The sequence below is a fragment of the Acinetobacter sp. LT1 genome, assembly GCF_059800965.1.
This window is the reverse complement of sequence record NZ_JBBAXE010000013.1, coordinates 1-57,671: the sequence shown is the minus strand read 5'-3', so window position 1 is coordinate 57,671 and position 57,671 is coordinate 1. Positions and strand designations below refer to the sequence as shown.

Here is a 57,671-nt window from a genome sequence, read left to right as displayed (position 1 = left end):
TGGACATTGGTGCATTAGTTGCTGGAACTAAATATCGTGGTGACTTTGAAAAACGTTTAAAACAACTGCTTAATGCATTGAAGAAAAATCCAAATGCGATTTTATTCATTGATGAGATTCATATGATCATTGGTGCAGGCTCAAGTATGGGTAGCACAATGGATGCGTCAAATCTTATTAAGCCAGCTTTAGCTAATGGTACTTTACGTTGTATTGGTTCAACGACTTTCCAAGAATATCGTCAGGTTTTTGAAAAAGACCATGCGTTATCTCGTCGTTTCCAAAAAATTGATGTCAATGAGCCAAGTATTTCGGAAACGATTGATATTTTACGTGGATTGAAAACTAAGTTTGAAGATTTCCACCACGTACAATATGACGATAAGGCTTTGGTATCAGCTGTAGAGCTTTCTGCTAAGTTCATTAATGATCGTTTCTTGCCAGATAAGGCAATTGATGTCATCGATGAAGCAGGTGCTCAACGCCGTTTGAAAGCTGAAACTGATGATAGCTTGATTACCGTAGAGAATATCGAAGATATCGTTTCTAAGATTGCTCGTATTCCACCAAAAACTGTGTCTAAAGATGATAAGTCAGTGCTTGAAAATCTTGAGCGTGATTTAAAACGTGTGGTGTTTGGTCAAGACGAAGCAATTACTGCATTAGGTTCAGCGATCAAGTTATCTCGTGCTGGTTTAAAATCACCAGATAAACCAGTGGGTAGTTTTGTTTTTGCTGGTCCAACTGGGGTAGGTAAAACTGAGGTTACTAAGCAGCTCGCTAAATTATTAGGTGTAGAGCTTGTACGTTTCGATATGTCTGAATATATGGAACGTCATGCAGTTTCACGCTTAATTGGTGCACCTCCAGGGTATGTGGGTTATGACCAAGGTGGTTTGCTTACAGATGCGATTCATAAAAATCCGCATTGTGTCTTGTTGCTTGATGAAATTGAGAAAGCACATCCAGATGTGTTTAATCTATTGCTACAAATCATGGATCATGGCGCTTTAACGGATAACAATGGACGTAAGTCAGACTTTAGAAATGTGATTATTGTTCTGACTACGAATATTGGAGCCGAAAGTATTTCTCGTGCGAGCATTGGTTTCACGGAACAAGATCATAGTTCTGACAACCAAGAAGCGATGAAACGTGCTTTCTCACCAGAGTTCCGTAACCGTCTAGATGGTGTTATTCAATTCAAAGCATTGCCAACAACTGTGATTGAGTCTGTAGTCGACAAATTCTTGACAGAATTACAAGCGCAATTGGATGAAAAACAAGTTGTGCTTGATGTTGATCAAAGTGCACGAGATTGGTTAGCTACAAATGGTTATGATCGTTTGATGGGTGCTCGTCCAATGCAACGTCTCATTCAAGAGCACTTGAAGAAACCACTCGCCGAAATGATTCTGTTTGGTGAACTTGCAGATCATGGTGGTAACGTGGCTGTATCGGTGAAAAAAGAAGATGGCAAAGCTGTCGGCTTAAAACTTGAAGTGTTTGAAGATCATCATACGGCAGAACCAGCATAACTTATGTTAATTGATAGTCTTGCTATAACCCGAATACTCAGTGTATTCGGGTTATTTATTATCACGGCAATTGCTGAAATTCTTGGTTGTTATTTTCCTTATCTGATTTTAAAAGAGGGTAAGTCGGCTTGGCTGTGGCTACCTACGGTCTTAAGTCTGGCTATCTTTGTATGGTTGTTGACTTTACATCCGGCAGCTTCTGGGCGCATTTATGCGGCCTATGGCGGTATCTATATTTTTACTGCGCTTATGTGGCTACGCTTTGTTGATCAGGTGGGATTAACAAGATGGGATATATTAGGTGGTCTAATTGTGCTTTGTGGAGCTGGTTTAATTATTTTGCAACCTCAAGGGTTGATTCGTTAATGCATCATTGAATCAAATCTTAAGCGAGAAAATAAGAAGTTTTTTTCAAAAAAAAGACTTGTCAAACTCATCAACAATGCGTATTTTAGATTTAAGGAACATTTTTTAATATTTGAGATAAAGATGTTAAATCAATCTGTGAACACTAACGCTTATTATTACTTTTGGCAATTTAGATAGTTGCCTGAGCGTATTCGGGCATGAGAAAGTTGCCCATCACAGTTAATACCTGATCGGCAACCCCGATCAGGTTTTTTTATGCTTTATCTTTTTAGAATCGAGGAACTTAAAATGAACAACATGACTTATTCGTACTTTAGCAACTTTTATTGGTTTTACTTTTGCTTACCTTTACCAACGAATAGATCCAAAACGCTCAAATAAATGATCGGACTGAGTAGATTGCAGTCCCAAGGAAAAAACCAATGAATGCCCTAAATACTTTACTGACTCAAACCAATACAAAAGAAACACCAGTTAGTTTACCTATCCAGTTAAAAGCGAAATACCCGCTTGCACACTCTTTCGCACGTCAAATTGCCGAACACCGCCAAATTATTCAAAATATTCTTAACGGCAAAGATCATCGTCTAATGGTAATTACAGGGCCTTGTTCAATTCATGATCCAGTTGCAGTACTTGAATACGCTGAAAAACTACAAAAATTACAAGAAAAAGTTAAAGATCAGATTTTTATCGTGATGCGTACATACATTGAAAAACCACGTACCACAGTTGGTTGGAAGGGGTTCATGTATGATCCGAATTTAGATGGCTCATCAAATTTACAACTTGGTTTAGAAAAATCTCGTGAACTGTACCTACAAATTATTGAAAAGGGCTTGCCAATTGCGAGTGAAATTTTAAGCCCAATGGCAACTGGCTATTTTGATGATTTATTGGCTTGGGGTGCAATTGGAGCTCGCACAAGCGAATCTCAGATTCACCGTGAAATCTCTAGTCATATGCCATACAGTATTGGTTTCAAGAATGGTACTGATGGTTCTATTCAGATTGCACTAGATGCGATTCAATCCGCGCAAAATGAACATCAATTTTTAGGAATGAATCAACAAGGCTTGCCTTCAGTGATTCAGAGTGCTGGAAATCCATTACCTCACTTGATCTTGCGTGGTGCGAATCATGGGCCAAATTACGATTTGGCTTCAATTCAGGCTATACGCGAAAAGTACAAACAGAATTTACCTGCACTGGTGATTGATTGTAGTCATGGTAATAGTGGGAAAGATCCGTTGCGTCAGCCAGAAGTTTTACAGCAAATCGTTGCTGAACGTTTAAAAACACAAGTTCGAGGTGTCATGATTGAAAGTCATTTGGTTGATGGTAACCAAAAGATTTCTTGTGATATGACCTATGGCCAGTCAGTAACTGATGGTTGTTTAGGGTGGGAAAAAACAGAGCAGCTTTTATTAAATGTCTCGAAGCAATTAAAGACAAAAGAATTAGCTCATTCCGCTTAATTATTTATGGGCTTTAAAAAGGGATCTGTAAATAGATCCCTTTGTTTTTTAAGAAGCATGCTTGAGTTCGGATAAGAATGTAGTGATTTCATGCCCAAACTTTTTAGGCTCGGTTAATAAAGGTGTATGGCCTGAACGTTCAAAATATATTGCTTTTGCATGCTCAACGCTATGTGCAATTAGTGTCTGACCAGTTTCTGGATAAAGTGTCGAATTACGACCAATAAAGAAAGTGGTAGGACATGCTAACTGCTGAATTGCTTCTCGATAATCTTCATTATGATAAAGATAGTTTTCAACATACCAAAACAAGTAATCCAAACGTTGAATAGGTAATAAGTATTTTTGTAGAAAAGGCTGTTTTAAAGCTGTTTTAAAAACTAGTGGACTAAATGGATTGCTACTTTGTAACTCAATAAAATCTACCCATAGACGGACTAGTTCTTGTCGATCTGGAAGAGATAGTTCATAAAGATATTTGGCGTTTTTATGCTTTAGCAATAATTGATAAATATCATTTAATAGTTGTTTGAACTGAGTGTGAAGAGGGCCGAATAAACCATATTCCCAAGTTGAATCTACTGATATTTTGGGTGTCTGATCAATATGTAAATAGGCTTTTAACTGCTGTGCAAGTTGAGCGTGTTTCATGCCATGCATGGCAGTTGTCGCGCCCATTGAATAACCCATCAAAATAAAGTTATCGAGTTTTAATTGATCTATCAAATGAGCAACATCTTGCCAATGACTAGAAATGGCATCTTGCTCGGGAATTGCACAATTCTTTGACCCACCGAAACCACGCCAGTCTGGAATAATAAACTCATATTCTTTACGGTTTGCATAAATAAACGGTAGCCACTGCCAACTTTGCATGCCAAGGCCAGATAAAACCAAAACAGGCTCACCACGACCAACACGGCGTACAAATAAATTTTCCCGATCGGGCATGGTGTAATACGGCATGGCTATTCTCCAGATGGGTTATCTTGGGCAAAGAGTTTTAATTGAGGGATGACTTGTTCCAACCATTTGATCCATTCACTTTCCATCGTAATTCCAAGTTCTAAGATCATTTTGTGGATGTATAACACACGGTCATTTAGATCATCGCTGTCTTTAAAATCTTTATCATAAATACTTTGATAAAGTTTGAGCTTCTCTTGATGTAAACCAAGATGCCTTAACAATTCAGGTAATATCTGATTATTGCTCAATTGTGCTTCTGCACGCAATCTAACCATTAAATCATCACGAAGCTGCGCAGGTTCACTTTGTTGCGTCATCCATGAAGCCAGTTCTATACGACCCAGTTGTTCGACCTGATAGGTTTTTTTTCGGCCATTATCCATTTCATTTTCTAAAGTGGAAACCCAGCCTTTTTTAAGCATGTTATTGAGTTCACGATAAATTTGCTGGTGAGTGGCATTCCAGAAAAAGCCCATTGAGCGGTCAAAGCGACGGGCAAGTTCAAACCCTGTACTTGGACGTTCAAGCAAGCTGGTCAATAAAACATGAGGAAGTGACATGGCAATCCAGTTTGTAAGCAAAAGTAAAGTGTGACTCATGAGATTATGCAACATGTTGCATAAAAGTCAAAATTTGATTATAAATTTATGCAACAAGTTGCATTAGCAAGCTTGTTGCTAGCCATAGGAGAAAATATGTCGGCTTATCCACATTTATTAAAGCCACTTGATTTAGGCTTTACTAATTTAAAAAACCGTGTGCTTATGGGGTCGATGCACATTGGATTAGAAGAAGCACCGCAAGGATATGAGCGCATGGCTGCATTTTATGCTGAGCGTGCGAAAGGTGATGTGGGGTTAATTGTAACTGGCGGTGTTTCTCCAAATGATGATGGTGTTGTCTTTAGCCACGGAACCAAACTAGATACAATTGAAGAAGCTGAAAAACATAAAGTAATTACCCAAGCTGTTCATGAAGCTGGGGGTAAAATTGCTATGCAGATTTTACATACGGGTCGTTATTCTTATCAGGCAAATAACGTTGCACCTTCAGCAATTCAAGCACCGATTAACCCGATTAAGCCTAAAGCTTTAAGCTCTGCGGAAGTACAACAAACCATTGATGACTTTGCCAACTGTGCCAAACTTGCTCAATATGCGGGCTATGATGGTGTAGAAATCATGGGCTCCGAAGGTTATTTAATTAATGAGTTTATTGCAGCTCGTACGAATCATCGTGATGATGAATGGGGCGGTAGTTACGAAAATCGTATCCGCTTCCCAATTGAAATTGTAAAGCGTACGCGTGAATTAGTCGGTGAAAACTTTATCATTATTTATCGTCTATCCATGCTTGATTTAGTTGAAGGCGGTTCAAGTTTTGATGAGGTGATTCAGCTTGCAAAAGAAATTGAAAAAGCTGGTGCAACCATAATCAATACTGGTATTGGTTGGCATGAGGCGCGTATTCCAACAATTGCAACCAAAGTTCCGCGTGCTGCATTTACTTGGGTGACTGAAAAACTCAAAGGTGAAGTCTCTATACCTTTAATTACTTCTAACCGAATCAATACGCCTGAAATGGCTGAACATGTATTAGCATCTGGTCATGCTGATATGGTGTCTATGGCACGACCAATGTTAGCTGATGCTGAGTTTGTCTTGAAGGCAAGTCAAGGCCGTAGTGATGAAATTAATACGTGTATTGGGTGCAACCAAGCTTGTTTAGATCATATTTTCTCAATGAAAATTGCAACTTGTTTAGTAAACCCGCGTGCATGTTATGAAACTGAGCTGATCTTTAAAGAAGCTCAGGTTAAAAAGAATATTGCTGTTATTGGTGCGGGTCCGGCAGGTTTAAGTTTTGCGGTATATGCAGCTGATCGCGGGCATCAAGTTAAAGTTTTTGAAGCAAGTCATCAAATTGGTGGTCAGTTTAATATTGCAAAAACAGTTCCTGGAAAAGAAGAGTTCTACGAAACTTTACGCTACTTTAGTCGTCAAATTGAATTGCGACCAAATATTGAACTTGTATTAAACCATCAAGCAACTTACGAAGAATTAAGCCAAGCAAATTTTGATGAAATTGTGGTTGCAACAGGTGTAACGCCTCGTCAATTACAGTTTGAGGGAATTGATCATCCTAAAGTACTGAGCTATTTACAGGTTTTAAAAGAGCGTGTGCCAGTAGGACAACGTGTTGCCATTATTGGAGCGGGTGGTATTGGTTTCGACACAGCTGAATATCTTACTCATGAAGGTGAAAGTGGCAGCTTAAATCCAGAAAAGTTTTATGAAGAATGGGGAATCGATACTCAATATGAACATGTAGGCGGTTTAAAACAGCCAAAAGTTGAGGCCTCTGAACGAGAAATCTATTTACTACAACGTAAAACTGCTGCTGTAGGTGCTGGTTTAGGTAAAACAACAGGCTGGATTCATCGCACAGGACTAAAAAATCGTCAGGTCAAAATGTTTGCAGGTGTGCAATACGACAAGGTAGACGATCAAGGTTTACATATAATTATGGATGGGAAACCAAGTGTACTTGAGGTTGACCATGTGGTGATTTGCGCAGGCCAAGAGTCATTTACTGCAATGTATGATCAGTTAAAAACAGATGGAAAAAAAGTTCATTTAATTGGTGGCGCTAAAGAGGCAGGTGAACTAGATGCAAAACGTGCAATACGCCAAGGCGCTGAATTAGCAGCAACACTATAAATTTTTATGGGCATTTTTTTAAAGAGAAATGCCCATTACTTCTTTGGTTAAATTATAGGATATAAAAAACAATGACACTCGAAACAACAAAACAGTCTTTAGAAAAATGGCATGAAATGGTTCAGGCTGGTAACTTATCCGATCTAAATGACTTGCTGGCGGATGAAGTGGTTTTTCGCTCACCAGTTGCTTACAAACCTTATGAAGGAAAGCAGGTCGTTTTCTTCATTCTTACCAATGTGATTCAGGTGTTCGAAGACTTTACCTATCATCGTGAGTTTTATACAGAAGACGGTGAAAATGTAGTGTTTGAGTTCAGTGCCAATGTTAGTGGTAAATCATTAAAAGGTATTGATATGATTCGTTTTAATGAACAAGGCAAAATTATTGATTTTGAAGTAATGATACGTCCAATGAGTGGCTTAGCTGCATTGGCTGAACAAATGGGTATAAGAATTGCTAAGTTTCAACCTCAATAATTTTAGTAAATAGCTTAGTAAGATAGAGATCAATAAAATGTGGTTAAAGCTTTCAACTCTAGTATTGCTTCCTGTACTGTTTGTACAAGGAACAAAGGTTCGTAAGAATACACCACGATTGCTAGAAGCAAGCGGTGATAGAGAAGGCACCGTTGGCAAGGGAAGACCTCTATCATTACTTATTTTAGGAGACTCTGCCGCAGCAGGTGTTGGGGTAGAAAACCAAAAAGATGCTTTATCTGGTGCAATTATTTCTGAGTTGCAAGATCAATATTCGATACGCTGGAAACTGCATGCAAAAACAGGTGATACAACTAAGCAGGTTTTTCAAGCAGTACAGCATTTAGAGCAACAAAATTACGATGTGGTGGTTACGTCGATTGGTGTTAATGATGTCACGAAACTAACCTCAGCAAGTTCATGGATAAAACAACAAAAACAATTATTTCAATATATACAGGCACGTTTTCAGCCTAAGCTCATTATTGTTTCTGGTGTTCCGCCAATGCAGCATTTCCCAGCGTTACCAAATCCATTGGCTTGGTTGTTTGGAAAATATGCGGAACAAATGAATCAGGTACTAGATAAATGGTTAGAATCACAAAACCAATTTAAGTTCATTCAATATGATATTGAGCATTTTCAAGCGATGAATCTGCCTATGGCAAGTGATGGTTTTCATCCGAGTAAGGAAATTTATGCAATTTGGGGACAACAGGTTGCAGCCTTAGTGCGGCAATCATTTAACTCATAATCAGAGGTAGTGATTGAAAATGGGCATATCTACTTTAAATAAAATTAAAGCTTTCGGTTCAGAATTGTTCGATTCGGTATTAGGTGCTGAACAGCCAAAAATCTATTATGATCCAAATGGGAAAATAAAAGATATTCTGGAGAAATTGCCCCAGCTCAAGCAAAAATATCGGCCCACACCGTGGTTAAGCAACAATCATGTTCATCTTTTATATTTTGATATTATTAGAAAAAAAACCATTAAGCTTGAATATGATCGTATTGATCAGCTCACCATGAAAGATGGTGGCGTAACTGCAATCGCGTGGTATGGCTATGATCTTCCTTCAGATACTCCAACAGTTGTCATTATGCATACCATTACAGGGACCCCTGAAAGTATGCGTGAACTTGTGAAAGATATACATCACTATACAGGATGGAGAATAGCGCTATGCTTACGCCGTGGGCATGCTGGCTTACCTATGCCTGTACCACAGATTTCTCTTTTTGGATCAACAAGCGATCTTAAAGAGCAACTTGAACATATTCAAAATTTGTTTCCTAAATCGGATTTATACGCTGTAGGTTCCTCTGCTGGAACAGGACTACTGGTTCGCTACTTAGGAGAGCAAGGTACTGACACGCCATTTAAAGCTGCCTTTGCAATGTGTCCAGGCTACAATACAGAGATAGGCTTTAAAAATGTTCATCCGTTTTATAGCAAAATGATGACCAAAAAGTTATTCAAGTATTTTATTCATCCTTATCAAAATACATGGAACCAACTTTCTTCTATTGAAAAAGTTCTGGCGACCACAAGTCTGGAAGAGTTTGAGAAAGAATATTTTGAAATGGCTGGCTTTGAAGATTATCAAAGCTATTGCCAAGCCATTAATCCAATTTATGTATTTGAGAATGTCAAAATACCATTAATGATTCTTAACGCTGAGGATGATCCTGTCTGTTCTATTAAAAATTTGGAACCTTACAAAGAAACGATTCAGCAAATGAGTAATATTGCGGTAATCACCACAAAAAAAGGAAGTCATTGTGGCTTCTATGAAGGTTGGAAAAGTACATCATGGGCTGCCAAATTAATATCAAATTATTTTTTGGTCGAACATAAACAATAACGGTAATTTGCAATAAGTTAAATAAAGCCCATTCAATAGATGGGCTTTATAATTTTATTAGATCAAGATAAAAGCAATTTGGGATCTTTTAGTCCAATTTTGATTTTTGTGCTAGCCACGAGGTCTTTTTCATCTGTTTGGTTGGGATGAAAATCAAAGCGATAATAATCAAAAAATTGGGGGATCAATGTTCTATATTGTTTATTCGCAAAACTAAAGAACTTACGCCAAGATTTGAAATTTAAAAGTTGATGATCCCGTTTCATAAGAACAAATTGATAAATTGTTGAAAAACCGGTAATCAAAAATAGACTTAAAGTAAAGACTGTAATGCGAGGAAGGTATGCACTTAAGCCGCTTCCATATAAATGTTGATAGAGATCAAAGGCCACAGCTTTATGTTCAGTTTCTTCAATACTATGCCATAGCCATAAATTGCGAATAGTTGAGTCCGTCATCAATTCATTAACGGATTGCATCATACTAACCACAAGTACTGCTGTGTAATGTTCTAGACCTACTGTTACAAGCAAATTCCATTTTTTACTAAAAACTTTTTCAATAGTTTTTAAAACGATGCCAGTTACTTTTTCTAAAGATTGAGGATCTAAACCATATTGCTGTGCACTTACATGAAAAGCATGATGTTCTTTTGAGTGCATTGCTTCTTGGCCAATAAACGCACTGATTTCCCGATCTAAAATTTCATTCGACTTTGCTTTGGCGCGTAAAGCTCGAACAGAGCGAACGAAATATGATTCACCTTCAGGGAATAATGTAGATAAACCCGTAAAATAATGGGTAAAAGTGGGTTCATTATTACACCAGTAGCGAGGTACATTTTCAAAATTATAGTCCATACGACGGACTGGAAATGAGGCGGGGACACGATTTGATACTGTATTCATTCTAGGCTCCAATCTTCTTTTAATTAAAGTTCCAAAAAGGAACTTGTTGAAAAACTACATCGCCATATATCTATCGTCAATGTTTTTTGAAGTGAAAAAAGTAGATTGTCCCTAATTGATAACTAAGAAAACTTTAAAGATAAATAGAAAGAAAAGTAAAACTTATTATTGTGTTGATAACTTAAATAATATTTAAAAAGCCCAAACTGATGGTTCAATTTGGGCATATCGCATACGAACTTAGTTCTTAAGCGCTGGAGTAGCAGCCGCAATTGCAGCAGCAACAGCATCATCTTCACTTTGAGCTGGTTCAGCTGGTTTAGATGGTTTTGGCTCTGCTTTTGCTTCAGGCTTAGGTTCAGGTTTTGGCTTTGGTTCTGCTTTAGGTTGCTCAGAAACATTTGTTTGTGAATTTTGCTCAGCTTGTGCAGGGCGAGTTTCACGGCGAATTTCAGTTGTCGTATTTGCTGTTTCTTCGTGATGCACCTCAACTTGCGTTGGTTCCTGAGTTTGAGCTTCTTCAGTTTGAACACTTTCTAGAGACTCAAATTTTGCAGGTTCAGCAGGTGTAGGTTCTGAAACAGCAGTTTCAACCTTTTCTTGCTCTTCTTCTTTAGGTGTTTCTTTTTTGACACATGCGGTTAACAATAGTCCAGCAGCAATTGCAGCACAGATTAAAAGTTTTTTATTTGCCATTGTCCTAAACAACATTTAATTGAGGAGCTGGCATTATAACAGCAAAAGAGAATGAAAAAATCATGTGAGATTGACCTAAATTTTTATTAAAAATGCTGATAGAATAGCCAGTTGTTTAATGATCTTTGAATTGATGCGGTTTGACTTTGCTTTATAGGGGCAGAGTACAGTAAAATTGCCAAACATTGTAGGCCGATTTCGGCTTGATTGTACGAGAAACTTAATGACCCATTTTATTTTTGTCACTGGTGGTGTAGTTTCATCGCTAGGTAAAGGTATTTCTGCTGCTTCAGTTGCTGCACTTTTGGAAGCCCGTGGCTTAAAAGTCACAATGGTTAAAATGGATCCCTACATTAATGTCGATCCAGGGACAATGAGCCCTTTCCAACATGGTGAAGTTTTTGTCACAGAGGATGGTGCCGAAACTGATCTAGACTTGGGTTATTACGAACGTTTCTTACGTCGTGCGAAAATGACCAAACTTAATAACTTTACCAGTGGTCGTGTATATCAGGACGTTTTAAATAAAGAACGTCGTGGTGACTACCTTGGTGGTACAGTTCAAGTTATTCCTCATATTACTGACAACATTAAAGAACGTGTACTTCGCGCAGGTGAAGGCTACGATGTTGCTATCGTAGAAATTGGCGGCACAGTAGGTGATATCGAATCACTTCCATTTATGGAGTCAGTTCGTCAATTAATGGTTGAGCTTGGTCATAAAAGAACCATGCTTATGCATTTAACTTTGTTGCCATATATCAAATCTGCAGCAGAGCTTAAGACAAAACCAACTCAACACTCTGTAAAAGAGTTGCTTTCGATTGGTATTCAACCAGATATTCTTATCTGTCGTACTGAATATGATGTGGATGTTGATACTAAACGCAAAATTGCATTGTTCACTAACGTAGAAGCACGTGCTGTAGTGGTATGTAAAGATGCGAAAACGATTTATCAAATCCCACGTACATTCTATGAACAAAACGTTGATGACTTGATCTGTGAGCGTTTTGGATTTAATGATCTTCCAGAAGCAAACCTAGAAGATTGGGACAATGTAGTCGAAGCATTACTAAATCCTGAATACACTTTACGTGTAGCTATGGTTGGTAAATATGTTGAATTACCAGATGCTTATAAGTCTGTGAATGAAGCGTTATTACACGCAGGTATTAAAAATCGCGTAAAAGTACAAATTGATTATGTCAACGCTGAAGAACTTGAAAGCCAAGACGTATCTATTTTAAGTACAGCTGACGCAATTTTAGTTCCAGGCGGTTTTGGTGAGCGTGGTACTGAAGGCAAAATGAAAGCTATTCAATACGCACGTGAAAACAAAATCCCATTCTTGGGTATTTGTTTAGGCATGCAATTGGCTGTTATTGAATACGCTCGCCATGTTGCAGGTATGCCAGAAGCTTCTTCTACAGAATTTAATCGTTCTACAAAATATCCACTCATTGGTTTAATTACTGAATGGTTAGATGAGCGCGGTGAATTACAACAACGCAGCCTTGAGTCTGACCTAGGTGGAACTATGCGTTTAGGTGCTCAAAAATCTGAATTGGTTGAAGGCACAAAAACACGTGAAGTCTACGGTAAAGCTGAAATCACTGAGCGTCATCGTCACCGTTATGAAATGAATAACCGTTTCATCGAGTCGATTGAACAAGCTGGTATGAAGATTTCAGGTTACTCTTCAGCACAACATTTAGTTGAAACTGTAGAAATTCCTGAACATCCTTGGTTTATTGCTGTACAATTCCACCCGGAATTTACAAGTTCACCACGTGATGGACATCCATTATTTGCTAGTTTTATTGACGCTGCAAAAACACAGCATCAAAAAAGTAAATAATGCGATTTTAAATAAACTGGGAAAGTTTAAATGTCACAATTAAAACCACAAGAAGTTGTACGTTTAGGCGATATACAAATGGCAAATCATTTGCCATTTGTATTATTTGGCGGAATGAACGTACTTGAATCAAAAGATTTAGCTTTTGAAATTGCAGAAACATATGTTGATATTTGCAAACGCTTAGATATTCCTTATGTATTTAAAGCGAGTTTCGATAAAGCAAATCGTTCTAGTCTACATTCATTCCGTGGTCCTGGACTTGAAAAAGGTATCGAATGGTTAGGTGATATTAAAAAACATTTTAATGTTCCTATCATTACTGATGTGCACGAGCCATATCAGGCTGCACCAGTTGCAGAAGTAGCCGATATTATTCAATTACCCGCTTTCTTAAGTCGTCAGACTGATCTTGTCGAGGCGATGGCGAAAACACAGGCTATTATTAATATTAAGAAAGCCCAGTTTTTAGCACCTCATGAAATGCGCCATATCCTGCACAAATGTTTAGAAGCAGGAAACGACAAACTTATTCTTTGTGAACGTGGTTCAGCATTTGGTTATAACAATCTTGTTGTAGATATGCTTGGCTTTGACACAATGAAAGAAATGAATGTGCCAGTTTTCTTTGACGTGACACATGCGTTACAAACCCCTGGTGGTCGTTCTGACTCAGCAGGTGGTCGTCGTGCTCAAATTACAACTTTAGCACGCGCTGGAATGGCAACTGGTTTGGCTGGATTGTTCTTGGAAGGACACCCAGATCCAGAACATGCAAAATGCGATGGACCTTGTGCATTACGTATGTCGCAACTTGAACCGTTCTTGGCACAAATAAAAGAATTGGATACTTTAGTTAAAGGATTCAAAAAGTTAGACACCCATTGAGTTGTTTTATAACCCTTACGCTGCTTTAACCGCAGCTCATATTCATTCAAAGAGGAATTGTTCATGAGCCAAATCGTTGACATTCGTGCACGTGAAATTTTGGACTCTCGTGGTAACCCAACCATCGAAGCAGACGTAATTTTAGAATCTGGGGTTGTTGGTCGTGCATGTGCACCATCTGGTGCTTCAACTGGTTCTCGTGAAGCTTTAGAACTACGTGACGGTGATAAATCGCGTTACTTAGGTAAAGGCGTTCGTACAGCAGTTAATAACGTTAATACGTTGATTCGTGATGCTTTGTTGGGTAAATCAGTTTTTGAGCAAAAAGACATTGATAATACAATGATCGCGCTTGACGGTACTGAAAACAAAGAGAAATTAGGTGCTAACGCAACTTTAGCTGTGTCATTGGCTGCTGCGCGCGCTGCTGCTGAAGAAAAGAAACTTCCTCTTTTCCAATACATCGCAGATCTTCGTGGTCAAACAATTTTGACAATGCCTGTACCGATGATGAACATCTTAAATGGTGGTGAGCATGCGGACAACACTGTTGATATTCAAGAGTTCATGATTGAGCCTGTAGGTTTCACTTCATTTGCTGAAGCTTTACGTGCTGGTGCTGAAGTATTCCATTCTTTAAAATCAGTTTTAAAGAAACAAGGTTTGAATACTGCTGTAGGTGATGAAGGTGGTTTTGCTCCTAACTTACGTTCTAACGAAGAAGCAATTCAAATCATTTTACAAGCAATTGAATTGACTGGTTACAAAGCTGGTTCAGACATGATGCTTGCACTTGACTGCGCATCTTCAGAATTCTACAAAAATGGTCAATACGTTTTAGAAGGTGAAGGTAACCGTGCATTTACAAGCCATCAGTTTGCAGATTATTTAGCTGGCCTTGTAAATCAATATCCAATTATCTCAATCGAAGATGGTCTTGATGAGTCTGATTGGGAAGGCTGGAGCTACTTGACTTCAATCCTTGGTGATAAAATCCAATTGGTTGGTGATGACTTGTTCGTAACTAATCCTAAGATTTTACAACGTGGTATTGATGAAAAAGTTGGTAACTCAATCTTAATCAAATACAACCAGATCGGTACTTTGACTGAAACTTTAGATGCAATCTATCTTGCTAAAGCAAATGGTTATTCGACTGTTATTTCTCACCGTTCTGGTGAAACAGAAGATTCTACTATTGCTGACTTAGCAGTAGGTACAGCTGCTGGTCAAATCAAGACTGGTTCACTTTGCCGTTCTGACCGTGTGTCTAAGTACAACCAATTACTTCGTATTGAAGAATTGACTAAAGCTGCTTACCGCGGTAAAGCTGAATTTAAAGGTTTAAACTAATCTTTAAATAAAAAGTTAAAATTAATTTTTTAACATTTGAAGGTGCTATTTTCTGTTTTTAATAGGAAATAGCACCTTTTTTATTATCCTAATCGGCGTGTTTTTAAAGACTTAGCCCAACTGTGATGTTTGCAGCGGGTACATTCTTGATCGATTTTATTTAAAATTTTAGTTTCACCACACTTCATACAGGAATAAAAAGTATTAATTTTCAGTACATCGGCTTTACGGTAGGCATCAGGGAATAGTGGCAAGCCCCATTTTACATCTTCATCTTCAAAATAAAGCAGACTGAGAATACCGTCCGACTCCAACAAAGCTGTTCTTACTTGTCCAAGGTGCTCAACATTTTGTTGACGCATTTCTGAGAAAAACTCATCATGAGAATATGATTGTTTTTGGAAATCTTTGTAGACTACAAGGCCATCCTTAACAATACAAAGCGCTTTTCCTTCTAGTAAATCTTCAATTTTTTTATGCTTTACCATACTCCATGTAGCAAAGCGATAAAGAAAAAGAATAACAACAAACGCGACGAAGGCATGGGCAATAGGTAAGTCTTCGGTAAACATCGGGTCACCGGCGGCTGAACCTAAACATAAAATAATTGCGAGTTCAAAAAGGGAGAGCTGACGTATACCTCGTTTACCGGATAATCTTAAAAAACTAATAATGATGATGAACATTACGGTACATCGAACCAAAATTTCTAAAACAAATTTCCAAGTCGTGTCACCAATGAAAATATTAAAAAAATCCATTTTTTTCTCCTTATTAAAATAGTTAGAAGAGATCCTTATAAATTCTTAACAAAGTAAAAAATAAAAAAATATACTTTTTAGGTAGTTATTAGTTAAAAGCTCGAAATATATGTGACTTTTTATAAATTTATTTCAACTAATTCTCTACGAAGAAGTTTACTGTTGATAGCGTGACCAAGCTGATTTATTGCAAAGTAGATCTATTAAAAAGGTACTTTTACTTTATATGAGCTTGTATTTAAATGGGAGATAAAAGATATACTTTGTGGGTGGTTTCTTATTATTAAATAAATTCTCCTTAAGAAAGATATGACTGTGAATATAATTAATAATCAAAAATTTATTATATTTAATAAGATAGTTTAACGACAATTAGAGGTATAGGGGATGGCATCTAAACGTTTTTGAAAAGCATGAGGATCCATAATATTTTTATACATTTGTTGATAAGTTTTTTTGTGATCTTCAATATTATGATAGTCGATAATTTCTTGGAGTTTGTCTTTGTATTCTATATGACCAGCATTGAACATCGCTGCATAGTGTCCCCATAAAGCATATTGATATCTTAAAGCAGCTTTTGGGATCAAATTTATCTCGGTTAAATAACTATTAGCAGTTTCTTCATAGCATTCTTTTATTTGATAAGGGTCTCTTTTCATTTTGCTTAAAAAAATACATTGCATCTCTTGTAGCTTTGAACTATCTGTTTTAGCTAGTATTTTTTCGGTAACACTATATGCTTCATTAAGACAACCTAAATGTACAAGTATTTTGCGTTTAGTTTTTAAAATATTTAGATTGTTCTCGTTAGAAGGTATCTTTTTCAATAAGTTTTTAAATCTTAAGTGAGCAGTTGTTTGGTCTTGTTCCGTGTTTAATTTATAAATAATTTCATTATATTCATATATATAAGTATTATTTGGTTTGTGCTGCTTCTGATAGTCCTTCGTATTAATTATTTTAGAAGGACTATCATCAGTATGGTTATTACAAGCGCTCAAACCTAAGCTTACTAAAGAAAATGCTAAAACTTTATGCACTACAACTTGTACCTTTTATTCTCTCTTAAGAGGTTTGAGAAGAATAATAAAATATAAAAGAAAATACTGTTTAGTTTATTATTTTTTGAGTTAATCATAAAACTATTGCATAACATTTTATTGGCTAATTGAAAAGAGCAATAAATTTAAAAGATGTGATGACCAAAACAAGGTTTGAAGAGAGTGAAAATATATAAGTGATTAGAACCATTGATAATTTAATTTAAACAAATAGGAATAATTATTAATATATTGTTGATAACAATTATCATTCATGTTAATTTTTGTGCCGACTTTTGCTGCTGTGTAACAAGAACCAAAGTAGCAAAAGGCTAAGGAATCTCGCACAGCACATTGGTTATTATGGAATTTTCTTATGTACACTCCGCCCTTTAGAAAAGCGTTTACATCTCATCCCTTAGCACTTGCTATGGCTTTAATTGCTCCTTCAATTGTTTATGCAGATGAGACAAATGGAACAGCCACTTTAGAAACGATAAAAGTGCAAGCAGAAGAAGATTCCGCTGTTACCGAAGGTTCGGGCAGCTATACAGCAAAAAGCACAAATACTTCTACAAAATTAAATTTATCTCTTCGTGAAACACCACAGTCGGTGAAGGTTTTAACCCGTGAATATTTAGATGATCGGAAAATCGATTCTTTTCAAGATTTAATGAACAATATTACGGGTGTTTCGACCTCACGTACTGATGAGCGTCAGAAAGTTTATGCACGTGGTTTTGAGGTAGATTATTACTTAATAGATGGAATACCGAGCACGATTAATTTAGGTACAGGGGACCTTGATTTAGATATTTATGATCGCGTCGAGGTGGTGAAAGGTGCTAATGGCTTAACCACAGGTGCGGGCAATCCAGCGATGGCGCTGAACATGATTCGTAAACATGCAAACTCAAAAGAACTTAGTGGTAATGTCAGCACATCATTAGGCTCATGGAACTCTTGGAGTAGTTCAGCAGATATTTCTACATCGCTTAACGCTGATGGTTCATTGCGTGGACGTATGTTTGTGAAGCATTCTGATGAAAATTCATTTATGGATTTTTATGAGAAAGAACGGAATGTATTTTATGGTGCCCTTGATTATGATCTGAGCGATAAAACAAGTATGTCACTTGGAGCTACTTATCAAGAATTGCATCGTGATGGTATCCGCTGGGGCGGTACACCTGCGTTTTATACTGATGGGACTCGTACCAATTTTTCTAGAAGCTTAACAGTAAGCGCACCTTGGACATATTGGGATGTGAATACAACGGCAGTGTTTGCGAACTTAAAACAAAATTTATTTAGTGATGTTAATTTAAATGTTGCTTATACCTTCCGCAAAGAAGATACGGACTCCATGTTGTTATATACAGCTGGAAGAGTAGATAAGGCAACCAACACCAGTCCACTAAAAAATATAGATGATAATAAAAAGGATAATGTTTCTGTATATGGTGCAAAAGCTGCCAGTGAAGAAAACAATATTGATGTTTTTATCAATGCGCCATTTATGCTTTTTAATCGCCCACAAGAAATCATCATTGGTGGATCTTGGAATAAGAATGAAAAGACCAAAGATCTTTCTGGTGGTTCTAATGCAAACAAAGAGATTGAAAAATATTTAGGTGGCCCGCTTAACTATAATGATATAGCGCAAGAATTACTTCAGCCACTGGTACTAAATACTAGAGGTGCACTCAATGAAACCACACAAACTGCTGCATATGTTGCGGGTAAATTTCAAATTCTCGATCCTTTAAAAATTATTGCTGGTGCACGTTTATCTAACTGGAAATATAAATCTGAAAATGATAAAGGTAACCGTGAATTTAACAATGAATTAGCACCATATATTGGCGCTATTTATGATTTTGCCCAAGATCATTCTGTGTATGCGAGTTATACAGAAATTTTCAAACCTCAAGATCGTAAAGATGTAAATGATCAATATATTGACCCCATTACAGGTAAGAGTTATGAAGCTGGCTTAAAAAGTGAGTGGTTTGGGGGGCGTTTAAATACAGCGTTGTCAGTATTTCGAATAGAACAATCTAATTTTGCTGAATCGATACCTGACACGTTCATTATTCGCAATGGTACACAAACTACCGAGCAGGCCTATCGCGCTGTAGATGGGGTTGAAAGTAAAGGTTTTGAGTTTGAAGCTGATGGCGAGATTAATGACAATTGGGGTATTAATTTCGGTATTGCTAATTTTGAAGCAAAAGATGCAAAGGGTACGAAGGTTAATACGACAAACTCTCGAACAACTTCAAATTTATTTGTTAAGTACAAAGTTAATCAGTGGAGTGCAGGACTTGGCTTAAATTATAAGAGTAAATACTATACGGGTAGTGGAAGCTCTCGTATTGAGCAAGATGCTTATGTTTTAGCAAGTGCGATGCTTGGCTATCAAGTAGATAAAAATATTAAACTTCAATTTAATATCGATAATATTTTTGATGAGAAATATTATGAAGGTATTGGTGAAAACTCAATGAATTGGGGAACACCACGAAATGCAACGCTGAGTGTTCGTTATAATTTTTGATATAGACATACTCACATAATTAACCGATTTATAAAAGCCCTCAAAAGAGGGCTTTTTTGTGCGTAGATTGATTTATAAGCAGTTGTACTTATAAATATTATTTCCCTTTCAAATTCCATTCATTTTTGACAAAATGAAACATGTCACAATGGTCAATTAAAGTAATATGCCCATTAATAATTTTGCTTAAATTTTTGCAGGAATTTCGCATGCTACTTCTTAATTACTATACAATACAATCTCTTAACGAAAGTTTTTAATTAAAAATCTTAATGATATGTTAGAAGTATTTCGATCCACTTCAAGCAAACTGATATTGCTACTGGTTATTGTTTTAGTAGCCATACTGCAATATCAATTTTGGTTAGGTGAGGGCGGTTATCTCCCTCATCAAGCTCTCATGCAACAAATTCAGCAACAAGCTGAAGTAAATGAAGAGCTTAAAGAACGAAACCGTATTTTGGCAGCAGAGGTTTTTGACCTGAAAAATGGTACAGAAGCAATTGAAGAACATGCTCGCCTTGATCTTGGTTTGGTTAAACCACATGAGACATTTGTTCAAATGAGTACCATCAGTACCCATTACAAGCCTATTTATATTGACCCGAACGCTAAAGTTGATTTGGAAACGAATGAGACACCTGCATCCCCAGATATCCCAGACTAAATTATGGGCAGTTATTCCAGCTGCAGGGTCAGGAAGCCGATTTTCTAAAACTGAATTGAAACAGTATCAATATATTCAGAATACGACTGTTTTAGAACATACTGTTCGGCGTATAAGTCAACTTCCATTAAATGGTTATGTTCTGGCAATTGGTACCCAAGATACTTTTGCTCAGACTCTCGCATTTCAAAATATAGATAAGGCTCATTTTTGTATGGGTGGGGCAGAACGAGTCCATTCAGTATTAAACGCATTAAATCATCTTTTAACTTTTGCTGACGAAAATGATTGGGTGCTTGTGCATGATGCAGCTCGGCCTTGTGTAACAATTGATTGTTTAAATGCGCTTGTGGCAAATGCAATTGAATCAAATGAGAGTGCTATTTTAGCGATTCCTGTTCGTGACACGTTAAAGCAGGTTGAAGTAAATAATCATATTAATAAAACGGTAAGCCGTGATTTCTTATGGCAAGCGCAAACCCCTCAAATTACGAAAATCGGTAAACTCAAAAAAGCAATTGAATACGCTTTAGAAAATAATATTGCTATTACCGATGAGGCAAGTGCACTTGAATATATGGGTGAAACTGTACAGGTTGTGATGGGGCGTTCTGATAATATCAAAATTACTTATCCCGATGATTTAGAACTTGCACGTTTAATTTTACAATCACAGTCTTAAGATAAAAATCGAATAATAAATTGTAGTTTTAATTGTAAAATAGCCTAAGTAAATATTTCATTTCTACATATCTATTTATAAGAATTAATGTTTTTTACACCTCAAATCGATAAGATTAGTTGAGTAATTTACTTAGATAATGTTCGATAATCGAACAAAATATATTTATAGCGAACAAAACTGTATCTAGCTTACTAGATCAAAATACGAAAATTATCAAAAATGTTTAAAAGGGAAATCTAAGGGAAACACTCGGGATTGAGTGAAATATTTATCTATTCTTCTCGCCTCAGTGTGCCTAACTCTCTTATCTCTCTTCTTCAATGAGCACAATGGAGTTGTCTAATGATTGACAAAAGTAAGTCCTCACTAAGCGAGGTTCTATCGCAGATTAAAGATGGTGCAACCATTCTGATTGGTGGTTTCGGTACCGCAGGACAACCCGCTGAACTCATTGATGGTCTTATTGAACTCGGTGTTAAAGGCTTAACCATTGTCAGCAACAATGCCGGTAATGGTGACTATGGTCTGGCGAAACTGCTTAAAGCAGGTTCAGTTAAAAAAGTCATCTGTTCTTTCCCACGTCAGTCAGATTCTTATGTATTTGATGAACTTTATCGTGCTGGAAAGGTCGAGCTTGAAGTGGTACCACAAGGTAATCTGGCTTGCCGTATTCAGGCTGCGGGTATGGGCCTAGGTGCGGTATTTACCCCAACTGGCTTTGGAACACTTTTAGCTGAAGGTAAAGAAACCCGTGAGATTGATGGGAAAGATTATGTGCTTGAGTATCCGATCAAGGCTGACTTTGCCTTGATTAAAGCCTACAAAGGCGATCGCTGGGGCAATCTGGTTTACCGTAAATCTGCACGTAACTTTGGCCCGATTATGGCGATGGCTGCGGATGTCACTATTGCTCAGGTTTCTGAAGTGGTTGAACTCGGTGGATTAGACCCTGAGCACATCATCACCCCAGGTATCTTTGTACAGCACGTTGTACAAGTAGCGCCAGCACAGTAAGCAATAAGGAGAAATAACATGAGCTACCAGAAACTCAGCCGTGACCAGATTGCACAACGTGTGGCACAAGATATTCCCGATGGTGCCTATGTGAACCTAGGTATTGGCTTACCGACCAAGATTGCCAGCTACTTACCTAACGACAAAGATATTTTTCTTCATTCTGAAAATGGCCTATTGGCTTTTGGCCCACCGCCAGCTGCAGGTGAAGAAGACCCTGAACTGATTAATGCGGGTAAAGAGTTTGTGACCATGCTTGAAGGTGGCAGCTTTTTCCATCATGGCGACTCATTTGCGATGATGCGTGGTGGTCACCTTGATATTGCAGTACTCGGTGCATTTCAGGTTGCTGCGAATGGTGACTTGGCCAACTGGCATACAGGTGCACCCGATGCGATTCCTGCTGTGGGTGGTGCGATGGATTTAGCTGTAGGTGCCAAGAAAGTATTTATCACCACAGATCATGTGACCAAACAAGGTGAGCCGAAGATTGTGGCTGAGCTAACTTATCCAGTAACAGGTAAAAAATGTGTTGACCGTATTTACACGGACCTGTGTGTGATTGACGTGACCGAAGATGGTTTAAAGGTGATTGAGAAAGTGGAAGGTCTTAGCTTTGATGAGTTACAGGCTTTAACGGGTGCAACTTTGATTGATGCAACTCAAGGGTAAGGAAATAGGGAAATGACATTAAAAAACGCTTATATCATCGATGCCATCCGTACCCCATTTGGCCGTTATGCCGGTGGCCTTGCACCTGTCCGTGCCGATGACCTTGGTGCTGTGCCGATCAAAGCCTTAATTCAGCGTAACCCAAATGTAGATTGGGAACAGGTCGATGATGTGATCTATGGCTGTGCCAACCAAGCCGGTGAAGATAACCGTAATGTCGGTCGTATGTCAGCACTACTTGCAGGTTTACCGTATCAGGTGCCCGCAACCACCATTAATCGTCTATGTGGTTCTTCACTCGATGCGATTGCCATTGCTGCTCGTGCCATTAAGGCTGGTGAAGCGAATTTGGTGATTGCTGGTGGTGTGGAAAGCATGAGCCGTGCACCCTATGTGATGGGTAAGTCTGACAGTGCCTTTGGCCGTAGCCAGAAGATTGAAGACACCACCATGGGATGGCGTTTCATTAACCCTAAACTTAAAGAATTGTATGGTGTAGATACCATGCCCCAGACTGCCGAAAACGTCGCTGAACAGTTTAACGTGAATCGTGCAGATCAGGACCAGTTTGCCTTGGTGAGCCAACAACGCACCGCAAGCGCGCAAGCCAAAGGCTTTTTTTCTAAAGAAATCGTGCCAGTTGAAATCCCTCAGCGTAAGGGTGATGCTGTTGTGATTGATACCGATGAGCATCCTCGTGCATCAACCACACTTGAAGGCTTAAGCAAACTTAAACCTGTTGTCAAAGCAGATGGTTCAGTGACTGCAGGTAATGCTTCAGGCATTAATGATGGTGCAGCCGCATTACTTATTGCTTCTGATGAGGCAGTTCAAGCTTACAACCTCAAACCACGTGCCAAGATCATTGCTTCAACAGCGGTCGGTGTAGAACCACGTATTATGGGTTTTGCTCCGGCACCAGCCATTAAAAAATTACTTAAACAAGCCAACCTGACTTTAGAGCAAATGGATGTAATTGAGCTAAATGAAGCTTTTGCTGCTCAGGCTTTGGCCGTGACCCGTGATTTAGGCTTGCCAGATGATAGCAACAAGGTAAATCCAAACGGTGGTGCAATTGCATTGGGTCATCCACTTGGTGCTTCAGGTGCACGCCTCGTAACTACAGCCTTAAACCAGCTTGAACAAACGGATGGTCGTTATGCCTTGTGTTCAATGTGTATTGGTGTGGGGCAAGGCATCGCATTGATTATTGAGAGAGTCTAATCATGAGCCAGTTATATGCCAGCTTGTTTTACCAAAAAGACGTCACTGACATCTTTAGTGACTCATCTTTAATCAAATACATGATTGAGGTTGAAGTTGCGTTAGCGCAAGCACAGGCACAAGTTGGTGTGATTCCTCAAAATGCGGCTAATACCATTGCACAAGTAGCTGAGCAGGCATTAGACAAGTTTGATTTTTCCGCTTTGGCTGTAGCAACAGGCTTAGCTGGAAATATCGCAATTCCATTTGTAAAACAGCTTACGGCAATCGTTAAAGATGTTGATGAAGATGCTTCACGTTATGTGCATTGGGGTGCAACAAGTCAGGATATTTTAGACACAGCTTGTATTTTGCAATGCCGTGATGCGTTGAACCTTGTGGAAGATCAACTTCAACAATGCTATGCGACTGCATTACAGCAAGCTAAGCAATATCGCCATCAAGTCATGATTGGACGTACATGGTTACAGCAAGCTTTGCCCATTACTTTGGGACACAAGCTTGCTCGTTGGGCTTCTACATTTAAACGTGATTTAGATCGTATTCAAGCCATGAAGTCACGTGTACTCACTGCTCAGTTAGGTGGGGCTGTAGGTTCTTTAGCTTCTTTGCAAGATCAAGGTTCACTTGTGGTAAATGCATTTGCCCAAAAACTGAATCTGACTGTACCGACAAGTACATGGCATGGTGAGCGTGACCGTATTGTAGAAATTGCAAGTGTACTTGGCATGATTGTCGGGAATACGGGCAAGATGGCACGTGATTGGTCGCTCATGATGCAAACTGAAATTGCAGAGTTGTTTGAACCAACTGCGAAAGGTCGTGGTGGTTCATCAACCATGCCGCATAAGCGTAATCCAGTTGCGGCAGCATCCGTATTAGCCGCGGCGAATCGTGTACCAGCACTTATGTCTAGCATTTATCAAAGCATGGTACAGGAACATGAGCGTAGCTTAGGCGCGTGGCATGCAGAATGGTTAGCAGTTCCAGAAATCTTTCAGCTTTGTGCTGGAGCATTAACTCGTACTGGTGAAGTTTTACAAGGTTTTGAAGTGAATGCTGAACATATGCAACAGAACCTTGAGTGTACCAACGGGTTAATTATGGCAGAAGCTGTGATGATGGCACTTGCTCCAAAAATTGGACGTTTAAATGCTCATCATGTTGTTGAAGCAGCTTGTAAAACAGCCGTGGCTCAAAAGCAGCATTTATCTGAGGTTGTTAGTCAGTTAGATGAAGTAAAAGAACATTTTAGTCAAACAGAAATTTTGGAAATATTTAAAGCAGAAAACTATTTAGGCAATATTCAGCAACAGATTGATGCTGTTCTGCAAGAAGCACAAGGAGGAGACATAAAGTGAAACAGTTTATAACCAATCGACAAGGTAAACAGCTCGCTATATATACCGACGGCTTAAAAGATGCTCCAGCACTTGTGTTATCTAACTCCTTAGGAACAGATCATGGAATGTGGCAGCCACAAGTAGATGAACTTAAAAGTCATTTTAATGTCATTACATACGATACACGTGGTCATGGCGAAAGTGATGTGGTCGCTGAAACATCTTTACAAAATTTAGGTGAAGATGTTGCTGATATTTTAAATGCCTTAGATATTGAAAAAGCTCATTTTTGTGGCATTTCAATGGGCGGAATTACAGGGCTTTGGTTAGCTATCCATTACCCAGAGCGCTTTTTAAGTATTACGGTTGCGAACTCGGCAGCCAAAATTGGTCAGGCGGAGGCTTGGTTGAGTCGTGCTGAGTCTGTGGAACAGAATGGTTTAGCTGAGTTGGTTAAAACCACGCACACACGTTGGTTTAGCGAAAAATTCGACTATCAACATAATGTGGTTGCACAAACGACGATTCAAAGTCTGGCAAACACACCAGCACAAGGTTATGCCAATGCTTGTCGTACTTTAGCAGATGCTGATTTAAGAGATGAAATTACACAAATCCAAGTTCCAGTATTGCTCATTGCAGGAACGGCAGATCCAGTGACCACAGTAGCAGATGCTGAGTTTATGCAGAATGCTATTAAGAACAGTCAAATTGCTAAATTAGAAGCATCTCATCTTTCTAATATTGAGCAACCGCAAAGATTTACTCAGGAATTGACTAGGTTTATTCAGCAAATCTAATAGCTTAGTAGTTTAAAAGGAATTGGCCTTAAGGAGGCAAATATGGCGTCTCAGGATTACGCTGCACCAAATAAAAGTATCGATGCTCAAGCATTAATTAATGATGCTCCACTCAGTAAGTATCAATGGATGATCGCAATCATCTGTTTCTTAATTATTTTTACTGATGGTATCGATACTGCTGCAATGGGTTTTATCGCTCCAGCTTTGGCTCAAGACTGGGGTGTTGATCGCTCTCAGTTAGGCCCAGTGATGAGTGCTGCACTTGGTGGAATGATTATTGGAGCTTTGGTTTCTGGCCCAACAGCTGACCGTTTTGGTCGCAAAATCGTACTGGCTTTTTCGATGCTTGTGTTCGGTGGTTTTACTTTTGCATCTGCGTATGCAACCAACTTAGATAGTCTTGTCGTTTTACGCTTTTTGACAGGTATTGGTTTGGGTGCAGCTATGCCAAATGCCACTACATTATTTTCTGAATACTGCCCAACACGCATTCGCTCATTACTCGTGACCTGTATGTTCTGTGGTTATAACTTAGGTATGGCAACAGGTGGTTTTATCAGTAGTTGGCTGATCCCGACTTATGGTTGGCACAGTCTGTTTTTACTTGGCGGCTGGTCACCTTTGATCTTAATGATTTTGGTGATTTTAGTTTTACCTGAGTCTTACCGCTTTTTAATTGTGAAAGGTAAGAATCCTGAAAAAGTACGCAAAATCTTAAATCATATTGCACCAGCTCAGATCCAAAATGCGACTGCATTTCACGTACCTGAAGAGAAAACCGAGACAGCTCAAAAGAAAAATGTCTTTGGAATTATGTTTTCTAAACCATATGCAAAAGGAACACTTTTGCTTTGGTTGACCTATTTCATGGGGCTCGTGGTTGTTTACTTGCTTACAAGCTGGTTACCAACGCTTATGCGTGAAACAGGTGCCTCAATGGAGCGTGCTGCATTTATCGGTGGATTGTTCCAGTTTGGTGGTGTGGTAAGTGCCTTGTTTATTGGTTGGGCGATGGACAAATTCAACCCGAACCGAGTGATTGCTATTTTCTACTTTGCTGCAGGTCTATTTGCGATTGCTGTTGGTCAAAGCTTAGGAAATTCAACATTACTTGCAGTATTGGTGCTTTGTGCGGGTATCGCAATTAACGGTGCGCAATCTTCAATGCCAGCGTTAAGCGCTCGTTTCTATCCAACGCAGTGCCGTGCAACTGGCGTGTCTTGGATGACTGGTATTGGACGCTTCGGTGCGGTATTTGGTGCTTGGATTGGTGCTGTACTACTCGGCAATGATTGGTCGTTTACCGCCATTCTTAGTTTATTACTAATTCCAGCGACTGCTGCGGCTGTTGCTGTATTTGTTAAATCAATTGTTGCGCATACCGATGCAACTTAATAGAGGTCTATCACAATGAATGATGAACAACGCTATAAACAAGGCATTGAGGTGCGGACTGAAGTTTTGGGTGAAAAGCATGTTGGTCGGTCTTTGCAAAATCTGAATGACTTTAACCAAGATTTTCAAAATTTTATTAGCCGTTATGCATGGGGTGAGGTGTGGTCTCGTCCAGGCTTACCGCGTCATACACGTAGTTTAGTCACTATCGCAATTTTATTGGCGCTTGGTCGTGAAGACGAACTACGCATGCATTTACGTGCTTGCTTTAACAATGGTGTAACTAAAGAAGATTTAAAAGAGTTGATCTTACATAGCTCACTCTATGCAGGTTTACCTGCTGCAAACGCTGCAATGCATATGGCTGAAGAAGTCTTTAAAGAGTTGGGGATAGAAGTAAACCCAATTGCAGCGAAAGAACAGGATTAAGGAGATAAAGATGTCACAACATAGCTGGGGTGCTTACGCCCAACGTAATACAGATGATCATCCACCAGCATATACGCCAGGTTATAAAACAAGTGTATTACGTTCGCCAAAAAATGCATTGATCTCTATTAATGAGACTTTAACTGAAGTTACTGCACCGCATTTTTCTTCAAGTTTGTTTGGCCCAAAAGATAACGATTTAATTTTGAACTATGCCAAAGATGGTTTGCCAATTGGTGAGCGTGTCATTGTTCATGGCTATGTTCGTGATCAATTTGGTCGTCCTGTAAAAAATGCACTTCTAGAAGTATGGCAGGCCAACGCTTCTGGTCGTTACCGTCATCCAAACGACAAGTTTATTGGTGCAATGGATCCTAACTTTGGTGGTTGTGGTCGTACCTTAACTGATGAAAACGGTTTTTATATTTTCCGTACCATTAAACCGGGTCCGTACCCATGGCGTAACCGTATTAATGAATGGCGTCCTGCACATATTCATTTCTCTTTAATTGCTGATGGTTGGGCTCAGCGTCTGATTTCGCAGTTTTATTTTGAAGGCGATACGCTCATTGACACTTGCCCGATCTTAAAAACGATTCCTTCTGAAGATCAACGTCGTGCATTGATTGCACTAGAAGATAAAAACAACTTTATCGAAGCAGATAGCCGTTGTTACCGTTTTGACATCACTTTACGTGGACGTCGAGCGACTTACTTCGAAAACGAATTGACTTAATCGGGAGCACGAGCATGAATAACTGGAATTTTCAGGAACTAAAAGAAACTCCGTCTCAAACAGGTGGACCTTACGTTCACATTGGGCTATTGCCACAACAAGCAAATATTGAAGTGTTTGAAAACAACTTTAATAACCAGTTAGTACAAGATCAGACCAAAGGTGAGCGTATTCGTCTTGAAGGCCAAGTGTTTGACGGATTAGGTTTACCGCTACGCGATGTGCTGATTGAGATTTGGCAAGCTGATGCGAACGGTATTTATCCAAGTCAGGCAGATACGCGTGAGCAAAAAGCTGATCCTGCATTTCAAGGTTGGGGCCGTACAGGTGCAGACTTTGAAACGGGTGTTTGGAGCTTTAATACAATTAAGCCGGGCGCGACAGCAGGCCGTAAAGGTTCAACTCAAGCACCTCATATTGCATTAGTCATTTTTGCTCGCGGTATTAACTTGGGTCTTCATACACGAGTTTATTTTGACGATGAAGCAGAGGCAAATGCCAACGACCCGATTCTAAATAGCATTGAATGGGCACCACGTCGTCAAACACTTATTGCAAAACGTTTTGAAGAAAATGGTGAAGTTGTTTACCGCTTTGATATTCGTATTCAAGGCGATAACGAAACAGTATTTTTTGATATTTAAGAAACACCTAAGGCTACACATGATTGTCCATGGATGCGTGTAGCCTTTCTAAAGGATGGTATGACAGAGATGAAAATGAAAACATTATTAAGCTTAAGTTTGCTTGCACTCCCATTTTTCACAGCACAGGTAAATGCTGAACCTGTTGCTTTAGCTACTCAAACACAATCTGCGACTACAGCAGTTAAAACAATTGTTCCAATTACAGCAAAAACCAAAGAACAAGCTTTAGCGCAAGCTCAAGTGATTGCGAATACAGCAGATGCTGATTTGGCAGAGTTCCGTATCGACTTACTCAGTTTTGCGAGTGATACGAAACAAGTGATTGCATTGGGGCATGAATTAAAAAAGATTTTAGGCAATAAACCAATGATTGCCACAATTCGTACCAAAAACGAAGGTGGTCAGCTTGAAATTAGCGATGCTGATTATGGAAAGACTTATCAGGCTTATTTAAAAAATCCGTTCATGGACTGGTTAGATGTTGAAATGTTCCGTGATCAAAAAGTAGTTTCAGAAATTGTTCAAAAAGCACATCAAAAGAAAGTGCTGATTGTCATGTCTAATCATGACTTCCAAAAAACGCCTAGCCAAGATGAAATTGAAAAACGCCTGTTAAAACAAGATCAAATGGGGGCAGATATTCTAAAAATTGCCGTAATGCCAAAATCCAAACAAGACGTTTTCACTTTAATGAACGCAACTTTAAAAGTAAGTCAGCAAACCACTAAACCATTGTTAACGATGTCGATGGGGCAACTTGGTACGATTTCGCGTGTTGCGACTGCCAACATGGGCGGAAGTTATAGCTTTGGCATGATTGGTGAGGCTTCTGCACCGGGTCAAATTGATGTGACCAAGCTCAAACAGATTTTACAAACAGTTCAACCAACAAACCCATAAATCATAAGGATATGATGAAATGAATACATTACGTTTAACTACTCTTGCATTAGGTTTGATGGTTTCAGGCATAGCTGCGGCTCAAACTTATGTGGTTGACCGTTATCAAGACGATAGCAATAAAGGCTCTTTACGTTGGGCAATTGAACAAGCCAATGCAAACCCAAGCGAAGCTAGCGACATTTTGATTCAAGCAGTAGGTAAAGCGCCTTATGCGATTAAATTAAATAGTGCACTTCCTGAAATTAAAGCACCTGTCAAAATCATTGGTACACAGTGGGATAAAACTGGCGAATACATCGCAATTGATGGTTCAAATTATATTAAAGGCGAAGGTGCAAAAGCTTGTCCTGGGGCAAACCCTGAGCAGTACGGCACTAATGTACGTACGATGACTTTACCGGGGTTGGTATTGCGTGACGTCAACAATGTCACTTTAAAAGGTTTAGACATCCATCGCTTCTGTATTGGGGTATTGATTAACCGTTCAAGCAATAACCTCATCCAACACAACCGTATTAGTAATAACTACGGCGGTGCTGGTGTCATGCTCACTGGTGATGATGGTCAAGGTAACCCAACCGCAACCACCACCAATAACAACAAAGTTTTAGACAATATTTTCCAAGACAATGGTGATGGTCTAGAGCTGACACGTGGTGCTGCGTTTAACTTAATTGCGAATAATCATTTTGTTTCAACCAAAGCAAATCCTGAACCATCACAAGGTATTGAAATCTTGTGGGGTAATGATAATGCCGTAGTTGGTAATAAATTCGAAAACTACTCCGATGGCTTACAGATTAACTGGGGTAAGCGTAACTATATCGCTTACAACGAAATGACCAATAACTCGATTGGTTTCAACATGACAGGCGATGGCAACATTCTTGATAGCAATAAAGTACATGGTAACCGTATTGGTGTAGCCATCCGTTCTGAAAAAGATGCAAATGCAAGAATTACATTGACTAAAAACCTGATTTGGGACAATGGTAAAGATATTAAACGCTGTGAAGCGGGTGGTTCATGTGTACCAGATCAGCGTTTGGGTGCAATTGTATTTGCTGTGCCTGCACTTGAGCATGCAGGATTTGTAGGTTCTCGTGGTGGTGGTGTGGTTGTTGACCCATCTAAACAACAAAAAACATGTACTCAGCCAAATGAACAAGGCTGTAATGCTCAACCTAATCAGGGTATTAAAGCTCCTAAATTAACTGCAAATAAAGGTTCAGTTGCTGTAGAAGTCAATGGCTTGCCAAATCAACGCTATCAAGTTGAATTTTTTGGTAATCAAAATGCATCATCAAAAGAAGCTGAGCAATATTTAGGAGCAATAACTGTTGCGACAGATGCACAAGGGATCGCAAAAGCGAATTGGAAGCCGTCTGTAAAAGTTGCCTCAATTACAGCGAATATTACTGATCGTTTTGGCGCAACATCTGAGCTTGGTTTTACAAGTGTTAAATAACAATAAGGAAAGCGCCTCATATGAGGCGCAGCATAGAAATATAGAAATGATAAAAGGGACTTGAAATGTCAAATTTAATGAAACTGAGTGTTTTAACGCTCGCTGTATTAGGTAGCCAATTTGCGCTCGCGAATGAGCCTTGGTCACAAGACCGTCAATGGTTGCTAGGTGACTGGAATGGAAAACGCCAGCAATTAGAGCAGCAGGGCTATAAATTTACAGCTTCTATTATGAGCCAAAGTGCCACAAATTTAGATGGTGGTTACAACGACAGCAATACTTTTGAAAATGCTGCACAACTTTCTTTAGGTGCAAACCTCGATTTAGAAAAAATTGCTGGGTGGAAAGATACAACAGTCAATTTAGTTGTGACCAAACGTGATGGTAATGCATTAACTCTCGAGCGTATTAAAGACCCACGTTCTAGCCAATTGGGCAATGCTCAAGAAATTTATGGTCGCGGTAAAATCTGGCGTTTATCCCAAGCATGGGTGAAGAAGGGCTTTGTTGATAATACTGTACAGGTCAAATTTGGCCGTATGGGAATGTCAGAGGACTTTAACAGTTCTCAATGTGAATTTCAGAACTTATTGCTCTGCGGTGGGCAGTTAGGAAAATCAATCGGTTCAATTTGGTATAACTCACCAGTAGGTGTTTGGGCGACAAACGTTAAATATCAGTTTGCACCTGAATGGACTTTGGGATTAGGTGTGTATGAAGTAAATCCAGACAACATTAAAACCGAATCAAACAGTGATGGTTTTAATCTGGATATGAACAATGTGAAGGGCGCCACCATACCTGTTGAGCTGGCGTGGAAACCAAAACTTGCTGCTTTTAATGGTTTACCGGGTGAATATAAAGTAGGTGCGTTGTACTCAACCGCAGAAGCAAATGATATTAAAACTGCGGGTAAAGTGCATGACGGAAAACAAAGCTTCTGGCTTAATGCACAACAACAACTGACGAATAATGGCCAAGATCCGAAACGCGGTTTATATGTAAGTTTTAATGGCGTTGTAAATGATAAGGCAACAACTTTTGTTCAAAGTACTCAACAACTTGCTCTTTGGTATAAGGGGCCATTTAATAGCCGTCCAAATGATTCGATTGGTTTTGGTATAGCCAATTATGTAGTTAATGACCGTGCTAAAGATAAACAGATCGCAACAAATGAAAGTCGTGGATATTACAGCTATGATCCGATTGCATCTGACTATATTCCAATACAAGACGACGAGCTAAATGTCGAGTTGAACTATACCTATCAATGGTCTCCGGCCGTCATGTTACGTCCAAACATTCAATATATTCATCAACCTGCTGGTGTAAAAGAGGTTGATGATGCTTGGGTGGCTGGTCTTAGTGTGAAAGTCAATTTTTAACAATATTGATGGCTGGTTAGACATAGTTTAACTGGCCCAAATGCTTGAACTATTCGGGTTCAGTATATGTGGAGTAGGATCTATGTCTGAGTCAGATTCTAAGTTTCATATCTTATTCAAAATATGGTGTTTTATATTAGGTCTAGTTTTATTGGCTACTGGTGTTTTTTACATCGTAGGTGGTGGAAAGCTAGTATCTCTTGGTGGTTCTTGGTATTTCCTTATAACGGGATTATTTATCACCATTTCTGCAATTAGTATTTTCCGAAAAAAAGCGCTGGGTGTCTGGATTTTTGCGGCTGTTTTTGTTGGTACCGTAATTTGGTCATTTATTGATGCTGGATGGGAATTTTGGCCGTTATTTTCGCGCTTAATGTTTCCTGCTGGTCTTTTTGCTGCCTTGCTATTTACTTTGCCTTCAATCCGACGTTACCAATTTCAAACGAGTTTGGCATCTTCATCCTATGCGGTAGGTGGATTAGTTGTTGTGGGAATGTTGATTGCGCTCTATCAAATGTTCCAACCACATCCAACAGTAGCAAGTTCAGGTGAAAAACTACCTCTAGTACCAGTTGATCCTGCAAAAAAACAGGTAAATTGGGAAAATTATGGTAATGATGCAGGTGGTAGCCGCTTTGTTGCTCTCGATCAAATTAACCGAGATAACGTTCATAAATTAAAAGAAGCTTGGCGCTTTAGAACGGGCGACTTTACAACGGGTAGCGGTAATGGTGCCGAAGACCAAATGACTCCGCTACAAGTTGGAAATAAAGTGTTTTTATGTACACCACATAACAACATTTTTGCGATAGATGCTGATTCGGGCAAACAACTCTGGAAAGCTGAGGTGAACTCTACAGCCGATGCTTGGGAACGTTGCCGCGGTGTTGCATACTTTGATTCAACAAAACCGCTTGTACAACCAACTTTAGCTGGTGCAAATGCAGTAACTGCGGTTGCAACCAATACACAATGTCCACGCCGTGTATATACCAATACACCTGATGGTCGTTTAATTGCAGTGAATGCAGATAACGGTCAGCGCTGTGCTGATTTTGGTGTAAATGGAACGGTTGATTTGCTAGAAGGTCTTGGCGCGGGAACAAAAGCTCCACGTTTTGAAGTGACTTCTGCACCGACTATTGCTGGAACAACTATTGTGGTGGGTAGCCGTATTGCCGACAACGTAGCCGCAGATATGCCAGGTGGTGTTATTCGTGGTTATGACGTGATTACGGGTAAACTTCGCTGGGCATTTGACCCGCGCAATCCAAACCCGAATTATGTTCTTAAACCGGGTGAAACCTATAAACGTAGTTCAGCAAACTCATGGGCTGCAATGTCATATGATCCGCAAATGAATACGGTGTTCTTACCTATGGGTAGTTCATCTGTCGATATTTGGGGTGGTAACCGTAATCCATTGGATCATAAATACAATACTTCTGTGTTAGCACTTGATGCGACAACAGGTAAAGAGAAGTGGGTCTATCAAACTGTTCATAACGATTTATGGGACTTTGACTTACCAATGCAACCGAGTTTGGTTGACTTCCCATTAAAAGATGGTACGACTAAACCAGCTGTTGTCATTGGAACCAAATCAGGCCAATTCTTTGTTCTTGACCGAGTAACGGGTAAACCGTTGACTAAAGTAATTGAACAGCCAGTTAAACCTGCCAATATTCCGGGTGAACAATACAGCTTAACTCAACCTCGTTCAGTTGAAATGCCTCAAATTGGTAATCAGACTTTAACTGAGTCAGATATGTGGGGCGCAACGCCGTTCGATCAACTGATGTGTCGTATTAACTTCAAGTCAATGCGTTACGAAGGCCTATTTACTGCACCGGGCACTGATGTTTCTTTAAGCTTCCCGGGTTCTTTAGGTGGTATGAACTGGGGTAGCATCGCTTTTGACCCGACTCATCGTTATATGTTCGTGAACGATATGCGCCTTGGTTTGTGGATTCAATTGATGGAGCAAACTCCTGAAGATATTAAGATTCAGGCGAATGGCGGAGAGAAAGTAAACACAGGTATGGGAGCTGTACCAATGAAAGGTACACCATATAAAGTGAATAAAAACCGCTTTATGTCGGCTCTAAGTATTCCTTGTCAAAAACCACCATTTGGCACCATGACTGCAATTGACATGAAAACTCGTCAAGTTGCATGGCAAGTACCATTAGGTACAGTGGAAAATACTGGGCCGATGGGTATTAAGATGGGCTTAAAGGCACCGATTGGTATGCCAACAATTGGCGGGCCGATGGCAACTCAAGGTGGCTTGGTTTTCTTTGCCGCAACACAAGATTACTACTTACGTGCATTTGATTCATCTACAGGTAAGGAACTATGGAAATCACGCATGCCAGTAGGTAGCCAAGGAACACCAATAAGCTATGTTTCACCTAAAACAGGTAAACAGTATGTGGTTGTTACCGCAGGTGGAGCACGTCAATCACCTGATCATGGTGATTATGTGATTGCTTATAGCTTAGAACAATAATTAAGAAAGGCAAAAGAGAGTATTTCTCTTTTGCCTTATCCTTTAATATATTTTTTATATAAAAGAGTAAAAGTAAATTCTATATTTTTAACTAGATAGCTTTACCAAATAGTAAAAAAGTGCTTGATGTTGTTGCTAAACTTGAAATAGTCTTATGGTCAATTCAGCCTGAACGCTAGATATAGCTTAACTATTGACCAGTTCCTTAGGATGTTTTACCTATAAATAAAACCTTAACTTTTATTAAGTTTTGTTTAACTTAACATTGTGAATTTTAATTAAAAATAAACATTATTAAGTTTTAAACCTTAAAAATAAGGTGTTTTTTGTTGGAAAAACGAGCTTAAATATATACTTATATTATATTTATATAATTTATTGGGTTGCGCTAGAATGGTCGACGCAGATTATTACTATCCAGTAATAATTTGTATTTCAGGAATTTAAGCTTTTATGGCTTAAGGCTCATCGAAAGATGGGCCTTTTTTTATGGGTGAAAGAAAATGTTTTTATCTTGCTCAATAGCCTAAGCAAAATTAAAAGTTAAATAATGAATAAAATCACAAAAAATAGTCTTTAATGACAAGAAGTGTATGATTTGATAAATTAAAGCCACTTGATAATAATAGGTGATGTAATGAGATTTTTGGTTCTTGCAACTTTATCTGGTTTAGCTTTGATGGGTTGTGCTTCTGTTCAGCAAGCACCGAATACACAAGAGACAATCCGCTATGCTTCTAGCCCATGTTTTGGCGCATGTCCGATTTATTCTGTAGAAGTAACACCTACAGGTTTAATTCGCTTTGAAGGTAAACAATACACTAAAGCTATAGGTGTTAAAGAAATTCAAGGTAGCGTTAAAGATTATAAAAAACTTGCAGATGATCTAAAAACTTATCGCCCTGAAACAGGTACACAATCAAAAACTGCGGGTTGCCAGCAAACAGCGACCGACATGTCTAGCTATTACATTACTTGGATTCAACCTAATGGCACAGAAACTAAATTAAGCCATTACACAGGTTGTATCTCTCCAGCAAATAATAGATTGAATAAGGTTATGGAAAAGTTACCTGAACAATTAGGCATTAAAGATCTAATTTAATGACAAAAGCCCCAAAATCTTGGGGCTTTTTCTTGTTAAGAAGAATTATAAACTCAAAAGTTTTATATTAAGTATTTCTAAAAGAATCAGCGTATAATACAGATTATAAAAACATATATTGTTAAGAGTGGTTATATGTCAAATATTGTCTATGCCTTTTTTGGTGGTTTATTACTAGGCATCGCAACAGTTGGGTATTTATATATAAATGGCCGTATAGCCGGAATCAGTGGTTTGCTTGCTCAAGTCATCAATCCTACTAAAGACACCTTTAAGAGTTCGGCATTCTGGTTTATTGCGGGACTCGTGATTACACCTTTCATATATGGTTATTTTTATCAGCCTGAAATTGAAATTAAAGCTAATACATTTGCACTTATTCTAGCAGGTGTACTTGTAGGCTTTGGAACACGGTTAGGGTCGGGTTGTACAAGCGGTCATGGTATTTGTGGTATGAGCAGGTTATCAAAACGCTCGATGATAGCGACAGCAGTTTTTATGTTTGCTGGCATGTTAACGGTTTATATCATTCGTCATGTGATGGGGTAATCCTATGAAAAACATTTTTGCTTTTTTATTTGGTAGCTTATTTTCATTAGGTTTAATGATCTCTGGCATGTCTAATCCAGAAAAGGTATTAGGTTTTTTAGATATTTTTGGGCAATGGGATATTAGCTTAATGTTTGTAATGTTAGGTGCTATTGCTGTGGCATTTATTCCATTTCAAAAGGCTATAAAAACTCCTAAAACACTCTTTAATGAACAAATTCAATTACCAACGAATACACAGGTTGACCAAAGGTTAATTGTGGGTGCTTTTATTTTCGGTATAGGCTGGGGAATAGCAGGTATATGTCCAGCGCCCGCTTTAACTCTGATTGGATTAGGGCATTTTGAAGCGCTTTATTTTATTGTCGCAATGTTATTAGGAATGTTTATTTACCGAATTTTAAATAAAGGAAATTAAGCCTATGCAACAACCTCTAGTAAAAGATTTTTTTGATGAAAACACCAATACTTTTAGCTATGTTGTTGCGGATTTAGCGACTCTTCAATGCGCTATTATTGATAGCGTGCTTGATTACGATGCCGCATCGGCCACTACAAAAACATCCAATGCTGATCTGATCGTCGATTATGTCTTGGCGCAAAACTTTAAAGTACAATGGATTTTAGAAACCCATGTACATGCGGACCATATGACTGCGGCTCAATATTTAAAATCTAAATTGGGCGGTACAATTGCGATTAGTCAAAAAATCTCGGTAGTACAAGAAACATTTTCGGCTATCTATAATTTTGATTTTAAGAAATTTAATGAAAATCAGCCCTTTGATTATTTGTTTGAAGATTATGAACATTTCAAAATAGGGGGGATAGAAGCCTATAACATTCCTACACCAGGGCATACGCCAGCTTGCTTAAGCTATGTGATCGCTGATGCTGTTTTTGTCGGGGATACTTTATTTATGCCTGATTATGGTTCGGCCAGATGTGACTTTCCTAAAGGAAGTGCTGCTGAGCTTTATGATTCGGTACAAAAACTTTATACACTTCCCGACGACATGCGTATGTTCTTATGCCATGACTATAAGCCCGAAGGCCGCGATGAATATATCTGTCAAACAGATATAAAAACTCAAAAGCAAAGCAATATTCATTTAAATCGACGAGTTTCCAAGGACTCATTCATTAAAATGCGCCAAGAAAGAGATGCTACTTTGGCAATGCCAAAATTAATTTTGCCTTCAATTCAAATTAATATGAATGGTGGAAATTGTCCGGAACCTGAAGCGAATGGTATCCGTTATTTGAAAATTCCTTTCAATTACTTTTAGAAATAGCCTAAGCATTTATTCGGGATAGTTCAATCTATCCAAATAGCCTAAGCAAAAATAAAATTAACCCTGTAAAATAGCCTAAGCAATATTTAAAGAACTTGTCTCAAATCTCGCGAACTCTCTTGCAATAACGGCAGAATATGTTGAATTAAATATTCTTCAGTTGTTTTTATCGTTGGAGAAACAATATTTAAAGCTGCAACCACTTTAAAGTCTTGTCCATAAATCGGTACGGCGAGCGCATGAACTCCTAATTCGTGTTCTTCACGCGAATAACACCAATCTTGTTCTCGAATCTCTTGTAGTAACTCTAGAAATTTATCATTTTCGACATGCGTATATTTAGTTAAACGCTGAAGTGGATATTTTTGGAGCCAGTCCAATTGTTCTTCTTGGCTTAAATGTGCCAGTAAAATTTTACCCGCAGATGTCGCATGAGCAGGTAAGCGGTTACCCAAGTGTAAGCCGTATGGATTTACACGGTCAGTTTGTTGGTGGGCCGCACTACGAGCAATAGTAATGGCTTCATAACCATCAAGTACCATCACCGAATAAATGAGAGAGGTTTGGTTAGTTAACAGATTTAATAAAGGCTGAGATACTTTCGGAAGCTGGGCTGCACCTAAATAAGCTCCTGAAAATTTAAGAACTTTCGGAGTTAAATAGTAATAGTGACTATCTGACTCAAGATAACCTAAATATTCTAAAGTTAATAAATGACGTCTTGCTGCTGCTCGGGTAAGCCCAGTTTTTTCAGCAGCCATAGAAATGTTTAAACGATGTTGATTACTACTAAAGCTATCTAAAATCGCCATGCCTTTACCAATACCAGCAATATAATCTTCATGACGAATCGTTTTTTTGTTGTCCTGATTCTGGATTATCCGTTCATCTTTACTCATTACTGATCCTTGTACGATAGAAGCTTAGTAGATCAATTTGCTTTACTGAAAAAGTTTAATAATTTCATGTCGCAGAAATTGATGTCTTAAATTATCCCTTAAATCTTCGTGCCAAAACATACCCATTTTAATATTGGTTATCTCAAAAGGCAGAGAATGTAAGCAAATTTCAGGACTATAAGACAAATGCTGCAAAATCATTCGGGGCATAGTGAGTATTGCGTCGGCTTGAGCTCCTAAAACTTGTAATGCCGTTGAATAGTTTTGACAGCGCATAAATACATTTCTAGAGATTTTTTGGTGTTGGTTTAAATAAATATCTTCAAGTAAAGCGCCCGTACGGCGTGACGAAACACCAATGTGCCGACCACTGATATAACTAGCTAAATCGACTTCTTTAAGTTGGCTGCAAATGACAAACTCATCTGTTACCAAATGATCAAAGGTAATTTTTGGAGATAAGTATTGTTCTAGGTCAATCACGAAATCGAGCTGTTGTGTCGCCAAGTCCGCCATAATATGTTTTCGATCTAGCTTCATACTCACAAACTGCAAATCTAAATTAAGATTTTGAAAATGTTGAGAAAGCCTTGGAAGAATAATCGGTTCAATCTCATCATGAACGGCGATTTTTAAGCTTTTTAAACTGGTTGGATCAAAGACATGTTTCTGTTGGCTAATATTTTGAATCGTTAAAAGTGCTTGCTTAACAGTTGGGTAAATCTGCTCGGCAAAAGGAGTGGCAGACATTTTATTGCCTACTCGTATGAATACATCATCTTCAAGTTGCTGGCGTAAACGTTGCAAAGCATGACTTGCTGCTGACTGCGTAATATTGAGACTACTTGCAGCATTCGAAATACTTTTTTGCTCATAAATTGCGATAAAAAGCGGATATAAATTGATATCAATTCGGTGAAAAAAACTTAAGTCGAGGCCATGCAAGTTATGAATATTATTCATGAGGTGTTATTTAATAAAATCATTTCATTCATATTAAGTTTCAAGTTATGTTGATGTAAAGACCGGATAATGATGTGAAGGAAAAAAGAATGTTTGAACTTTCAAAGAAAGCTCAAGATTTTGCTGAGCGAACAAGAAAATTTATTTTAGAAGAAATAGAACCTATCGAAGCAAAATTTTGGGAAGAGGTTCATGAGCTAAATCCAGATGGAAACTGGAAAAAATGGCAATGGCCAGACCTTTTAGAAACTTTGAAATCTAAAGCTAAACAAGCCGGTCTTTGGAATATGTTTTTACCCGATGAAAAGCTGGGTGCTGGGTTATCAGTTCAAGAGTATGCGCATATTGCTGAATTGACTGGCCGCAGTTTATTGGCACCAACCGTTTTTAACTGTAATGCACCAGATACAGGAAATATGGAATTGTTATGGCGCTATGGCAGTGAGCAGCAAAAACAGCAATGGTTACACCCTTTATTGGACGGAAAAATTCGTTCGGTTTTTTGCATGACTGAACCTGATGTTGCGTCAAGCGATGCAACCAACATGCAAGCGACTGCACTCATCGACGGTAATGAAATTGTTTTAAATGGCAAAAAATGGTGGTCGTCTGGTTTAGGTGACCCAAATGCTAAAGTCATTATTTTTATGGCACATACCCCTGATGAAACCAAAGACCGTCATCATCAACACTCTATGGTTTTAGTACCGATTGATACGGCAGGTATTGAAATTCAACGTATGTTACCTGTGTTTGGTGACTACGATGCACCGCATGGACACGGTGAGGTTCACTTTAATAATGTTCGAGTACCTATTGAAAACTTTATTGGTGGAGCGGGGCAAGGTTTTGAAATTGCACAAGGCCGTTTAGGTCCAGGGCGTATTCACCATTGCATGCGCTGTATTGGAGCTGCTGAAAAAGCACTAGAACTCATGGTCGATAGAGGCATGTCTAGAACGGCGTTTGGCAAAGAAATTTTAAAACTCGGTGGAAACCTCGAACGCGTGGCTGATGCTCGAGTAGCTATAGATCAAGCCAGACTTTTAACCTTGTATGCTGCTTATAAAATGGATACTTTAGGAAATATGGCTGCTTTAACAGAAATATCTGCAATTAAAGTGGTCGCTCCGAGTGTTTTAGAAAAAGTAGTCGATATGGCGATTCAGCTACATGGCGGTGCGGGCGTTTCAAGAGATACACCATTAACAGGTTTCTTTGCCCAAGCACGCAGTTTACGTTTAGCTGATGGTCCGGATGAAGTGCATAAAGGCATGATTGCCAAATTAGAGTTGGCCAAACGTGGTTATGGTCGTCATAAGAAAGTATAAGCTTAAAGGAAGTGAATATGTCGGTAATTGATGTAGGCGGTGAAGTACGTGAAGGTGAAGAGCTTGATATTGGGGCAGTTGAAAACTGGTTAAAGAACCAAGGTGTTGAGTTGGTTGGCCCAGCAGTTGTTACTCAATATACGGGCGGGGCGTCGAATTGGACTTATCGTTTAAAATATGAAAATACCGATTTAATTTTACGACGTCCTCCTAAAGGAACAAAAGCGAAGTCGGCCCACGATATGGCCCGTGAATATATGGTGCAGAAAAACCTTGCACCTTATTATCCAGTACTTCCTAAAATGGTGGCACTTTGTCAGGATGAGTCGGTCATTGGCTGTGATTTTTATGTCATGGAACGAATTGAAGGCATTATTCCTCGTGCAAAATTACCGCCTGAACTTGGTTTTAATGAGGAAGATGTTCATCAACTTTGTGTAAACGTTATTGATAAGTTGATTGAACTGCATCAAGTTCCTTATCAGAACACCCCTTTAGCTGAACTAGGTAAAGGAACAGGATATTGCCGTAGACAAGTTGAAGGTTGGGATAAGCGCTATGAGAAAGTCCGCACAATCAATGTTCCTTCATTTAAATATGTCCGAAAATGGCTAAATGATAATATCCCTCAAGACTCTACGACTTGTATTATTCACAATGATTGGCGTTTTGATAATGTGATTTTAGATCCAGAGCATCCAACAGAAGTGATTGGTGTATTGGATTGGGAAATGGCGACTTTGGGTGATCCATTAATGGATTTGGGTAGCGCTTTGGCCTATTGGGTCGAGCCTACGGATAATATGATTTTTAGATCAACACGCCGTCAGCCTACTCACTTAAAGGGAATGTTCTCTCGAAAAGAAGTCGTTGACTATTATTTGCAAAAAACAGGTCTGGAGCCTCAAAACTGGGCTTTTTATGAAGTCTTCGGTGTATTCCGTTTAGCCGTGATTGCCCAGCAAATCTATTATCGTTATTACCATAAACAAACCCGAAACCCCGCTTTTAAAGATTTCTGGGTTGTCATTCATGCGCTACATATTCGAGCTTTAAAACTTATCGCGCAGCAAAAACTGCAAGAATCCGAATTTGCTCAGCAATCTCTACAGAAAATACAGGGTATTTTAAGAAAATGACCACAATTTATCTGGTAAGACATGGTCAGGCATCATTTGGTAAAAGTAATTATGATGAGTTGTCTGAAAATGGTGAAGCTCAAGCGACTTTATTAGGCCAATATTTTAAGCAAATATTGAAAGAACAACCGTATGTGGTTGCAGGAACCATGCAGCGCCACGAGCAAACTGCAAAGCTCGCACTCAATGAATGCTTCCCAGATGCGGTAATTCATCATAATAATTTATGGAATGAGTTTAATCATCAGCAGGTTTTTGCCCGCTATGAACCGCGTTTTGAACAGCCTGAACTTTTAAAAGCTGATGTTGCACAAGAACAAAACCCGCGTGCTTATCTTGCCAAAATATTTGAAGGCGCCATTGGACGATGGACAGATGGCGATTTTCATCATGAGTATGATGAGTCTTGGCCACACTTTAAAGAAAGAGTCGAAACAGCATTGCAGCAACTTTGTGATGAGTTAGCAAAAACTAAACCTCGCTATGCAGTGGTTTTTACCTCTGGTGGTGTGATTTCTGTAGCAATCGGAAAATTGCTTGAACTTAGCCCTAATCGAACTTTTGCGTTGAATTGGGCAATCGCGAATACAAGCCTCACGACTTTGCGTTTGGTTGGAAATGAAGCTCAGGTGTTAAGTTTAAATGAACATCATTTTATAAAAGCTGAACGTCCAGATTTACTGACATGGATTTAAAAATAAGGATAAAAGCATGGCAAAGACAATTTTAATTACAGGTGCAAGTTCTGGATTGGGCGCGGGTATGGCGCATGAATTTGCAGCCAAAGGCTATAACTTAGCGATTTGTGCACGCCGTTTAGACCGATTAGAGACTTTAAAAACTGAACTTGAAAATCAGTACGGTATTAAAGTCATTGCAAAAAGTCTGGACGTAACTAATTACGATCAGGTTTTTGAAGTATTTCGTGCCTTTAAACAAGAATTTGGCTATTTAGACCGAATTATTGTAAATGCGGGAGTCGGAAATGGTCGTCGTATTGGTAAAGGTAATTTTGAAATTAACAGAGCCACAGCTGAAACAAACTTTATCTCTGCCTTAGCACAGTGTGAGGCGGCGACTGAAATTTTTAGAGAGCAAAACGCTGGTCATTTGGTGGTGATGTCATCCATGAGTGCGATGCGCGGATTACCAAAACATTTATCGACTTATGCGGCAAGTAAAGCTGCAGTTGCTCACTTGGCCGAGGGTATCCGTGCTGAATTACTGGATACCCCAATTAAAGTCTCCACCATTTTCCCGGGTTACATCCGAACTGAAATGAATGAAGGTGCTAAACATTTACCTTTTGAAGTTGACGCCAAAACAGGATGTAAAGCTTTAGTAAAAGCTATCGAAAAACAACCTGTAAAAGCTTATGTGCCACAGTGGCCGTGGTTACCAATGAGTATTGCTATGAAGGTTTTACCATTAAAGTTGGTCAATAAATTAGGATAAAAAATACCCCCTAAAGTTTAGGGGGTATTTTTTATTTAGAATTTTTTAGTGTAATTGACAAACAAGCGATCTTCACCAAAGTCATTGCCATGTTTTACATTGTAATCAATACGAATATATTGCAGGGCCACGCCTTTTAGGAACGGTTGCTGAAATGCGTAGTTTAAAATCACATTTGACTCGGTTTCGTGGTTTTTTTCACCATTGGCTGCTTTAAAGTCATGTCCGTAAACATATTTCACCATCGCATTTAGGCCCGGTACATAATCTTTAAAATCGTAGCCATACATGACGTGGTAAGACTTTTCATCCTCTTTAAAAAAGCCTGTAGCGTTCCAGTTAATGAAATACGTCTCTGGTAAAAAACCATCTGGTAATGGGTAAGCCGATTCACCAATAATCTGTTGGTAACCTAAACCAAAGGTATGGTTTTTTACTTTAACCGTTTCAAGTAATCCAATGTTCTGCGCATCAATATCAAAGGTATTGCCATCATCTTTTGCATTGAAGTATTTAAACTTAGAGGTCAGAGCAAAACTTGGCTGTTTCCACGTATGTTCAAGTCCTATATAGTGTTTGTTATACAGATCTTCTAAATTACCAAAATAGTATTCGCCCTTCAAAGACGGCGTGAATTGATAACGTAGGTCAATATAATTTAACCCATCAGATTCTTTAGTAATCCCATTTGATGTGAAAGAAAACTTTTTAAAGTCTTCTTCATTTCGTGGAGAGACTTTTTCAACCCGACCAATTTCTGCGTAGAGTTGGTCTGAAAGTTGTGACTTTAGGTTGGTTCCCCAATACGAAGTGAGTAACTGACGACTAGCATCTACGGCAGTTACAGGTAAATCTAGCCAGAGTTCACCGACACGTAAAAGAGTTTTGTCATAACCCAGCTTTAAAGTCGCGCCGTATTTTAGATAGTCTGAAGCCTGAGATTGCGTTTCTTTATTAAAAGGCAAAACTGTATCCGCAACATGTTTGTCTGAACTCAAGCGCACGGCGTATTGGACAGAAGCATCAGCCCCAATCGTAATCGGTTTGTTTGCAATTTGCAGCGGAGTGTCATGCATTTTCGATTTATAAAATAATGACGCTGCCTGAGACCAACTGCCAGTATCTTTGAGTGCATCATTATCAAAATCACGGTTGATATAGGCATTTTTTAAAGTGAATTTCCATTCATCTTCAGTTTGCTGATTTGGATTTGCAGCCCATGAGTTGCTGCACATCAGTAATAAAGTAGCAACAGCTAAAGTGCGTGGTTTAAAACGCTGAAATAATTCCATAATCCATTTCCCAGATGTATGCCAATCCTCGGCACTACGTAATTTTGAATATTTTGGTACTCTCTAAGCGTTTAGTTAGAGAGTACATTTTTGCAATTGGTGAGACCTATTAATTTAATTTTTCAAGCTTCATGCTTTCACTAAAGAATTTGCAGCCTTTAAAAAGTAGAATTAAAGCCAGTACACAAGACAAACCACCCACAATAGATAAAGAAGAACCCACCATTAATGGGCTACCAAAAACTTTATCTGTAATAATGGCTACCAGTGTTGTGCCAATACCGAGTCCAATTAAGTTACTGACTAAAAGGAAGAGGGCAGAAAGGCGTGCTCTAAACTGGTTTGGGGCTAACATTTGCAAAGCAGTTGCTGAAATCACTAGAGGGAAAGATGCAAAGAACATTGCAGGAATCAGTAAGCTAACTGAAAGCCAAAGCTGATCTGTTTGGGTAAAAAATGCAATTGGAATAATCAGGCCAACAATACCAATTACACCCGTGAACATCGGCGCATCTTGACGGCCTTTTTTGATAAACCAGTCATTTAGCCAGCCTGCACAAAATACGCCTAATGTATTTGCGACTAACAGAATGGTACCAAGCATATAGCCTGTTTCAGTCGGCGCGAGTTGAAACTTACGAATATAAAATGCAGGTGTCCAGCTAGTTAGGCTATAGAGTGCCATTGCATAAAAGGTAAAACCTAAATAATGACAAGCAAATGTTTTCGAATGTTTTTTAATAAACTGAAGACATTGTGTGAATTTAACTTGGTCAACTTGTCCATTTTGGTTGAGTTGTTGGCCTTTACGTGCAGGGTCTTTAACGGTCAGAATAAATAGCAAACCAATAATGATGCCGGGTAAACCTACCACTAAAAAGGCAATTTGCCATGCTTTAAGCGCACCCAATAAAGGAACCTCAATGAGTGTCACACCTTTAAGCAGGTTAATGACATAACCGCCAACTAAGAAGGCAATACCTCCACCTAAAAAAGCGCCAATTGAATAGATCCCGACAGCACGCCCTAGTTTGTCTTTACTAAACATGTCGCTAAACATTGAATAAGCCGCTGGAGATAAAGCCGCTTCACCGACACCTACCGCCATACGGCTTAAGAACAGTTGAATAAAGTTTTTACTTAAACCGCAAGTTGCTGTTGCCAGACTCCAAACAATAATCCCGATTGAAATTAGTTTTGGTCGTGAAAAACGATCGGCAATGTAGGCGAGTGGTAAACCCATAACCGCATAAAACAGTGAGAAGGCGAGGCCATGTAACAAGCTAAATTGTGTATCTGAAAGCTGGAGATCTGCTTTGATGGGTTCAATCATCAGCGCCAGAATTTGGCGGTCAATAAATGAAAATATATATGCCAACATACAAAGTATGACCACATACCATGCATATGCATTGCTTTTCTTCTGTGTCCTTTCAACAGCGATATTACTTTGGTTCATACACTTAATCCTTATGTATAAAACGCTTAAAGAAATTGATATCTAACTTTTATTATTCCTCTAAAATTTTCGATATTTCCCCCTTTAGATAAGAATAATAAATAGGCTAGAAATGAGTAATTTGGTCTCGTACAGACCGGAAGAGTGCGTCTAAACCCAATTAGGAGTTAATGGGATTTTTAAGATCATGGAATTATTATTTTCTTTTTATATGTAAAATTCCATTACTTATTGAGTATGTTAGAATACCTAAAAAGTATGTTAAGTAATTATATATAGATAAATTTATGGTATAAGGGTTTGATTTTATTAATTTTTATTGTTTTAACGAAAGAGCAGCTAAAGAAAAGGAAATTTTTAACTGCTCTAAGAGAGCTAATTTATCATGATAAGAAATATTTAGCTGGATGGCATCAGGTCAAATAATTTTTTTAACTGGGTATTTAAATTATGTAGCTCGTCTTCTGAAAAAGCATTCAGAATGCCTGCCAAGGTAACCACACTAATTTGATTAATCTGTTCAACCAACTCAATACCTTTGGCCGTTAATTTCACCATCGAGATCCGTTCATCAGAAGTAGAAGAGTAGACCTCGACAATTCCATCTTCTACCAAGCGATATACAGCTTTTGTTGCCGTCGTTAACTTTAAAGTAGAAAGATTGGCAATGTCGGTAATACTGGCTTCCCCAAGGGCATTAGTGCTTAAAATAATTTTACGGCGTGTATTATCAATACCTAGCTTTTTTATTGATTTTTCAATCAGTTGTGAATACTTTCCATTCACTTGGGAAACCCAAAAAAAAGGAAAATTTTGAATACTCGACGGTTCTTTATTAGGAAGAAATTGTTCTAAATGATCAAGCATAGCTAAGCAATAACTTAGTGAAAAAAGGGTAATCCTATTATAAATAAAATTTTGCATATTTCCTTAAGAACAAATTATAAAAAATACTTGACAATTCCAGTAAATTTTCCGATATTTTAATTAATCAATAAAAATACATGGAAAAGTGAATGAATATTGTTAGCCAAAGCGTGCACAAAGGAAGTGGTAAGCTCAAGGTCATGGTCAAGGACACAATTGATATTCAAGGCCTAAAAACCATTGCTGGCAGTCGAGCTTTATTAAATGTTGAACCTGCTCAAGATGATGCCGAGGTTGTTAAAAACATTCTAAAAGCAGATTGTGAAATTATTGCGAAAACAAATTTGCACGAATTGGCTTTTGGTATTACAGGCATTAATCACGCTTTTGGTACACCCATCAATCCTAAATATCCTGAACTTATCCCAGGCGGATCTTCAAGTGGTTCGGCTGCGGCAGTTGCTGCTAAACAAGCTGACTTTACTCTAGGCACAGACACTGGTGGCTCTATTCGTATGCCTGCTGCGTGCTGCGGAGTTTTTGGTTTAAAACCGACTTTTGGTCGCGTGAGCAGAAAAGGTGTATATCCGCCGTCAAGTTCTTTAGATTGCGTTGGCCCTTTTGCAAATTCAGTCGAGATGATTGAAAAGGCCATGCAAATTATTGATCCAACTTTTAAACCTACTGAATTTACTAGTGCACCAAAAATTGCTGTTTTAGATGTAAAAGCAGATGAGATTATTTGGAACTGTATTTACCAGGCACTTCAAAAAGCGAATTTAGAGACCGTTTTAGAAAAAGTTGAACATTTTGAAGCGGCTTATGATGCAGGCATGCAAATTATTAATTATGAAAATTGGCAAGCTTTTGGTGAATTAACTCAAACGGGTTTAATTGGTTCTGATGTAAATAGTCGTTTATTAAAAGCGGCACACACCACTTTAGAGCAAGTAAAACAAGCAGAAGTTGTGAGAGCGCAGCTGACCCAAGAACTCGATGCTTTATTAGAAAAATATGATGCATTGGTTCTACCGACACTTCCGCAAATTCCACCGAGAGTTTCTGAAGCTGAAAACACGGTCGCTTTTTTGAATCTTACAGCTTTAGTTCGACCATTTAATTTATCAGGTCATCCAGCCATTTCAGTGCCACTTGAAACCAGTGAAGGTTTACCAGTGGGCTTACAGATCGTATCGAAGCATCAAAAAGATGAGCAATTATGTGCTATAGCTAAATTTTGTGTTGATGCAATGCAATAAATTACAAGGAGTTAGATGATGAATAAGTTGTCTAAAATGGAGTTTGCTTCTCAAGACAAAGCAGTTGACTTAGACGCTTTGTGTCAAGAAATTCGTGAGCGTGCCTGTACAGGTGAATTTGATAATCAAGCGTATGTGAGCCAAGACATTATCGAAAAGCTTAAGCAAATCGGTGTTTACCGTGCCTTGGTGCCTAAACGTTTTGGTGGTGAAGAGTGGTCTCCACGGCAGTTTTGCGAGTTAATCGAAACTTTATCTAAAGCTGATGGTTCAGTCGGTTGGGTGGCAAGTTTCGGTATGAGCCCTGCGTATTTAGGAAGTTTGCCTGAGGAAACACTTAAAGAGTTATACCAAAACGGGCCAGATGTCGTATTTGCCGGAGGTATTTTTCCACCCCAACCTGCTGAAATTACCGATGAAGGTGTCGTAGTTCGTGGACGTTGGAAATTCTCAAGCGGCTGTATGGGAGCCGATATTGTTGGCGTGGGAATTTCACCGCTAAAAAATAATGAAATGCAGGGCTTGCCACGCATGGCAGTGATGCCTGCGAAAAAAGCCAAAATTGAAATGACTTGGGACACCGTTGGCCTAAAAGGCACGGGAAGCCATGATTTAGTGGTCGAAGATGTATTGGTTGAAAAGAAATGGACCTTTGTACGTGGTGAACCTTCAAAACTAAGCGAACCATTTTTTAAATATCCGTCACTGTCTTTAGCGACTCAAGTATTAACCGTGGTGGGTATTGGGGTTGCCGCTGCTGCATTAGAAGAGTTTGAAAAATTAGCCCCGGGTAAAGCATCCATTACAGGTGGGTCAGAAATTGCCAACCGCCCAGTGACTCAATATGAGTTTGCTCAGGCAGATGCAGAATTTCAGGCTGCAAAATCTTGGTTTTATCAAACCATGGATATTGTCTGGAATGAAATTATTGCTGGTCGTGAAGCAACTGCTGAACAAATTAGCGATATGCGTCTGGCATGTACCCATGCAGCGCGAGTTTGCGCCAAAGTGACCCGAAAAATGCAAATGCTCGCAGGCATGACAGCAATTTATACCAACAATCCATTTAGCCGTTTTGTGAATGACACCAACGTGGTGACTCAGCATGCTTTTATGGGTGATGCAACTTTACAAAATGCAGGCTCAATCAGTTTCGGGTTAAAACCAACCCCAGGTTATTTATAAGTTTAATTTTTAAAAGGATATTGAGATGGAAGCTAAAAAATCATTACGCGTTTTGTTCTGCATGGGTATTAACCAAAACTTTTTTGATGCAGAACCTGCTGAAGCGAAAGCAGTTTGGGCTGCGTTTGGTGAAATGTGGAATGGCATTCATGACTTACCGGGCGTGCATGTTTTTGGAAATCTTGATGATGACCAAAGCATGGTTGGCCCAAGTGCAGGTTGGCCTTGGACAACTTATTTGCTTGCTGATGTTCCGGATATTGAAACCGTACATGCCGCTTGTAACTTGTTTAGAACGACCGTGGTGGGTGAAGGGCCATACAAACTTTGGAAATATTGCAAAGTTGAAGCGCGTGTTGGGCGTGAATTAATTATCCAACGTTAAGGCGATGGCAATGAATGACAAAGTGAATATTGTAGAAATCTTAGAGCGACTAGAAGAGTTAGAAGCGCATAACGCCATTCGTAATTGTCTGAACCGTTATATGGAAATCTGCGATGAGCTCAATGCAAATACAGATCTTGATGAGCTGATGAATCTTTTTGATCAAGACTGTATTTGGGAAGGTATTGGTGAGAAATATGCCAAATCCTTTGGCCGTTATGATTCTTGGCAGTCGATTTACGACATGTTTAAAAGCTATACCCAAAAAGAATCTCACTTTGTTATGAATGCACACTTTGTAAATTCAGAACAAATTTATGTAAATCAAAATGATGCAAATGCTTCTTGGCTCATGTTGCAGACTTCAACGTTTAAAGATGGCCGTAGTCACTCAAATGCAGCAAAGCTCAACGTGAAGTTTCATAAGCAAGCAGATGGAACATGGAAAATTAAACATTTCCAAACACAGAATATTTTCAGTCGTCCCGTATCGCATTGGCACAGTGAAGCCGAGTTGCCGGTACCTTCCCAGGAATGACCCAGGACATATTTAAAAGGACTATTAATATGAACAGTATTATCCCAACGCATAACATTGGTATTGATTACGATGCTTTGGTTCAAAGTGACCGTGCGCATACTTCTCTTTATAAAGATGAACGCATTTTTGATGAAGAAATGGAAAAAATCTTTTATAGCACTTGGGTGTGGGTTGCACATGCCAGCGAAATTCCGGAAGGCGGAAGCTATAAAACCATTAATATCGGTAAACAACCTGTGGTTGTGGTGCGTGACCGTAAAAAGAAAGTCCATGTACTTTTAAACCGTTGCCGTCACCGTGCAGCAACCGTATGCGAACATAAAAAAGGAAAAACCAATAGTTTTGTATGCCCGTACCACGGTTGGAGTTATGCACTTGATGGCAGTTTACGTGGTGTGCCATCTCCAGAAAGTTACGGCGATTGTTTAGATAAGTCAGAATTACCGTTGGTGAGTCTACGTGTAGAAGAATATAACGGCATGATCTTCGCTTCATTTAAAGAAGATATTCAGCCTCTTGAAGAGTTCCTTGGACCTGCAAAAAAATGGATTGACCTGTTTATGAAACAAGGCGCGGGTTATCCAATTAAAGTGTTGGGTGAACACCGTTTCCGTTTTCCGGGTAACTGGAAAATCCAGCTTGAAAATACCACTGATGCATATCACTTCCCGTTGGTACATAAGTCATTCTTAAGTTCTGTAGATGAAAAAACAGAAGAACTCTTTAACTTCGAAAATCAGCCGGGCTTTGTTGAAGAATTAGGTAATGGTCACAGTGTTATGGTGATGATTCCTGAACTGGTTGATCTAGACGAAGAGCTTATGGAGCGACCAATTCAAGAGCGCTTTGAAGACTTGGCTCAAGCTTTGCGCGACGAAGGCCATGAAGAGTTAGAAGTACGCCGTATTGTTCGAGCAGTTGGTGGTTCTGGCTTTAACTTAAATTTATTCCCAAATATTGCATGTTCAATGGCGTTCTTCCGTGTGTTACAGCCAATTTCAGTGGCTGAAACAGAAATTCATCACTCGGTGATTACGATGGACGGTGGTCCGCAAATTGCCAACCAATATCGCTTACGTTTGCATGAACATTTCCAAGGTCCATTTGGTTTTGGTACGCCAGATGACTCGGAAGCTTGGGAGCGCGTACAACACGGTGCAAATGCGGGTAATGATTTATGGATCATGCTCAACCGCGGTTTACCGGGCGAAGTCAAAACCGAAGATGGCTTAAAAAGTGATGTCAGTGCTGAAACAGGTATGCGTGCAGCCTATCAGCAGTGGAAAAAGATGATGAAAGCTTAAGGAGAGAGCAATGAATATGAATCTGCAATTATTAAATGAAGTCACTGCTTTCATCTGGGCTGAAGCAGATATGTTAGACCACAGTGAGTACCGTGAATGGCTTAATTTATGGAATGAAAAGGGTGTCTATATCATTCCAATTGACCCGAACCTCACTGACTACGAAAACAACTTAAATTATGCCTATGACGATAATCATATGCGTACTTTGCGTGTAGAGCGTCTGGAAAATGGTGAGGCGATTTCTACAGCGCCTAAAGCAAATACTGTGCGTAGCATTTCTCGTGTACGAGTGATTCAAGATCAAGATGATGAAATCGTTTTACGTTGTGCTCAAAACTTACGTGAATTCCGTAAAGAAAACCTCAAGCATTACACAGCTGATATTACCTACCATCTAACTCGTGATGCGGCTACAGGTTTTAAGATTAACCGTAAAATCATTAATTTGGTTAACTCAACCGATACCTTAGCTGGTATTAGCTACATTCTTTAGGAGCGGTAACATGAAACAAGTTGTTTTAGTGACAGGTGCTGCTTCTGGACTCGGTAATGTCATTGCTGAATATTTTGCGAGCCACGGTCATCAAGTGATTTTGTCAGCGAGTACGCTTGAAAAAGCTGAAAACGCTAAGGCACAAAGTCAATATGCACAAAATATGTTTCCCTTGAAATTAGATATTTCTGTCGAAGCAGATTTTCATGCTGCCGTGCAATGGATTGAAGAGAAATTTTCTAAACTTGATGTGTTGATTAACAATGCTACCGTCACTAAAGCAACGCCAGTACTTGAAATTACCGCAGCTGATTTTGATTGGGTGACCCAAGTCAACCAACGCGGCACCTTTCAGGCTTGTCAAATTATTGGCCAATATATGGCTAAAAAAGGCTATGGACGCATCATCAATATGGCGTCTTTAGCGGGACAAAACGGCGGTACTGCAACGGGTGCACACTACGCGGCAACCAAAGGGGCCATTGTGACGTTAACCAAAATTTTTGCCAAAGAGTTTGCGGCAAAAGGTGTTACGGTCAATGCGATTGCACCGGGACCGATGGAGTCACCGATCGTTCATAGTGTGGTGCCAGACGAAAAAATGGAACAGTTCATCCAGAATATTCCGGTTAAAGCCTTAGGAAGTATGCATTTTATTGCTGAAACTTGTGGGTTGCTTGCGAGTCCAAATGCGAGTTTTGTGACTGGTGCAACATGGGATATTAACGGTGGTTTATTCATGCGCTAAGCCACAAGCTTAGGTATGAAAAGGGAGTTAAATCATGACTACACTTTATGATGTTGTCGTTAAAAATCGCCATGTGGAAGGTGGAAATATTGCAGTTATGGAGTTTGAATCTGCAACTTCTGCTGCATTACCAAAGGTTGAACCCGGTGCACATATTGATGTGCACTTACCGAATGGTATGGTGCGCCAGTATTCGCTTTGCCAAAATCCAAATGACGAAGGAAAGTTTCGCCTTGGAATCTTACGTGACCCTGAATCACGTGGTGGCTCGATTTCTGCATTTGATGAAATTAAAGATGGTATGCAAATTCAGGTCAGTGAGCCAAAAAATTTATTTCCACTTTTAAAAGCCAAACACAGTGTCTTGATTGGCGGTGGAATCGGGATTACGCCGTTAATCACGATGGCATATCAACTTGCACATGAAGGCGAATCATTTGAGCTTCACTACTGCGGCGCTAGCCCAGAAAACTGTGCTTTTGTTGATGAAATTAAAAATGGTGAGTTAGCACAATACACAACTTTCCATTTTAAATCCGAAGGTGCAAGCCACAGAGCATTTTTTGAATCTGCCATTAAAGATATTGATCCTGAAAGTCATATTTATACCTGTGGTCCAGTCGGTTTTATGGACTGGGTAATTAACCTTGCCACGACTCACGATTTTCCTGAGCAGCAAATCCACAAAGAATATTTCCAAGTTGAAACAGACATCTCTGGAGATTCATTCGAGGTGGTGGCTGAGCGTAGCGGAAAAATCATTATGGTTGAAGCTGGTGAAACCATTTTGCAGGCTTTGGCTAAAGAAGGCATCGACATTGAAATGTCTTGCGAGCAAGGCGTATGTGGAACCTGTATGTGCGATGTAATTGAAGGCGAACCTGATCATCGAGATGTTTATTTTACTGACGAAGAAAAAGCCAGCAATGAGCAAATATTAGTGTGCTGTTCGCGTTCTAAAACACCGAGACTAGTTTTAGATATCTAATGCTCTCGCGATTTATATGGATGTAAGAGAAGGTTTAGGAGAAAGATGATGAATGTATTACAACAAATAGATGAGTTTACGGTCGATCCACTACAGTTCCGACGAGCATTAGGAAATTTTGCAACAGGCGTTACCATTGTTACTGCACAAAATGCACAAGGTGAGAAAGTCGGTGTAACTGCAAATAGTTTTAACTCGGTGTCACTCGACCCACCGCTTATTTTGTGGAGCATTGATAAAAAGTCTTCAAGTTTTTCAGTATTTGAAGAAGCAACACATTTTGCAGTCAATATTTTATCAGGCACGCAAATTGAGCTATCTAATAAGTTTTCGAGACGAAATATTGATAAATTTGCAGAGACCAATTTTCAACTTGGTGCAGGACGTGCACCTATTTTAGAAAATTGTTCTGCGGTATTTGAGTGCGAACGCTATCAAGTGATTGAAGGTGGTGACCACTGGATTATTGTTGGTAAAGTGGTTCGTTTCCATGACCAAGGTCGAAGCCCATTGGTCTACCACCAAGGCGCATATTCTTGTGTCATGCCGCATCCAAGCCTTCAAGTTAAGCAAACTGAAGAGAACGGCGTAGACCAAACACATTATGGGCACTTATATAATAATGTCTGCTACTTGATGAGCCGTGCTTTTAAAGCTTATCAAACCGACTATATTCCAAAGCAAATGGCTTCGGGTTTCCGTACCAGTGAATCACGTCTTTTGCTCGTTTTGGCAAGTGGTACTGCTTCAAGTAAGGAAGATTTACCGCGTGATATTGCTATGCCAATGCAAGAAGTTGAAAGATCGGCTGAAATTCTAAAATTTGAAGGCTTATTGGTTGATCATGATAATTTATACGCACTGACGGAAAAGGGTAAACAAACAGCGCAGTATTTATTTGATATTGCCGACAGCCACCAAAATGAGGTGTTTAAAAAGTATTCTGAGGAGCAAAAGGATATTTTTATTACCATGCTGCGAGATTTTGCAGGAGTAGCATAAGTCCCATTAAGCTGATAAATTAAATTGATTTATCAGCTTCTTTACATCTAGCTGACTATCAGCAAAACAATTCCAAGGATAAGGAATTTTTGGCACACAATTTGTTTATCAATAAAACAAGATTGCAAATAAGCCAAGACAGTGCACCACCACAAACGCAAAATTTTGAGCGGTGGTACATGTATAGAGAGGTAAGGGATGAACCAATATGTAAGCGATGCATTACTCACATGGACGCACCACATTAAAAGTGTGTGCGGCAATTTTGAAACCGATTTTGACGGAACCCGTAATTTATTCATTGGTGAAGTTCAGTGCTTTTTATTGGGCGATACTGAAATTGCTTTTATTAAAAACAATGCCAATAAAATTGTCCGAAAAGCCGATGAAATTGATCGAGTGAATAATCGTTTTTGTTTTTTGATTTTGCAGTATTCGGGAAGAATGCTGCTCGAATATAAAAATGAAACTTTAAGCCTAAATGAAGGCGATATTGTGTTGGTCGACCCGGTCGAAACAATTTCGATGTATCCGCAAGGTTTAGTCAGCCAGATTTCAGTCCATCTATCGCGTGAAAAATTACTTAAAGAAAATATTAGTACCGAATATTTTGGAAAACTGATTACTCAAAATATGAGCGGCTTTTTACTTAAAAATATTTTGAAAAACATGTCTGCTGAAAATATCAAACTTTGGTACGCAACTGAAGATGGTAATGCTTTTGAAGATGCGTTAATTGCTCTAATTAAACCGACAATTAATTATAAAAATATTAATAGCTCAAATAATCTAATGGAAAAAGCTGAGCGTTATATTATAGAAAACTTAGCAAAACCAGATTTAACCCCTAAATTAATTGCAGAGCATATTGGGGTGTCGCTACGTCATCTCTACCGTTTATTTCTTCAAGAAAATTTATCTATTAACAAATATATACAGCTCAAACGCCTAGAAAAAGTCAAGGCAGATTTGCTTGATAAAAGAAATAAACAAAGCTCAATTACCCAAATTGCCTTGAAGTGGGGTTTTTGGGACGGTGCTCATTTTTCAAAAATCTTTAAAAAGACTTATGGTATTTCTCCTAAAGAATTTAGAGAGGGTATGTCGGTTTAATTCTTTCATCTCTCAATGTCATTTTTAGACAAATCCGACGTCATTCTTGAACAAGCTAGCCTTATGTAACTGTGTTGAAATTAAATTCATTAGAGCAGGTTAGATAAGCTTAATAACCATAAAACTATTAAGTTGGTCTAATAAATTTCACTCACAGGAAGTGCATTTTAACTATCTGATTCAGATAGTTCAGGGATAGATGAAAAGGATGAAACCAATGCGTAAACAACGATTATTGAATGACATACAAAAAATACTGGCACTTAACTTATCAATCGCTGCAAGCTTTTGGGGACTCAATACTCAAGCGTTTGCTCATGGTGGAAAGGCCGACATGGTCTCACTTTATCAAAACATGAGTGAGCAAGGCGCTAAAGTCATTAAAGATGACTTTACCAATACCTATACAATTACTAAAGGCTCTATAGTGGTTAGAGCCAAGCCAAACTCAAATCAGGTTTTAGTGAATGGCAAACCTTTCAAACTCAGCGTGCCTTTATTAATTAAAGATGGTAAACCTGTTATTGGAAAAGATTTTTTTAATGAAGTCTTCCAGTCTGGGTTAGATCAAACTTTTAAAGTTGAAAATACTTTTCATCCGCTCAACAGTTTAAATTCTGACGAAATTAAAAAAACATTTGATGTGATTAACCGCTCGAAATATGCCTATAAAAATATGCGTTTTGCCGAGTTAAAGCTTAAAGAGCCTGAAAAAGCAAAAGTTTGGGATTACTTTATTAATCACAAAGAATTTAAAGAAGATCGTATTGCCTCTTTTATTTTGTTAAAGGGGAGTCAAGCGATTGAAGGTTGAATAGCCACCAAAATTCTAGACACACCTAACCATCTTTTGATGGGCCTTTTCATAATCTAATGGAGAACGCTGACCATTGGAACCATGTCTGCGTTTTGAATTATAGAA

General features: G+C 38.9%; 55 protein-coding genes and 1 pseudogene (1 of these 56 running past the window's edge). 45 read left to right on the top strand and 11 right to left on the bottom strand.

The features are described 5' to 3' along the window. The 3 genes from clpA to WBW42_RS13475 all read left to right on the top strand — a co-directional run. Window positions 1-1,538 carry the 3' portion of an ATP-dependent Clp protease ATP-binding subunit ClpA gene (clpA, locus tag WBW42_RS13485; protein WP_032055972.1) on the top strand. It extends 739 nt beyond the left edge of the window, so only the last 1,538 of its 2,277 coding nucleotides appear in the window; its start codon lies off the left edge, out of view; it ends in the stop codon at window positions 1,536-1,538. Between the two features lie 3 nt (window positions 1,539-1,541). Beyond that, the gene (locus tag WBW42_RS13480) at window positions 1,542-1,904 is read left to right on the top strand and encodes a YnfA family protein (protein ID WP_005069026.1); all 363 of its coding nucleotides are present in this window, start codon (window positions 1,542-1,544) and stop codon (window positions 1,902-1,904) included. Between the two features lie 425 nt (window positions 1,905-2,329). After that, window positions 2,330-3,385: a 3-deoxy-7-phosphoheptulonate synthase gene (locus tag WBW42_RS13475; RefSeq protein ID WP_005073981.1), complete on the top strand. Its 1,056-nt coding sequence runs from the start codon at window positions 2,330-2,332 to the stop codon at window positions 3,383-3,385. A gap of 48 nt (window positions 3,386-3,433) precedes the next feature. On the opposite strand, the gene WBW42_RS13470 is transcribed toward WBW42_RS13475, so the two are convergent. Together WBW42_RS13470 and WBW42_RS13465 are read right to left on the bottom strand one after the other, a co-directional pair. Further along, window positions 3,434-4,351, bottom strand: coding sequence for an alpha/beta fold hydrolase (locus WBW42_RS13470; protein WP_002120883.1), 918 nt, complete (start codon window positions 4,349-4,351; stop codon window positions 3,434-3,436). A 2-nt stretch (window positions 4,352-4,353) separates the two neighbouring features. Further along, entirely contained in the window at window positions 4,354-4,914 is a 561-nt protein-coding gene (locus tag WBW42_RS13465) for a PadR family transcriptional regulator (protein ID WP_005073984.1), read from the bottom strand. 135 nt (window positions 4,915-5,049) lie between these two features. On the opposite strand from WBW42_RS13465, the gene WBW42_RS13460 reads away from it, so the two are divergent. The 4 genes from WBW42_RS13460 to WBW42_RS13445 all read left to right on the top strand — a co-directional run bounded on the left by WBW42_RS13460 (window position 5,050) and on the right by WBW42_RS13445 (window position 9,421). Further along, the gene (locus WBW42_RS13460) at window positions 5,050-7,074 is read left to right on the top strand and encodes an NADPH-dependent 2,4-dienoyl-CoA reductase (protein WP_032070606.1); all 2,025 of its coding nucleotides are present in this window, start codon (window positions 5,050-5,052) and stop codon (window positions 7,072-7,074) included. A 71-nt stretch (window positions 7,075-7,145) separates the two neighbouring features. Continuing rightward, entirely contained in the window at window positions 7,146-7,553 is a 408-nt protein-coding gene (locus WBW42_RS13455; RefSeq protein WP_032055976.1) for a nuclear transport factor 2 family protein, read from the top strand. A 37-nt stretch (window positions 7,554-7,590) separates the two neighbouring features. Continuing rightward, window positions 7,591-8,307, top strand: coding sequence for an SGNH/GDSL hydrolase family protein (locus tag WBW42_RS13450; RefSeq protein WP_032055978.1), 717 nt, complete (start codon window positions 7,591-7,593; stop codon window positions 8,305-8,307). A 19-nt stretch (window positions 8,308-8,326) separates the two neighbouring features. Next, a complete protein-coding gene (locus tag WBW42_RS13445; protein ID WP_032055980.1) occupies window positions 8,327-9,421 on the top strand; it encodes a YheT family hydrolase in 1,095 nt (364 codons plus the stop codon). Window positions 9,422-9,483: 62 nt separating this feature from the next. Here the strand turns inward: WBW42_RS13445 and WBW42_RS13440 are convergent, their stop codons facing one another. Together WBW42_RS13440 and WBW42_RS13435 are read right to left on the bottom strand one after the other, a co-directional pair. Further along, window positions 9,484-10,329, bottom strand: coding sequence for a metal-dependent hydrolase (locus tag WBW42_RS13440; protein ID WP_025468387.1), 846 nt, complete (start codon window positions 10,327-10,329; stop codon window positions 9,484-9,486). A 240-nt stretch (window positions 10,330-10,569) separates the two neighbouring features. Further along, window positions 10,570-11,025, bottom strand: a complete 456-nt coding sequence (locus tag WBW42_RS13435) for a hypothetical protein (RefSeq protein ID WP_032055984.1) — start codon at window positions 11,023-11,025, stop codon at window positions 10,570-10,572. Between the two features lie 223 nt (window positions 11,026-11,248). Here WBW42_RS13435 and pyrG point away from each other — a divergent pair, with 223 nt between their 5' ends. The 3 genes from pyrG (at window position 11,249) to eno (ending at window position 15,127) form a co-directional block, all read left to right on the top strand. Next, window positions 11,249-12,886 (top strand): CTP synthase, encoded by a 1,638-nt coding sequence (gene pyrG / locus WBW42_RS13430; RefSeq protein WP_002121060.1) that lies wholly within the window; start codon window positions 11,249-11,251, stop codon window positions 12,884-12,886. 30 nt (window positions 12,887-12,916) lie between these two features. After that, window positions 12,917-13,774 carry a 3-deoxy-8-phosphooctulonate synthase gene (gene kdsA / locus WBW42_RS13425; protein WP_002121042.1) on the top strand — a complete coding sequence of 286 codons (858 nt, stop codon included), beginning with the start codon at window positions 12,917-12,919 and terminating at the stop codon, window positions 13,772-13,774. 63 nt (window positions 13,775-13,837) lie between these two features. After that, window positions 13,838-15,127, top strand: a complete 1,290-nt coding sequence (gene eno, locus WBW42_RS13420) for a phosphopyruvate hydratase (RefSeq protein WP_002121066.1) — start codon at window positions 13,838-13,840, stop codon at window positions 15,125-15,127. A gap of 83 nt (window positions 15,128-15,210) precedes the next feature. On the opposite strand, the gene WBW42_RS13415 is transcribed toward eno, so the two are convergent. Together WBW42_RS13415 and WBW42_RS13410 are read right to left on the bottom strand one after the other, a co-directional pair. After that, window positions 15,211-15,888, bottom strand: a complete 678-nt coding sequence (locus tag WBW42_RS13415; RefSeq protein ID WP_032055988.1) for a DUF421 domain-containing protein — start codon at window positions 15,886-15,888, stop codon at window positions 15,211-15,213. Between the two features lie 362 nt (window positions 15,889-16,250). Continuing rightward, window positions 16,251-16,931: a hypothetical protein gene (locus WBW42_RS13410; protein ID WP_032055990.1), complete on the bottom strand. Its 681-nt coding sequence runs from the start codon at window positions 16,929-16,931 to the stop codon at window positions 16,251-16,253. Window positions 16,932-17,307: 376 nt separating this feature from the next. Between WBW42_RS13410 and WBW42_RS13405 the strand changes: the two genes are divergently transcribed. The 20 genes from WBW42_RS13405 (at window position 17,308) to WBW42_RS13310 (ending at window position 38,317) form a co-directional block, all read left to right on the top strand. After that, window positions 17,308-19,491, top strand: a complete 2,184-nt coding sequence (locus tag WBW42_RS13405) for a TonB-dependent siderophore receptor (protein ID WP_032055992.1) — start codon at window positions 17,308-17,310, stop codon at window positions 19,489-19,491. A gap of 277 nt (window positions 19,492-19,768) precedes the next feature. Beyond that, the gene (ftsB, locus tag WBW42_RS13400; protein WP_005069056.1) at window positions 19,769-20,158 is read left to right on the top strand and encodes a cell division protein FtsB; all 390 of its coding nucleotides are present in this window, start codon (window positions 19,769-19,771) and stop codon (window positions 20,156-20,158) included. After that, the gene (gene ispD, locus WBW42_RS13395) at window positions 20,124-20,840 is read left to right on the top strand and encodes a 2-C-methyl-D-erythritol 4-phosphate cytidylyltransferase (RefSeq protein WP_032055994.1); all 717 of its coding nucleotides are present in this window, start codon (window positions 20,124-20,126) and stop codon (window positions 20,838-20,840) included. Before ftsB ends, ispD begins: the two co-directional genes overlap by 35 nt. Window positions 20,841-21,185: 345 nt before the next feature. Further along, window positions 21,186-21,857, top strand: coding sequence for a 3-oxoacid CoA-transferase subunit A (locus WBW42_RS13390; RefSeq protein WP_005069060.1), 672 nt, complete (start codon window positions 21,186-21,188; stop codon window positions 21,855-21,857). A gap of 18 nt (window positions 21,858-21,875) precedes the next feature. Then, window positions 21,876-22,529 carry a 3-oxoacid CoA-transferase subunit B gene (locus WBW42_RS13385; protein WP_032055996.1) on the top strand — a complete coding sequence of 218 codons (654 nt, stop codon included), beginning with the start codon at window positions 21,876-21,878 and terminating at the stop codon, window positions 22,527-22,529. A 12-nt stretch (window positions 22,530-22,541) separates the two neighbouring features. Continuing rightward, complete coding sequence (gene pcaF / locus WBW42_RS13380) at window positions 22,542-23,753, top strand: 3-oxoadipyl-CoA thiolase (protein ID WP_032055998.1); 1,212 nt, start codon at window positions 22,542-22,544, stop codon at window positions 23,751-23,753. A 2-nt stretch (window positions 23,754-23,755) separates the two neighbouring features. Then, a complete protein-coding gene (gene pcaB / locus WBW42_RS13375) occupies window positions 23,756-25,114 on the top strand; it encodes a 3-carboxy-cis,cis-muconate cycloisomerase (protein ID WP_032056000.1) in 1,359 nt (452 codons plus the stop codon). Further along, a complete protein-coding gene (gene pcaD, locus WBW42_RS13370; protein WP_032056001.1) occupies window positions 25,111-25,896 on the top strand; it encodes a 3-oxoadipate enol-lactonase in 786 nt (261 codons plus the stop codon). Before pcaB ends, pcaD begins: the two co-directional genes overlap by 4 nt. 42 nt (window positions 25,897-25,938) lie before the next feature. Beyond that, window positions 25,939-27,294, top strand: coding sequence for a 4-hydroxybenzoate transporter PcaK (gene pcaK / locus WBW42_RS13365; protein WP_032056002.1), 1,356 nt, complete (start codon window positions 25,939-25,941; stop codon window positions 27,292-27,294). A gap of 15 nt (window positions 27,295-27,309) precedes the next feature. Further along, on the top strand, window positions 27,310-27,723 hold the full coding sequence (gene pcaC, locus WBW42_RS13360) for a 4-carboxymuconolactone decarboxylase (RefSeq protein ID WP_000997505.1): 414 nt from the start codon (window positions 27,310-27,312) through the stop codon (window positions 27,721-27,723). A gap of 10 nt (window positions 27,724-27,733) precedes the next feature. Next, on the top strand, window positions 27,734-28,459 hold the full coding sequence (pcaH, locus tag WBW42_RS13355; RefSeq protein ID WP_032056003.1) for a protocatechuate 3,4-dioxygenase subunit beta: 726 nt from the start codon (window positions 27,734-27,736) through the stop codon (window positions 28,457-28,459). Window positions 28,460-28,473: 14 nt separating this feature from the next. Then, window positions 28,474-29,103 (top strand): protocatechuate 3,4-dioxygenase subunit alpha, encoded by a 630-nt coding sequence (gene pcaG, locus WBW42_RS13350; RefSeq protein ID WP_032056004.1) that lies wholly within the window; start codon window positions 28,474-28,476, stop codon window positions 29,101-29,103. A 75-nt stretch (window positions 29,104-29,178) separates the two neighbouring features. Continuing rightward, complete coding sequence (aroD, locus tag WBW42_RS13345) at window positions 29,179-30,006, top strand: type I 3-dehydroquinate dehydratase (protein WP_080777154.1); 828 nt, start codon at window positions 29,179-29,181, stop codon at window positions 30,004-30,006. 19 nt (window positions 30,007-30,025) lie between these two features. Beyond that, entirely contained in the window at window positions 30,026-31,477 is a 1,452-nt protein-coding gene (locus WBW42_RS13340) for a right-handed parallel beta-helix repeat-containing protein (RefSeq protein ID WP_032056006.1), read from the top strand. A 65-nt stretch (window positions 31,478-31,542) separates the two neighbouring features. Continuing rightward, window positions 31,543-32,862: a carbohydrate porin gene (locus WBW42_RS13335; protein ID WP_032056007.1), complete on the top strand. Its 1,320-nt coding sequence runs from the start codon at window positions 31,543-31,545 to the stop codon at window positions 32,860-32,862. A gap of 82 nt (window positions 32,863-32,944) precedes the next feature. After that, a complete protein-coding gene (locus WBW42_RS13330; RefSeq protein ID WP_284105341.1) occupies window positions 32,945-35,374 on the top strand; it encodes a glucose/quinate/shikimate family membrane-bound PQQ-dependent dehydrogenase in 2,430 nt (809 codons plus the stop codon). Window positions 35,375-36,020: 646 nt separating this feature from the next. After that, window positions 36,021-36,479 (top strand): DUF6438 domain-containing protein, encoded by a 459-nt coding sequence (locus WBW42_RS13325; protein ID WP_014206923.1) that lies wholly within the window; start codon window positions 36,021-36,023, stop codon window positions 36,477-36,479. A gap of 135 nt (window positions 36,480-36,614) precedes the next feature. Beyond that, window positions 36,615-37,028 carry a YeeE/YedE family protein gene (locus WBW42_RS13320; protein ID WP_005069081.1) on the top strand — a complete coding sequence of 138 codons (414 nt, stop codon included), beginning with the start codon at window positions 36,615-36,617 and terminating at the stop codon, window positions 37,026-37,028. Between the two features lie 4 nt (window positions 37,029-37,032). Then, window positions 37,033-37,446: a DUF6691 family protein gene (locus tag WBW42_RS13315; protein WP_032056009.1), complete on the top strand. Its 414-nt coding sequence runs from the start codon at window positions 37,033-37,035 to the stop codon at window positions 37,444-37,446. 4 nt (window positions 37,447-37,450) lie between these two features. Then, window positions 37,451-38,317 carry an MBL fold metallo-hydrolase gene (locus WBW42_RS13310; RefSeq protein ID WP_032056010.1) on the top strand — a complete coding sequence of 289 codons (867 nt, stop codon included), beginning with the start codon at window positions 37,451-37,453 and terminating at the stop codon, window positions 38,315-38,317. Window positions 38,318-38,409: 92 nt separating this feature from the next. On the opposite strand, the gene pcaU is transcribed toward WBW42_RS13310, so the two are convergent. Together pcaU and WBW42_RS13300 are read right to left on the bottom strand one after the other, a co-directional pair. Further along, window positions 38,410-39,222: an IclR family transcriptional regulator PcaU gene (gene pcaU / locus WBW42_RS13305; protein WP_032056011.1), complete on the bottom strand. Its 813-nt coding sequence runs from the start codon at window positions 39,220-39,222 to the stop codon at window positions 38,410-38,412. Between the two features lie 42 nt (window positions 39,223-39,264). Continuing rightward, the gene (locus tag WBW42_RS13300) at window positions 39,265-40,185 is read right to left on the bottom strand and encodes a LysR family transcriptional regulator (RefSeq protein WP_032056012.1); all 921 of its coding nucleotides are present in this window, start codon (window positions 40,183-40,185) and stop codon (window positions 39,265-39,267) included. Window positions 40,186-40,274: 89 nt separating this feature from the next. On the opposite strand from WBW42_RS13300, the gene WBW42_RS13295 reads away from it, so the two are divergent. From WBW42_RS13295 to WBW42_RS13280, 4 genes are read left to right on the top strand one after another with little or no spacing between them, the layout of a single operon-like run. After that, window positions 40,275-41,516 carry an acyl-CoA dehydrogenase family protein gene (locus WBW42_RS13295; RefSeq protein ID WP_032056013.1) on the top strand — a complete coding sequence of 414 codons (1,242 nt, stop codon included), beginning with the start codon at window positions 40,275-40,277 and terminating at the stop codon, window positions 41,514-41,516. A 17-nt stretch (window positions 41,517-41,533) separates the two neighbouring features. Continuing rightward, window positions 41,534-42,655: a phosphotransferase family protein gene (locus tag WBW42_RS13290; protein ID WP_032056014.1), complete on the top strand. Its 1,122-nt coding sequence runs from the start codon at window positions 41,534-41,536 to the stop codon at window positions 42,653-42,655. Next, window positions 42,652-43,350: a histidine phosphatase family protein gene (locus tag WBW42_RS13285; RefSeq protein ID WP_013197682.1), complete on the top strand. Its 699-nt coding sequence runs from the start codon at window positions 42,652-42,654 to the stop codon at window positions 43,348-43,350. Before WBW42_RS13290 ends, WBW42_RS13285 begins: the two co-directional genes overlap by 4 nt. 16 nt (window positions 43,351-43,366) lie before the next feature. Continuing rightward, window positions 43,367-44,110 carry an SDR family oxidoreductase gene (locus WBW42_RS13280; RefSeq protein WP_032046800.1) on the top strand — a complete coding sequence of 248 codons (744 nt, stop codon included), beginning with the start codon at window positions 43,367-43,369 and terminating at the stop codon, window positions 44,108-44,110. Between the two features lie 35 nt (window positions 44,111-44,145). On the opposite strand, the gene WBW42_RS13275 is transcribed toward WBW42_RS13280, so the two are convergent. The 3 genes from WBW42_RS13275 to WBW42_RS13265 all read right to left on the bottom strand — a co-directional run bounded on the left by WBW42_RS13275 (window position 44,146) and on the right by WBW42_RS13265 (window position 47,728). After that, on the bottom strand, window positions 44,146-45,402 hold the full coding sequence (locus WBW42_RS13275; protein ID WP_032056015.1) for an OprD family outer membrane porin: 1,257 nt from the start codon (window positions 45,400-45,402) through the stop codon (window positions 44,146-44,148). Window positions 45,403-45,511: 109 nt separating this feature from the next. Then, a complete protein-coding gene (locus WBW42_RS13270) occupies window positions 45,512-46,861 on the bottom strand; it encodes a spinster family MFS transporter (protein WP_017399597.1) in 1,350 nt (449 codons plus the stop codon). A 399-nt stretch (window positions 46,862-47,260) separates the two neighbouring features. Continuing rightward, window positions 47,261-47,728, bottom strand: coding sequence for a MarR family winged helix-turn-helix transcriptional regulator (locus WBW42_RS13265; protein ID WP_002121038.1), 468 nt, complete (start codon window positions 47,726-47,728; stop codon window positions 47,261-47,263). A 149-nt stretch (window positions 47,729-47,877) separates the two neighbouring features. Between WBW42_RS13265 and WBW42_RS13260 the strand changes: the two genes are divergently transcribed. From WBW42_RS13260 to WBW42_RS13210, 11 genes and pseudogenes are all read left to right on the top strand, one after another. Then, window positions 47,878-48,987 (top strand): amidase, encoded by a 1,110-nt coding sequence (locus tag WBW42_RS13260; protein ID WP_045126700.1) that lies wholly within the window; start codon window positions 47,878-47,880, stop codon window positions 48,985-48,987. 36 nt (window positions 48,988-49,023) lie between these two features. Beyond that, the gene (locus WBW42_RS13255; RefSeq protein ID WP_080593013.1) at window positions 49,024-50,172 is read left to right on the top strand and encodes an acyl-CoA dehydrogenase family protein; all 1,149 of its coding nucleotides are present in this window, start codon (window positions 49,024-49,026) and stop codon (window positions 50,170-50,172) included. A gap of 25 nt (window positions 50,173-50,197) precedes the next feature. Then, complete coding sequence (locus tag WBW42_RS13250) at window positions 50,198-50,557, top strand: hypothetical protein (RefSeq protein ID WP_000387554.1); 360 nt, start codon at window positions 50,198-50,200, stop codon at window positions 50,555-50,557. 4 nt (window positions 50,558-50,561) lie between these two features. Further along, window positions 50,562-51,095: a nuclear transport factor 2 family protein gene (locus WBW42_RS13245; protein ID WP_080777145.1), complete on the top strand. Its 534-nt coding sequence runs from the start codon at window positions 50,562-50,564 to the stop codon at window positions 51,093-51,095. Between the two features lie 29 nt (window positions 51,096-51,124). Continuing rightward, window positions 51,125-52,402 (top strand): aromatic ring-hydroxylating oxygenase subunit alpha, encoded by a 1,278-nt coding sequence (locus WBW42_RS13240; RefSeq protein WP_032056018.1) that lies wholly within the window; start codon window positions 51,125-51,127, stop codon window positions 52,400-52,402. A 10-nt stretch (window positions 52,403-52,412) separates the two neighbouring features. Then, window positions 52,413-52,898, top strand: coding sequence for an aromatic-ring-hydroxylating dioxygenase subunit beta (locus tag WBW42_RS13235; RefSeq protein WP_004701406.1), 486 nt, complete (start codon window positions 52,413-52,415; stop codon window positions 52,896-52,898). A gap of 10 nt (window positions 52,899-52,908) precedes the next feature. Further along, window positions 52,909-53,646: an SDR family NAD(P)-dependent oxidoreductase gene (locus WBW42_RS13230; protein WP_032056019.1), complete on the top strand. Its 738-nt coding sequence runs from the start codon at window positions 52,909-52,911 to the stop codon at window positions 53,644-53,646. A gap of 34 nt (window positions 53,647-53,680) precedes the next feature. After that, window positions 53,681-54,634: a PDR/VanB family oxidoreductase gene (locus WBW42_RS13225; protein WP_032056020.1), complete on the top strand. Its 954-nt coding sequence runs from the start codon at window positions 53,681-53,683 to the stop codon at window positions 54,632-54,634. A gap of 45 nt (window positions 54,635-54,679) precedes the next feature. Further along, window positions 54,680-55,636: a p-hydroxyphenylacetate 3-hydroxylase reductase component gene (locus WBW42_RS13220; RefSeq protein ID WP_080777148.1), complete on the top strand. Its 957-nt coding sequence runs from the start codon at window positions 54,680-54,682 to the stop codon at window positions 55,634-55,636. Between the two features lie 198 nt (window positions 55,637-55,834). Then, window positions 55,835-56,749 carry a transcriptional regulator FeaR gene (gene feaR / locus WBW42_RS13215; RefSeq protein ID WP_032056022.1) on the top strand — a complete coding sequence of 305 codons (915 nt, stop codon included), beginning with the start codon at window positions 55,835-55,837 and terminating at the stop codon, window positions 56,747-56,749. A 208-nt stretch (window positions 56,750-56,957) separates the two neighbouring features. Next, window positions 56,958-57,560, top strand: a pseudogene (locus WBW42_RS13210) (stalk domain-containing protein); the annotation flags it as partial. Window positions 57,561-57,671: the final 111 nt, after the last annotated feature.

Coding starts and splice junctions, on each gene's coding strand:
- WBW42_RS13480 (WP_005069026.1), top strand. CDS start 1,542: ATGTTAATTGATAGTCTTGCTATAACCCGAATACTCAGTGTATTCGGG.
- WBW42_RS13475 (WP_005073981.1), top strand. CDS start 2,330: ATGAATGCCCTAAATACTTTACTGACTCAAACCAATACAAAAGAAACA.
- WBW42_RS13470 (WP_002120883.1), bottom strand. CDS start 4,351: ATGCCGTATTACACCATGCCCGATCGGGAAAATTTATTTGTACGCCGT.
- WBW42_RS13465 (WP_005073984.1), bottom strand. CDS start 4,914: ATGTCACTTCCTCATGTTTTATTGACCAGCTTGCTTGAACGTCCAAGT.
- WBW42_RS13460 (WP_032070606.1), top strand. CDS start 5,050: ATGTCGGCTTATCCACATTTATTAAAGCCACTTGATTTAGGCTTTACT.
- WBW42_RS13455 (WP_032055976.1), top strand. CDS start 7,146: ATGACACTCGAAACAACAAAACAGTCTTTAGAAAAATGGCATGAAATG.
- WBW42_RS13450 (WP_032055978.1), top strand. CDS start 7,591: ATGTGGTTAAAGCTTTCAACTCTAGTATTGCTTCCTGTACTGTTTGTA.
- WBW42_RS13445 (WP_032055980.1), top strand. CDS start 8,327: ATGGGCATATCTACTTTAAATAAAATTAAAGCTTTCGGTTCAGAATTG.
- WBW42_RS13440 (WP_025468387.1), bottom strand. CDS start 10,329: ATGAATACAGTATCAAATCGTGTCCCCGCCTCATTTCCAGTCCGTCGT.
- WBW42_RS13435 (WP_032055984.1), bottom strand. CDS start 11,025: ATGGCAAATAAAAAACTTTTAATCTGTGCTGCAATTGCTGCTGGACTA.
- pyrG (WP_002121060.1), top strand. CDS start 11,249: ATGACCCATTTTATTTTTGTCACTGGTGGTGTAGTTTCATCGCTAGGT.
- kdsA (WP_002121042.1), top strand. CDS start 12,917: ATGTCACAATTAAAACCACAAGAAGTTGTACGTTTAGGCGATATACAA.
- eno (WP_002121066.1), top strand. CDS start 13,838: ATGAGCCAAATCGTTGACATTCGTGCACGTGAAATTTTGGACTCTCGT.
- WBW42_RS13415 (WP_032055988.1), bottom strand. CDS start 15,888: ATGGATTTTTTTAATATTTTCATTGGTGACACGACTTGGAAATTTGTT.
- WBW42_RS13405 (WP_032055992.1), top strand. CDS start 17,308: ATGTACACTCCGCCCTTTAGAAAAGCGTTTACATCTCATCCCTTAGCA.
- ftsB (WP_005069056.1), top strand. CDS start 19,769: ATGTTAGAAGTATTTCGATCCACTTCAAGCAAACTGATATTGCTACTG.
- ispD (WP_032055994.1), top strand. CDS start 20,124: ATGAGACACCTGCATCCCCAGATATCCCAGACTAAATTATGGGCAGTT.
- WBW42_RS13390 (WP_005069060.1), top strand. CDS start 21,186: ATGATTGACAAAAGTAAGTCCTCACTAAGCGAGGTTCTATCGCAGATT.
- WBW42_RS13385 (WP_032055996.1), top strand. CDS start 21,876: ATGAGCTACCAGAAACTCAGCCGTGACCAGATTGCACAACGTGTGGCA.
- pcaF (WP_032055998.1), top strand. CDS start 22,542: ATGACATTAAAAAACGCTTATATCATCGATGCCATCCGTACCCCATTT.
- pcaB (WP_032056000.1), top strand. CDS start 23,756: ATGAGCCAGTTATATGCCAGCTTGTTTTACCAAAAAGACGTCACTGAC.
- pcaK (WP_032056002.1), top strand. CDS start 25,939: ATGGCGTCTCAGGATTACGCTGCACCAAATAAAAGTATCGATGCTCAA.
- pcaC (WP_000997505.1), top strand. CDS start 27,310: ATGAATGATGAACAACGCTATAAACAAGGCATTGAGGTGCGGACTGAA.
- pcaH (WP_032056003.1), top strand. CDS start 27,734: ATGTCACAACATAGCTGGGGTGCTTACGCCCAACGTAATACAGATGAT.
- pcaG (WP_032056004.1), top strand. CDS start 28,474: ATGAATAACTGGAATTTTCAGGAACTAAAAGAAACTCCGTCTCAAACA.
- aroD (WP_080777154.1), top strand. CDS start 29,179: ATGAAAACATTATTAAGCTTAAGTTTGCTTGCACTCCCATTTTTCACA.
- WBW42_RS13340 (WP_032056006.1), top strand. CDS start 30,026: ATGAATACATTACGTTTAACTACTCTTGCATTAGGTTTGATGGTTTCA.
- WBW42_RS13335 (WP_032056007.1), top strand. CDS start 31,543: ATGTCAAATTTAATGAAACTGAGTGTTTTAACGCTCGCTGTATTAGGT.
- WBW42_RS13330 (WP_284105341.1), top strand. CDS start 32,945: ATGTCTGAGTCAGATTCTAAGTTTCATATCTTATTCAAAATATGGTGT.
- WBW42_RS13320 (WP_005069081.1), top strand. CDS start 36,615: ATGTCAAATATTGTCTATGCCTTTTTTGGTGGTTTATTACTAGGCATC.
- WBW42_RS13315 (WP_032056009.1), top strand. CDS start 37,033: ATGAAAAACATTTTTGCTTTTTTATTTGGTAGCTTATTTTCATTAGGT.
- WBW42_RS13310 (WP_032056010.1), top strand. CDS start 37,451: ATGCAACAACCTCTAGTAAAAGATTTTTTTGATGAAAACACCAATACT.
- pcaU (WP_032056011.1), bottom strand. CDS start 39,222: ATGAGTAAAGATGAACGGATAATCCAGAATCAGGACAACAAAAAAACG.
- WBW42_RS13300 (WP_032056012.1), bottom strand. CDS start 40,185: ATGAATAATATTCATAACTTGCATGGCCTCGACTTAAGTTTTTTTCAC.
- WBW42_RS13295 (WP_032056013.1), top strand. CDS start 40,275: ATGTTTGAACTTTCAAAGAAAGCTCAAGATTTTGCTGAGCGAACAAGA.
- WBW42_RS13290 (WP_032056014.1), top strand. CDS start 41,534: ATGTCGGTAATTGATGTAGGCGGTGAAGTACGTGAAGGTGAAGAGCTT.
- WBW42_RS13285 (WP_013197682.1), top strand. CDS start 42,652: ATGACCACAATTTATCTGGTAAGACATGGTCAGGCATCATTTGGTAAA.
- WBW42_RS13280 (WP_032046800.1), top strand. CDS start 43,367: ATGGCAAAGACAATTTTAATTACAGGTGCAAGTTCTGGATTGGGCGCG.
- WBW42_RS13275 (WP_032056015.1), bottom strand. CDS start 45,402: ATGGAATTATTTCAGCGTTTTAAACCACGCACTTTAGCTGTTGCTACT.
- WBW42_RS13270 (WP_017399597.1), bottom strand. CDS start 46,861: ATGAACCAAAGTAATATCGCTGTTGAAAGGACACAGAAGAAAAGCAAT.
- WBW42_RS13265 (WP_002121038.1), bottom strand. CDS start 47,728: ATGCTTGATCATTTAGAACAATTTCTTCCTAATAAAGAACCGTCGAGT.
- WBW42_RS13260 (WP_045126700.1), top strand. CDS start 47,878: ATGAATATTGTTAGCCAAAGCGTGCACAAAGGAAGTGGTAAGCTCAAG.
- WBW42_RS13255 (WP_080593013.1), top strand. CDS start 49,024: ATGGAGTTTGCTTCTCAAGACAAAGCAGTTGACTTAGACGCTTTGTGT.
- WBW42_RS13250 (WP_000387554.1), top strand. CDS start 50,198: ATGGAAGCTAAAAAATCATTACGCGTTTTGTTCTGCATGGGTATTAAC.
- WBW42_RS13245 (WP_080777145.1), top strand. CDS start 50,562: ATGGCAATGAATGACAAAGTGAATATTGTAGAAATCTTAGAGCGACTA.
- WBW42_RS13240 (WP_032056018.1), top strand. CDS start 51,125: ATGAACAGTATTATCCCAACGCATAACATTGGTATTGATTACGATGCT.
- WBW42_RS13235 (WP_004701406.1), top strand. CDS start 52,413: ATGAATATGAATCTGCAATTATTAAATGAAGTCACTGCTTTCATCTGG.
- WBW42_RS13230 (WP_032056019.1), top strand. CDS start 52,909: ATGAAACAAGTTGTTTTAGTGACAGGTGCTGCTTCTGGACTCGGTAAT.
- WBW42_RS13225 (WP_032056020.1), top strand. CDS start 53,681: ATGACTACACTTTATGATGTTGTCGTTAAAAATCGCCATGTGGAAGGT.
- WBW42_RS13220 (WP_080777148.1), top strand. CDS start 54,680: ATGATGAATGTATTACAACAAATAGATGAGTTTACGGTCGATCCACTA.
- feaR (WP_032056022.1), top strand. CDS start 55,835: ATGAACCAATATGTAAGCGATGCATTACTCACATGGACGCACCACATT.